General features: G+C 50.3%; 43 protein-coding genes (1 of these 43 cut by a window edge). 12 read left to right on the plus strand and 31 right to left on the minus strand.

All coding sequences use genetic code 11. The annotated features are described in order from the left end of the window. From ACEPST_RS03025 to ACEPST_RS03040, 4 genes are all read right to left on the minus strand, one after another. Positions 1-922, minus strand: the 5' portion of a protein-coding gene (locus ACEPST_RS03025) for an ABC-F family ATP-binding cassette domain-containing protein (RefSeq protein ID WP_204121885.1). The gene continues 710 nt to the left of window position 1, outside the view; 922 of the gene's 1,632 nt are visible here — the first part of the coding sequence; it begins with the start codon at positions 920-922; the stop codon falls past the left edge of the window. A 499-nt stretch (positions 923-1,421) separates the two neighbouring features. Further along, positions 1,422-2,297, minus strand: coding sequence for an AraC family transcriptional regulator (locus tag ACEPST_RS03030; protein WP_395425078.1), 876 nt, complete (start codon positions 2,295-2,297; stop codon positions 1,422-1,424). An 842-nt stretch (positions 2,298-3,139) separates the two neighbouring features. Continuing rightward, entirely contained in the window at positions 3,140-4,339 is a 1,200-nt protein-coding gene (locus tag ACEPST_RS03035; protein WP_204121883.1) for an MFS transporter, read from the minus strand. A gap of 454 nt (positions 4,340-4,793) precedes the next feature. Beyond that, entirely contained in the window at positions 4,794-5,684 is an 891-nt protein-coding gene (locus ACEPST_RS03040; protein ID WP_204121882.1) for a LysR family transcriptional regulator, read from the minus strand. A gap of 415 nt (positions 5,685-6,099) precedes the next feature. Between ACEPST_RS03040 and ACEPST_RS03045 the strand changes: the two genes are divergently transcribed. Further along, positions 6,100-7,113 (plus strand): YeiH family protein, encoded by a 1,014-nt coding sequence (locus tag ACEPST_RS03045; RefSeq protein WP_204121903.1) that lies wholly within the window; start codon positions 6,100-6,102, stop codon positions 7,111-7,113. Between the two features lie 82 nt (positions 7,114-7,195). Here ACEPST_RS03045 and ACEPST_RS03050 read toward each other — a convergent pair whose 3' ends face one another. Beyond that, positions 7,196-7,795, minus strand: a complete 600-nt coding sequence (locus ACEPST_RS03050; protein ID WP_239064539.1) for a cadmium resistance transporter — start codon at positions 7,793-7,795, stop codon at positions 7,196-7,198. Positions 7,796-7,869: 74 nt separating this feature from the next. Here ACEPST_RS03050 and ACEPST_RS03055 point away from each other — a divergent pair, with 74 nt between their 5' ends. Then, entirely contained in the window at positions 7,870-8,208 is a 339-nt protein-coding gene (locus ACEPST_RS03055) for an ArsR/SmtB family transcription factor (RefSeq protein WP_203642230.1), read from the plus strand. Between the two features lie 42 nt (positions 8,209-8,250). On the opposite strand, the gene ACEPST_RS03060 is transcribed toward ACEPST_RS03055, so the two are convergent. The 8 genes from ACEPST_RS03060 to ACEPST_RS03095 all read right to left on the minus strand — a co-directional run bounded on the left by ACEPST_RS03060 (position 8,251) and on the right by ACEPST_RS03095 (position 18,954). After that, the gene (locus ACEPST_RS03060) at positions 8,251-8,787 is read right to left on the minus strand and encodes a hypothetical protein (protein WP_204121881.1); all 537 of its coding nucleotides are present in this window, start codon (positions 8,785-8,787) and stop codon (positions 8,251-8,253) included. 560 nt (positions 8,788-9,347) lie between these two features. Then, positions 9,348-10,883 carry a multicopper oxidase family protein gene (locus tag ACEPST_RS03065; RefSeq protein ID WP_203642237.1) on the minus strand — a complete coding sequence of 512 codons (1,536 nt, stop codon included), beginning with the start codon at positions 10,881-10,883 and terminating at the stop codon, positions 9,348-9,350. Between the two features lie 950 nt (positions 10,884-11,833). Further along, complete coding sequence (locus ACEPST_RS03070) at positions 11,834-13,627, minus strand: heavy metal translocating P-type ATPase (RefSeq protein WP_204121880.1); 1,794 nt, start codon at positions 13,625-13,627, stop codon at positions 11,834-11,836. A 175-nt stretch (positions 13,628-13,802) separates the two neighbouring features. Further along, positions 13,803-15,161 carry a collagen binding domain-containing protein gene (locus ACEPST_RS03075; protein ID WP_204121879.1) on the minus strand — a complete coding sequence of 453 codons (1,359 nt, stop codon included), beginning with the start codon at positions 15,159-15,161 and terminating at the stop codon, positions 13,803-13,805. A gap of 145 nt (positions 15,162-15,306) precedes the next feature. Continuing rightward, complete coding sequence (locus tag ACEPST_RS03080) at positions 15,307-15,711, minus strand: iron-sulfur cluster biosynthesis family protein (protein ID WP_204121878.1); 405 nt, start codon at positions 15,709-15,711, stop codon at positions 15,307-15,309. Between the two features lie 253 nt (positions 15,712-15,964). Then, positions 15,965-16,333 carry a GntR family transcriptional regulator gene (locus ACEPST_RS03085; protein WP_204121877.1) on the minus strand — a complete coding sequence of 123 codons (369 nt, stop codon included), beginning with the start codon at positions 16,331-16,333 and terminating at the stop codon, positions 15,965-15,967. Between the two features lie 36 nt (positions 16,334-16,369). Then, positions 16,370-18,184 carry an FtsX-like permease family protein gene (locus tag ACEPST_RS03090; RefSeq protein WP_204121876.1) on the minus strand — a complete coding sequence of 605 codons (1,815 nt, stop codon included), beginning with the start codon at positions 18,182-18,184 and terminating at the stop codon, positions 16,370-16,372. Between the two features lie 11 nt (positions 18,185-18,195). Beyond that, positions 18,196-18,954 (minus strand): ABC transporter ATP-binding protein, encoded by a 759-nt coding sequence (locus tag ACEPST_RS03095; protein ID WP_204121875.1) that lies wholly within the window; start codon positions 18,952-18,954, stop codon positions 18,196-18,198. Positions 18,955-19,760: 806 nt separating this feature from the next. Here ACEPST_RS03095 and ACEPST_RS03100 point away from each other — a divergent pair. The 3 genes from ACEPST_RS03100 to ACEPST_RS03110 all read left to right on the plus strand — a co-directional run bounded on the left by ACEPST_RS03100 (position 19,761) and on the right by ACEPST_RS03110 (position 22,323). After that, positions 19,761-20,711, plus strand: a complete 951-nt coding sequence (locus tag ACEPST_RS03100) for an aldo/keto reductase (protein WP_203642244.1) — start codon at positions 19,761-19,763, stop codon at positions 20,709-20,711. A gap of 202 nt (positions 20,712-20,913) precedes the next feature. Continuing rightward, on the plus strand, positions 20,914-21,183 hold the full coding sequence (locus tag ACEPST_RS03105) for a hypothetical protein (RefSeq protein WP_125764715.1): 270 nt from the start codon (positions 20,914-20,916) through the stop codon (positions 21,181-21,183). Between the two features lie 492 nt (positions 21,184-21,675). Further along, positions 21,676-22,323 (plus strand): TetR/AcrR family transcriptional regulator, encoded by a 648-nt coding sequence (locus ACEPST_RS03110; protein ID WP_204121874.1) that lies wholly within the window; start codon positions 21,676-21,678, stop codon positions 22,321-22,323. Positions 22,324-22,401: 78 nt separating this feature from the next. Here the strand turns inward: ACEPST_RS03110 and ACEPST_RS03115 are convergent, their stop codons facing one another. Continuing rightward, on the minus strand, positions 22,402-24,588 hold the full coding sequence (locus ACEPST_RS03115) for a lectin-like domain-containing protein (RefSeq protein ID WP_204121873.1): 2,187 nt from the start codon (positions 24,586-24,588) through the stop codon (positions 22,402-22,404). 318 nt (positions 24,589-24,906) lie between these two features. Then, positions 24,907-26,112 carry an MFS transporter gene (locus ACEPST_RS03120; RefSeq protein WP_204121872.1) on the minus strand — a complete coding sequence of 402 codons (1,206 nt, stop codon included), beginning with the start codon at positions 26,110-26,112 and terminating at the stop codon, positions 24,907-24,909. Between the two features lie 131 nt (positions 26,113-26,243). Between ACEPST_RS03120 and ACEPST_RS03125 the strand changes: the two genes are divergently transcribed. Then, complete coding sequence (locus ACEPST_RS03125) at positions 26,244-26,606, plus strand: winged helix-turn-helix transcriptional regulator (RefSeq protein WP_125764707.1); 363 nt, start codon at positions 26,244-26,246, stop codon at positions 26,604-26,606. Positions 26,607-27,137: 531 nt separating this feature from the next. Beyond that, positions 27,138-27,434, plus strand: a complete 297-nt coding sequence (locus ACEPST_RS03130; RefSeq protein WP_204121871.1) for a hypothetical protein — start codon at positions 27,138-27,140, stop codon at positions 27,432-27,434. Between the two features lie 238 nt (positions 27,435-27,672). Here ACEPST_RS03130 and ACEPST_RS03135 read toward each other — a convergent pair whose 3' ends face one another. Together ACEPST_RS03135 and ACEPST_RS03140 are read right to left on the minus strand one after the other, a co-directional pair. Further along, entirely contained in the window at positions 27,673-28,107 is a 435-nt protein-coding gene (locus ACEPST_RS03135) for an Rrf2 family transcriptional regulator (RefSeq protein ID WP_204121870.1), read from the minus strand. A gap of 360 nt (positions 28,108-28,467) precedes the next feature. Further along, positions 28,468-29,334 carry an SDR family oxidoreductase gene (locus tag ACEPST_RS03140; RefSeq protein ID WP_204121869.1) on the minus strand — a complete coding sequence of 289 codons (867 nt, stop codon included), beginning with the start codon at positions 29,332-29,334 and terminating at the stop codon, positions 28,468-28,470. Positions 29,335-29,504: 170 nt separating this feature from the next. Between ACEPST_RS03140 and ACEPST_RS03145 the strand changes: the two genes are divergently transcribed. Together ACEPST_RS03145 and ACEPST_RS03150 are read left to right on the plus strand one after the other, a co-directional pair. Next, the gene (locus ACEPST_RS03145) at positions 29,505-30,269 is read left to right on the plus strand and encodes a glucose 1-dehydrogenase (protein WP_204121868.1); all 765 of its coding nucleotides are present in this window, start codon (positions 29,505-29,507) and stop codon (positions 30,267-30,269) included. Positions 30,270-30,704: 435 nt separating this feature from the next. Further along, on the plus strand, positions 30,705-31,448 hold the full coding sequence (locus ACEPST_RS03150; RefSeq protein WP_204121867.1) for a sulfite exporter TauE/SafE family protein: 744 nt from the start codon (positions 30,705-30,707) through the stop codon (positions 31,446-31,448). A 375-nt stretch (positions 31,449-31,823) separates the two neighbouring features. Here ACEPST_RS03150 and ACEPST_RS03155 read toward each other — a convergent pair whose 3' ends face one another. From ACEPST_RS03155 to ACEPST_RS03185, 7 genes are all read right to left on the minus strand, one after another. Further along, complete coding sequence (locus ACEPST_RS03155) at positions 31,824-33,983, minus strand: collagen-binding domain-containing protein (RefSeq protein WP_204121866.1); 2,160 nt, start codon at positions 33,981-33,983, stop codon at positions 31,824-31,826. Between the two features lie 207 nt (positions 33,984-34,190). Then, positions 34,191-36,308, minus strand: a complete 2,118-nt coding sequence (locus ACEPST_RS03160) for a KxYKxGKxW signal peptide domain-containing protein (protein ID WP_204121865.1) — start codon at positions 36,306-36,308, stop codon at positions 34,191-34,193. Positions 36,309-36,747: 439 nt separating this feature from the next. Further along, positions 36,748-38,745 carry a MucBP domain-containing protein gene (locus ACEPST_RS03165; protein ID WP_395390494.1) on the minus strand — a complete coding sequence of 666 codons (1,998 nt, stop codon included), beginning with the start codon at positions 38,743-38,745 and terminating at the stop codon, positions 36,748-36,750. Between the two features lie 226 nt (positions 38,746-38,971). Beyond that, on the minus strand, positions 38,972-41,143 hold the full coding sequence (locus ACEPST_RS03170) for a MucBP domain-containing protein (protein ID WP_204121863.1): 2,172 nt from the start codon (positions 41,141-41,143) through the stop codon (positions 38,972-38,974). A 250-nt stretch (positions 41,144-41,393) separates the two neighbouring features. Continuing rightward, complete coding sequence (locus ACEPST_RS03175) at positions 41,394-43,829, minus strand: MucBP domain-containing protein (RefSeq protein WP_204121862.1); 2,436 nt, start codon at positions 43,827-43,829, stop codon at positions 41,394-41,396. Between the two features lie 298 nt (positions 43,830-44,127). Further along, entirely contained in the window at positions 44,128-44,994 is an 867-nt protein-coding gene (locus ACEPST_RS03180) for a hypothetical protein (protein ID WP_204121861.1), read from the minus strand. A gap of 92 nt (positions 44,995-45,086) precedes the next feature. Further along, the gene (locus tag ACEPST_RS03185) at positions 45,087-45,545 is read right to left on the minus strand and encodes a hypothetical protein (RefSeq protein ID WP_204121860.1); all 459 of its coding nucleotides are present in this window, start codon (positions 45,543-45,545) and stop codon (positions 45,087-45,089) included. 107 nt (positions 45,546-45,652) lie between these two features. On the opposite strand from ACEPST_RS03185, the gene ACEPST_RS03190 reads away from it, so the two are divergent. After that, complete coding sequence (locus tag ACEPST_RS03190) at positions 45,653-46,087, plus strand: MarR family winged helix-turn-helix transcriptional regulator (protein WP_204121859.1); 435 nt, start codon at positions 45,653-45,655, stop codon at positions 46,085-46,087. Positions 46,088-46,157: 70 nt separating this feature from the next. Here ACEPST_RS03190 and ACEPST_RS03195 read toward each other — a convergent pair whose 3' ends face one another. The 3 genes from ACEPST_RS03195 to ACEPST_RS03205 all read right to left on the minus strand — a co-directional run bounded on the left by ACEPST_RS03195 (position 46,158) and on the right by ACEPST_RS03205 (position 51,339). Continuing rightward, positions 46,158-48,476, minus strand: a complete 2,319-nt coding sequence (locus ACEPST_RS03195; RefSeq protein WP_395425079.1) for a MucBP domain-containing protein — start codon at positions 48,474-48,476, stop codon at positions 46,158-46,160. A gap of 314 nt (positions 48,477-48,790) precedes the next feature. Further along, complete coding sequence (locus ACEPST_RS03200) at positions 48,791-50,284, minus strand: MucBP domain-containing protein (RefSeq protein WP_395390496.1); 1,494 nt, start codon at positions 50,282-50,284, stop codon at positions 48,791-48,793. Then, entirely contained in the window at positions 50,281-51,339 is a 1,059-nt protein-coding gene (locus tag ACEPST_RS03205) for a KxYKxGKxW signal peptide domain-containing protein (RefSeq protein WP_395390497.1), read from the minus strand. Before ACEPST_RS03205 ends, ACEPST_RS03200 begins: the two co-directional genes overlap by 4 nt. Positions 51,340-51,800: 461 nt before the next feature. Here ACEPST_RS03205 and ACEPST_RS03210 point away from each other — a divergent pair, with 461 nt between their 5' ends. Beyond that, positions 51,801-52,511, plus strand: coding sequence for a TatD family hydrolase (locus ACEPST_RS03210; RefSeq protein ID WP_204122154.1), 711 nt, complete (start codon positions 51,801-51,803; stop codon positions 52,509-52,511). Between the two features lie 181 nt (positions 52,512-52,692). Here the strand turns inward: ACEPST_RS03210 and ACEPST_RS03215 are convergent, their stop codons facing one another. After that, complete coding sequence (locus tag ACEPST_RS03215; protein WP_204122155.1) at positions 52,693-53,403, minus strand: MIP/aquaporin family protein; 711 nt, start codon at positions 53,401-53,403, stop codon at positions 52,693-52,695. Positions 53,404-53,814: 411 nt separating this feature from the next. Here ACEPST_RS03215 and ACEPST_RS03220 point away from each other — a divergent pair, with 411 nt between their 5' ends. Continuing rightward, entirely contained in the window at positions 53,815-54,582 is a 768-nt protein-coding gene (locus ACEPST_RS03220) for a C40 family peptidase (RefSeq protein WP_204122156.1), read from the plus strand. Between the two features lie 207 nt (positions 54,583-54,789). Here the strand turns inward: ACEPST_RS03220 and ACEPST_RS03225 are convergent, their stop codons facing one another. The 3 genes from ACEPST_RS03225 to ACEPST_RS03235 all read right to left on the minus strand — a co-directional run bounded on the left by ACEPST_RS03225 (position 54,790) and on the right by ACEPST_RS03235 (position 57,638). Beyond that, complete coding sequence (locus tag ACEPST_RS03225) at positions 54,790-55,212, minus strand: Spx/MgsR family RNA polymerase-binding regulatory protein (RefSeq protein ID WP_203642269.1); 423 nt, start codon at positions 55,210-55,212, stop codon at positions 54,790-54,792. A gap of 388 nt (positions 55,213-55,600) precedes the next feature. After that, a complete protein-coding gene (locus ACEPST_RS03230) occupies positions 55,601-56,470 on the minus strand; it encodes a CAP domain-containing protein (RefSeq protein ID WP_204122157.1) in 870 nt (289 codons plus the stop codon). A gap of 1,075 nt (positions 56,471-57,545) precedes the next feature. Next, positions 57,546-57,638: a PEP-CTERM sorting domain-containing protein gene (locus ACEPST_RS03235; protein ID WP_204122175.1), complete on the minus strand. Its 93-nt coding sequence runs from the start codon at positions 57,636-57,638 to the stop codon at positions 57,546-57,548. Between the last annotated feature and the right edge of the window lie 33 nt (positions 57,639-57,671).

Below are 57,671 nucleotides of genomic sequence, written 5' to 3' on the forward strand. Positions count from 1 at the left end.
TGATGAAGGGGTACTTCCGTGAGGATGGCTTGATGTCATCCAGCGTGATTTTTTCCAATTGCTTCTTCCGCGACGTTGCCTGCTTAGACTTCGAGGCGTTGGCACTAAACCGGGCCACGAATTCTTGCAGCTGCTTGATCTGGTCGGCCTTCTTAGCGTTGGCGTTGGCCTTCAATTGGGCGGCCAATTCGCTAGATTCCATCCAGAAGTCATAGTTCCCAACGAACAGCGTAATCTTCCCAAAGTCCACGTCACACATGTTCGTGCAGACCTGGTTCAAGAAATGCCGGTCATGAGAAACGACGATGACGGTGTTTTCGTAGTCAGCCAGGAAGTTTTCCAGCCAACTGATCGATTGAACATCCAACCCGTTGGTCGGTTCGTCCAACAGTAACACGTCGGGGTGACCGAACAAGGCTTGGCCCAACAGGACTTTCACCTTTTGGGGTTCGGTCAGTTCACTCATCGGCACTTGGTGGAGTGATTCGTCGATACCTAAAGCTTGTAGCATTTGGCTCGCTTCGGCTTCAGCTTCCCAACCACCCATTTCACCAAATTCACCTTCCAGTTCAGCGGCCCGAATCCCATCTGCGTCGCTAAAATCTGGTTTCATGTAAATGGCGTTCTTTTCTACCATGATATCGTAAAGTTTCTTGTGGCCTTGAATGACCGTGTCCATGACCAAGTTATCTTCAAAAGCAAAGTGATCTTGGTTCAAGCTGGACATCCGCTCGTTTGGTCCCATTGAAACGTTCCCACTAGTTGGCTTTAATTTGCCTTCGATGATTTTCAGGAACGTGGACTTCCCAGCGCCGTTAGCGCCAATGACCCCGTAGCAGTTTCCTGGGGTGAACTTAAGATTAACATCGTCGTAGAGCTTCCGGTCGGAGAACTGCATACTGACATTATTGACGGTTAACATGAACGATACCTCCTGTATTTGCGTGTAAAAAACCAACGTGTCTGGTTAACGGCGACGTTGGCTTCGACTTATATTCGTTATGACATGTTAGCGTAGTTTACCATAAATCTTACTGACAAGCAACGTATCCGCTGGGTTCTTGAACATAAACCCGAATGCGATGGACGAGTCCGTTCCCGGCGGCGGATTCAAGATGCCCTGCTGTGGGGAACGGCTCCAGCCTAAGGAACGGGCTTCCACCTCGGCTTGAAACCTCGCTAAGGTTCGCGAGTTTCCAAGACCGTCCCGTGCTCTAAACTGAGAAGCCCCCTCAGTTAAGACCACTGACACAGCTGGTCATCTTGATCCGCCTCTGGTCACTCACATTGTCCACGTGAGTTTACGTTAACTACGGAACGTCCACTACAAATTCTGCTCACCAATTGCATAAAGATTACGCACTGTTCATGATATTTTTACTTAACGTAATCACCTGAATTTTCCATTTCAAAAATTCCACCTACGACCAAGACTGCTCCGCCGCATACTTTTCACGGTAAGTCTTGGGCGTCATTTGGTAGCGTTGCTTGAAGGTGACGAAGAAGTTTTTCTCCGTGCGGAAACCGGTCTTCATGGCGATACTTTGGATGGATTCCTGCGAGGTCATTAGGAGCTGGGTGGCCCGCTCCAACCGAATCTGCCCCAGGTAGACCTTAGGTGAAACGCCCATGTATTCCTTGAAATAGCGGGAAAAATAAACGCTGGAGTAGTTCAGTTGTTCGGCCATTTTGGCAATCGAAACCGCCTCACCATAGTTGTTCTGAATCTCGGTAACGGCTTGGCGTAAGGGATCTGGTAACGGCAGCTGGTCGCTATTGACTTGGCCATTAACCGTCAAGTGTTTTAACAACTGACCCACCAATTGATATTCCGCACCTAAGCTGGCTAAATAATCTGCGCGCTCATCCGGTTCCATCACGGCGTTGGTCGCCAAGGTGTGCACCGACCGCGCCAGCTCCTGGTACGGATCGGCACGCAGGTCTAAGTCTAGTGGCCCCCAAATCGGCAGCTGCTCATTGGCCACCACGTTCCGTAGCCATGCTTGCGGCAACAGCAACGTGATGATTTGATTATCCTCGTCTAAGAAAGTTTCATAACTGTGGACAACTTCAGAATTGACCACGTACAGGTGTTCCTCGGTCAATTCATACGATGAGCTCCCGATATGTACGGTGCCCGGGTGCCCCCGATAGGCATAGGCCAATTCAACGGCTTGGTGCCAGTGTGGCAAAACCATTTTTGGTCCACCAGTCCCGTGTGAAATAACCCGCAGTGGCAAGACAGTAGTAAAATCTAAACGTTCATGATACGGCCGTGGCATTCCAGATACCCCCATTTCTGTCCTTTCGGCTGAGATATACCAATTTAACTCACTCTTTAGCTACAAGCATAACACGTCCGATGAGAATAAGGTTAAATTTAGTAATCCAATCATCAGATTACGGGATTATAGATTTGTGTTCCCCCCGATATAATGAACTTGTAACATCCGGATGGGCGTTAAAAAGTCTTGTATCTGACCATTGACCAGATTCGATGATTATCGGTTTAGTATTTAAGGGGAAATACCTAACCGACCGTCCACCCACCTGGAATGATTTGGGCCGTAACCAAATCATTCTCCTTTAGAAAATCAGACCGCAAAGTTCCGTCGTTGTGGGGGCAACGGCCGAACCGGCAACACTTCCAACGTGTTCGTCTGATTTTCCCAGTCGTCTCTGGGGGGAAACGACCGAGAAAATCACCAACAGGATAGGTATTGGCCATCGGAGTCTTTGGGGGAAACAGTAAAGTCGCGCCTTGGGGGGCGTGACTTTTTTCGTTTTGGACTAGCGAAAATCAGTGTCATTTTGCCGTTCCCGACGGTGGGCTCAAGATGCCCTGCTGTGGGGAGCGGCTCCAGCCTGAGAAACGGGCTTCCACCTCGCCTGAAAGCCTGGAACACCACCAGTCTTCCAGGTCGTCCCGTGCTCTAAACTGAGAAGTTCACTCAGCTAAGACCACCGACACAGCTGGTCATCTTGGCCCACCTCTGGTCACTAACATTGCGCACCAATTATCACTAGCTGTAAAAATTCTGACAACTTATAATTATGACTTCCCATCTGCCCTAAGCATATTTGTTAAATACGTCATTCAAAAAAGGTCAATCCCCAATCGGATTGACCTTTACTATATCTATTCTGTTGATTGGTTCGGTCGCAAACTCTCTGGTCGCTTCAGTAAGAACGCCATCAGGTAGGACACAATCAGGAAACCAGCCACAACCAGGTATGGCACGTGGGTGTTCCAGTCGAGGAGCATCCCCGACATGATTGGCCCAACGATGTTCCCGATACTGGTCAGAGACATGTTCAGCCCATTGATCAGACCTTGGTCGGACTCACTAGCCTTCGTCAGCAGCGTGGTAATCGCTGGCCGCAAGAGGTCGAACGCTGAGAAGATGACCAGCGTGGCAATCATGACTTCAATCTTCGTGTGCGCCTGCGTGATCCAAATCGTACAGATGGCTGCCAAGAAGAAGCACATCCGGATGACCCGACGCTCACCAAATTTGCTAACAAGCGTGTCAAACATGGCCACCTGCAGGAACAGGGAAATCAGTCCGTTTAACGTCAAGACCAACGCAATGTTGCTCAAACTAAAGTTAAATACTTCGTTCACGTAGATACTGTAGATGCTTTCAAACCCTTGCAGGCCAAAGGAGGAGACCAGAATCATCGTAAATAAGATGATGATGGGCACCGTCCAAAACGCCCGGGTCATGGGGTGAGCGGAAGGCTGCGCATCCACCGCTGGTTCTTCAACGACGCGGTTAGTTTCGACGTCACTTGGTAAGAGGCTAATCAAGACGATGGCACTAATCAGGCCTAACGCACCGGCCACCCAGAACGGCGTCTTGTAGCTGATACCGGCTAGAATCCCCCCGATACCAGGGCCCAAGATCAGACCCCCACTAAAGGCCGCCGACAGCCAGCCGATAACCTTGGCCCGTTGCCGTTTCGTGGTAATGTCGGACGCTAACGCCATGGCGGTTGGCACAACCATCGCGGCGGACAGCCCCCCAATCAGCCGGGAAATGTCGAAGACCCACAGGTAGTTGGTCAGGGCAAACAGGACTTCGGAGACCATGAATAAAATCAGGCCCGCCGTCAGGACTGGCTTCCGCCCAATTTTGTCGGATAGTCGTCCAATCAAGGGTGACGCCACGAACTGGGCGAAGGCAAACAGAGCATTCATAATCCCCATGTCGGTTGCGGTTAAATGCAGCTCGGTCTTCAAGAATGGCATGACCGGTATGATCAAACTGATTCCTAAACACACTAAAAATTCACTAAAGATTAAGATAAAAATGGCCCGTTTCGTTTTTTTCGTCACGGTGGCTCACCCCTTCTCTGAGATTTTGACAACAATATTATAATAATAACAATATTTAATGACAGTTGTCTAATCTTACGCTCAAAGAATAACGGGTGCAACCTTTATTTTATTAATGTTTGCAGCGCCTACCGGGTGGTGAAAATGAGATTGGAACGCGGTGGGCAGGACGTCCAGAGCCAAAGTACGGTCTCTGAACTCGCTTTGAGCCTCAAAAGTCGAGTCTCAAAGTCGCCATTTGCTAGGCTCTGCCCAGCAAATCCCACGGCTGAACTCATTTTCACCACCCTCCCGGCTAACATTGATTTAGCCCCAGTAGTCGATTGCCACCGTTTCTCTAGCCACTCTTATGATGTATTTCAGAGTGCAGTTGTCCCGGTCTATTGGTAGTCAGCGTACGAGACAAAGTCGTGTCTATTCACTTATCATTCAGAAAAAATTAGATTTTTCTAAGTTATCTAGCCGTTCCATTACCCAGTGCCCTGGCCCAGCGTTGGTAATTTGCTGCAAAGACGCTGTCGCGAGCGTAGACCACGTCCAAGTCGTGTAACAAGTGGCCGGCCGGTAAAGGCAGGACCTTCAGCTGTCCACTGGCCAACTCGTCAGCCACGACCGAGCGGTAGACGAAACTGATACCTGCGCCCCGTAACAACAATTGCCGAATGGCCGCTGGATTATTGACGGTGATCAACTGACTGAATTCAGCTAATGTGACATTGGCCGCCTGAGCCAGACTGACCAAAATTTCCCGGCTACCAGACCCCTCTTCCCGGACCAACAAGGGATATGCCGTGAGGTCGTGCCAGCTCACGGCTGACTGCTGGGCGACCGGTTGATCTGCGGCGATGACGCCAACGAAGGGTTCCTCCCGAACAATTTGATAGTCGTAACGGGTCTTGTCAAAGTTTCCTTCAATTAAGGCAAAGTCGCTGGTTCCCTCATCGATGGCCGTCAATGCCGCCTGGGTATTGGTTACCTGACAGGTCACTTGCCGGTAGTCCGCCTGGTCTTGTAGCAACCGAATCAATTGCGGCGCGAGAAATTCACTCAGCGAAAGGGTTGTGCTAAAGGTCAGTTGCCGTTGAACCTGCGGATGCTGGAGGCTGGCAACGACCTTTCCCGCCTGCACCTGAACCCGCTGCACAAAGGCAGCCAGCTCTTGTCCCGCCGGCGTAATGGTTAAATGCGGCCGCTCGTAGTGCACCAACTCCACCTTTAGTTCCGTCTCCAAGCTCTTGATCTGTTGCGACACGGCCGGCTGCGTAATAAACAACTGCCGGGCCGTTTGCGTATACGATTTGGTCTGCACCAGGACCAGCAACGTTTGATAACGATTATCTAACATTGGGACACCTCCAAATTAGCTTTATTATAAGCCGAATTTATAGTGTTATTAAATATCCCAATTTTATCTTATAACGAGTTTCCAGTAAACTATTACTTGCTTAATAAGAACGACAATCCAGCTGAAACCAGCGATAGGATTGCATGAACGATAGCTAAATAATTGGCAACCGTGAGTGACCAGAGGCGGATCAAGGTGACCAGCTGTGTCGATGGCCTTAGCTGAGTGATTTTTCTCAGCTTAGACCATGGGGCGACCTTGGAGACTGGTGTTTTTCCAGGCTCCAAGGCGAGCTGGAGGACCGCCTCTTAGACCGTAAGCGTCCCCCACAGCAGGGCACCTTGAATCCGCCGTCGGGAACGCACACTTGCAAAACATATTTGAGGAGGAGTTTCATTTGGATATTCGAGCAACTATGGCAACGCGCAGCTTCTGGGGTGCCGCTGGCCTGACACTAATCTGCGCCGTCGCCGGCAGTGAGCTGGCTCAACTGCCTTACCTGAACCTAGTCGGCGCCCTGGTCATTGCCCTCCTGCTGGGCATGGCGCTCCAACTGGCACCGCGCGCCGTCAACGCCAATCGCGCCGGCATTGGTTTCATCAGTAATAAATTTCTGCGTTTAGGGATTATTCTCTTAGGGTTCAAATTGAACCTGATTCAACTCGCCCAAGCCGGTGTCAAGACGATTACCCTGGCCGCCGTCGTGGTCACCGGGATGGTGCTTCTGACCTACAACCTCAGCCGTAAGCTCGGCGTTGACCGGGAATTGGCGATTCTCACCGCTACCGGGACCAGCATCTGTGGGGCCGCCGCGGTGATGGGCGTGTCACCGCAGATCAAGGTGAGTCCGGACAAGGCCGAACGGCAACGCGAAAATGAAGTGCTGGCCGTGGCCATCGTCGCTATTTTAGGAACGGTCTTTACGCTGATTGAAATCGGGTTGAAGCCCCTGCTCCACCTGACCGCCGTCCAATTTGGGGTTATGACCGGGGGTTCCCTGCACGAAATCGCCCATGCCGTTGCGGCTGGGAGCGCGGGCGGTCCGGTCAGTCTGGATACGGCCATCATTACCAAATTATCGCGAGTTCTGTTGCTGGCACCGGCTGCCCTCATTATTGGCTGGTGGTACCAGAAACAAACGGCCGGCACCACGACCAATGACGGCCCCACCAAACTGCCAATTCCTTGGTTCATGGCTGGCTTCCTGTTGACCAGCGTCATCGGTACCTGGATTCCATTGGGTGCCGCTACGTTAGCTGCCTTGGTCAAATTGGCCTACATCTTCTTGGGCATGGCGATGGCTGCCCTTGGCATGAGCGTCAACTTCCGCGTCATTTTCCAGCGCGGGGGTAACGCCTTTCTCGCAGCCACACTATCATCTGTCGTCCTCTTAACCGGTGTGACGATTGCCAGCAAATTATTCTTCTAGTCACTCTTTTAACCGACAACACAATTAAAGCGACGCCCACTAAATTGCGGGTGTCGCTTTTTTCGTGAGGGCTGTTCCGCTATCACAGGGCTAACAAATGCTGGAACGTCCCACTGTCCCATAGGATGTACAGCCCGATTAGGATGTACACGGCAATCGTAATGTAGCGCCCTTCCTTTTCCAAAACCTCCGCTACCTTGGGCAGACAAGCCAGCCGGTACCCAATTTCCCAGAAAATCACGACCATCACCGCAAACGTCAGTAAAATTAATGGTATCGTGGCTGGCGCAACCGTGGTAAAGAGTGGCACATAAATGCCCACGTTATCCGCCCCACAGGTTGCCATGGTAATCAACGCGACACTGCCAATCAGGCGTTTCGGATCAGCCACCTTCGCCGCAATGGCGTCGGTATCATCGTCATCCCCGGCCACCCAGAGCTTGATTCCCAAGAAAATTGGGATCAATCCCAGAAACCCCAGTAGCCACGGTGCGGGCACGAAACCCAGGAAAAACGCAATGGCTAACGAGCTCCCCACCAGCACAATGGTCCCTAAAAAATCCCCGATTAGGACCAGCCAGCGGTCTTGGTGCTTTACGCGGCCGAAGATTACCATTAGAATAATTAAGTAGTCTAACCCGGTGGAGATGTACGCCGTCACCCCGGTTAAAATCGTCTTCATCATGAACCCCTCCCCTTACATATGTTATCTATGACATATGTTATCACGTTCATATGAAAGGAGCAAGCTTTTTCATGTCGGATATTACCGAAAACGTGCATTTAATTACAGAGCCCGCGCTGGGTGCGTCTCAGGATATTTTTAAATTATTAAGCAATACGACGCGCCTGCAAATTCTCTACTTACTGGAACAACGGGAACTCAACGTCAGTGAGCTCAGTACCTTGCTGGCAGCGGAACAATCCGTGGTCTCCCACCAGTTGGCCATGCTCAAAAAGGAACAGTTAGTGTCCTCACGTCGCGTGGGCAAACAGAGTTTTTACCAACTCGATGACCCGCATATTTTAGATATCGTTAACGAAACCCTAGCGCACGTGGATCACGTGTTGCGCGGGAAAACACATGGACATTAAAACCGTTTGGAATGGACGTTCCAAACGGTTTTTTGTTTGCGATTATTGGTTTTTACGTTCGCCTTTGAAGTAATGATTGCCATATTTCTTGGCCAAATGCTTACTATGATAGCCATGACTAAATGTCCAATATCCAGCGCCAGTAGCTGTCTGCAAAACAGCGTGTTTGTGACCACCTAATTTATGGACTGTTTTCCGATAGGAACTACCAGCCCCCGCTGTTTGATACCATCCCAAAGTATTGACCCAACGCTCTTTGTTAGTAAGCGTCGCCATTCTGGCAATAACCCAGGTCGGATGTTTTCTCTTCGTACCAACCTTTACACTGTAGTTTTCTTTTCGCGAGTGCACGCGATTTACATAACCATCTCCAACAATCTTTTTAGCTGTAATTTTAGTCCGATACATTTTATGATCTTGATAACTATACCAAGTCCCCCGAATGCGCTTAGGAAAGGTCTTCATTGTTCTTCGCGTCTTAGCAAACGCCACCTGATTCGATGAACTCGTCATCATTCCTACCCCGAATATCATCGATAAAACCAGAACCACTAAAATACCACGTCGTTTCAACTTCATGAAATCTCCTCCAAATATTTGTTTACTACGGCGTATATTATCCGCCAAGTATTATTCGTATTCAATATTATTTAGGAGGACTTTTGTTTTTAGCTGACGAGTAACTTGTCTGTTGCTGATTACGCTGTCTGAACCCGTTAATCTTGCTCTCACCAATATATCCGGAAACTTGCGGCTTCTGAAACGTGCTACTACCGGGCAACTGGTTCCGCTTAACACCATTAAGCAAACGACCCAGGCCCGGGGTCATTCACTTAATGCCGTTAATGCTCGCCAGCTAACCGCCCTGCGTACCACTCTTATCCGAAACGTGCTACGCGAACCAGACTCCTGCGCCTAGCAAAAGAAAGAGCTCCTGATCGACGTTGTTTTTGCTGATTACGCTATCTGAACCCGTTAATTTTGCTCTCGCCAATCTATCCGGAAACTTGCGGCCTCCGAAACGTGCTACGCGAGCCAGGTTCTTCCGCTTAGAAAAATAAGGTGTCCTGCTCGGCCTTGCCGAACAGAACACCTTATTCCTCTAATGCTCGGAACCTAAACGGCTCGCTCCGCACTCTCTACATCTTCATACCCATTTTCTCATAAGAACTCATCCCAGGCAGCTTCAAGTCCTTCACGTCAATCCCGCGTTCTTCTGCGACCGCATTCATTAACGTGTCCATATCCATCAGCTTGTACGTCTGTGGATGGTCTGGGTCGTAAGCCTCAATTTGCGCCATCATCCCACCATCTTCGTGTTCGATGATGTGACAATGATACATGTAGACCCCGGTGTGTTCGAACCAAACCTTGATTCGAACCGTTTCGCCTGGGTTGACGCCGACCGTATCCTTCAGCCCATGTTCGTTGGCGTATGGTTCATGGCCGTTCCGTGACAGCACTAGGAACTGGGTCCCGTGCATGTGGAACGGGTGAACCATGCCAGCGTCCATGTCGTTGGTGTTGGTGACGTCCCAAAGCTCAACGTTGCCGACCTTTTGCCGGGCGTCGATCCGTTGCATTTCAAATTTCTTGCCATCCATCATAACGGCTTCATCCATCCCGGACATGACGACCTTGCGGACTGGCGTATCAGGCGTCACGTCTGGATTTGGAATGTCGACCAGGTGGTCTGGCAACTGGGTGTCGTCCGTTTCAAAATCGTGGACCCGGAAACGAACCAACGGCACATCATCGCTGTACAACGTGACGGTGTGGCCCGGGGTCACCTTGCCAAAGTCGACAATGATTTCGGCCCGTTCCGCACAGGTCAACATCAAGTGGGTGAATTCAACGGGTTCTGGCATCACACCACCATCGGAAGCAATTTGCGTAAATGGTAGGTCATCGCTAAAGTGTAACCGCCATTCACGCCGGTTGGCGCCGTCTAGGATTCGTAAGCGTAGCCGTTGCGTGGTGACATCAAAGTAAGGATTGATGGTCCCGTTGATCATGGCTGTTGGGCCCTGAACGCCATCTGGATCGTAGTCGGCTTCGTAATCCCACTGATTATCTTCGTGGAAACGGCGGTCCTGCAAAACCAACGGAATGTCATCGACCCCATAATTGTGTGGGAACGGCAACTTAGCTTCCGTTTCATCCGTGACCAGTGCTAGGCCAGCCAGGCCGTGCCAAACTTGTTCCGCCGTTGATGGGCACGGATGAGCGTGTAACCACAACGTGGCGGCTGGTTGGTCAACCTTGAAATCAATGTGGCGGGTCTTCCCGGGATAAACGGGGGCGTGGCAACCGCCATCGGTATAAGGGCCTGGAACGTTCAACCCGTGCCAGTGGAACGTGGTTAGTTCAGGCAATTCATTTTTCAAATCAATATGCATGGTCTTGCCCTTGGCAAAGACAACCGTTTGACCCAGTAAGGAGCCATTGTAGCCCCAGGTCTTGGTCTTCTTACCAGGCAACAACTGGGTTTCACCGGTCTGCGCAACGACCGTGTAATAAGTATCCGTCGGGGTTTCCTTATCCGGCTTCAAAAGAGGTGGCACCCGCAATGGTTGTTGTGGCACATCGGGTTCCTCTAGTGGCACATAGCCCCCATCATGCGTGTTATAAGCTGTTTCATCAAAGAAATAATCAGTATGGATTGATTTTGTCATTTTTCGGACTCCTCTTCGATTATTTAAGCAGATGTATCTGCCTCAATGATACCGCATTCACGAAAGAAGAAAAAGTCTCCGCTCACGAACGCATCTGTTCCACCCCGAGAATCGGTCGGCAAATGAAAAAGCACCCAGACCAGTTCCGTCTAGATGCCTCATTACCCTATTAATCTATTTACGCAAAACAATTTTCAAAGGCGCAGACAATCCCGTCAGCCACCTAATCTATCAATTTTTCACAACTAAGCCAGCTGGAACAAGCGGCTGAACGGTAATGGTAGCCGAAGGTGAGTAGCTATGGAATCCCGTGTCGATGGTGTTAAGTCGGTATCTCTGAAATTCTAATTTCAACAACCCTAATCAACAACTGGAACAAACGACTGACCCGGAACGTTAGCCGGAGGTGGTTAAGTCTGCTTACCCGTGAAAATGGCGTTAGACCGAGCGTTTCTCGGCCTTACACCCTAGACATTGCTACGTCGAGTCAGACAACTGGAACAGACGGCTGAACGGTAATGGTAGCCGAAGGTGAGTAGCTATGGAATCCCGTGTCGATGGTGTTAAGTCGGTATCTCTGAAATTCTAATTTCAACAACCCTAATCAACAACTGGAACAAACGACTGACCCGGAACGTTAGCCGGAGGTGGTTAAGTCTGCTTACCCGTGAAAATGGCGTTAGACCGAGCGTTTCTCGGCCTTACACCCTAGACATTGCTACGTCGAGTCAGACAACTGGAACAGACGGCTGAACGGTAATGGTAGCCGAAGGTGAGTAGCTATGGAATCCCGTGTCGATGGTGTTAGGTCGGTTTCTTCGACCTTACAGCATGGGACGTCCGTAAGACTCACGTTTTTAGTGAGGCTTACGGGCGAGGCTGAAGACCGCTTTTTGGCTTCAGTCGTGCCCCACGGGCTGGAATAGCTACTCACCGCAGGCGGCAACCACTTACCGGTCAGTCCGGGCGCGGAGGGCGTAGAGGATGGTGACCGTATCCACCACTTCCTGGAACACCGCCCCAATGATGGCTGGAATGACCCCGAAACTAGCAATCAGCATCAGGACCGTACAGATGATAATCCCAATCATCACGGCTTGTTTCGCGACTCGCATGGTATCATGGGCAATCGCCCGGGCCGTGCTGACCCGCGTCAAGTCATCCTTCAGGACAACCGCGTCCGCGGATTCACTGGCCGCAGTGGCCCCATGTGCGCCCATGGCAATGCCGACATCGGCGGTCGCCAGGGATGGCGCATCGTTGATACCGTCACCGACCATGGCAACCGGCCGGTGTTCCGCGGGTAGGTCCGCCAGCACCTGAATCTTATCCGCTGGCAAACACTCGACGTGAATTTGGTCGATCCCGACCTCACCCGCAATCTGTTTGGCAATCGGTTCGCGGTCCCCGGAAATCATGAGGAGGTTGCCGACGCCCAGGTGATGCAAGTCATTCATGGTCTGGGCTGCTTCCGGCCGGACCTGATCACTGAAGCTCACGTAGCCCTGATAGACCCCGGCGGCGGAGACATAAACCGCCGTTTGGTCCGGCTTCTTAACGGGTTCATCGGTCACAAAGGACGCCTTCCCGGCCCGGACAACTTGGCCGTTGATGGTAGCGACGACCCCCTGTGCCGTGGTTTCCTTCACGTCCGTCGCCACCAGAAGCGGTTCGGTGTTCGCGGCCACTAAGGATTGCGCCAGCACGTGACCCGAATGTTGTTCCGCACTCGCTGCCAGTTGCAGGAGTGTTTCAGTTGGAACGGCCGTCACCGGCACGACCTTATCGACCACCAATTTCCCTTGGGTGATGGTCCCCGTCTTATCAAACGCAAACGTTTTGACCTGCGCTAATTTTTCCAGCGTAGTCCCCGTCTTGACGATGATTCCGTTTCGGCTAGCCCGGCTCATCCCCGAAATCAGAGCAATCGGCGCCGCCAGAATCAGGGGACATGGTGAGGCGACAACCAACACTTCCGCCAACCGGACTGGGTCGCCAGACAGGTACCAGGCAATCCCAGCAATCACGTAAGCCAGCAAGGTAAACGGCACGGCATAACGATCGGCCATCCGCACGAATTTGGCTGGTTGTGATTCGGCTTGCTTAACCAACCGTACAATGTTTTGGTACTGACTGTTGTCGGCGGTCTGGTCAGCAATCAGATAGACCGAGGCCTCCCCGTTAACACTCCCGGACATGACGGTGTCACCGGCCTGTTTATCAATGGGACGGGCTTCACCGGTCAGTGAGGATTCGTTGACCGTGGTTGGACCCGTCTCTAGCGTCCCATCGACTGGCATGACTTCGCCGGGCTTGACCAGCAACCGGTCACCCACGACGACTGTCTGGATGGCAACGTCCGTAATCATGTCGCCATCCGCCTTGTGCGCAGACTGGGGCGAATTGTTAAGGAGTTCCTGCAGCTCACTGTTGGCTCGCCGCGCGGCAAAATCTTCCAGCGCGTCACCCCCGGTCAGCATCAGGAGGACAATCAAGGCCGCCCAGTATTCGCCAACCGCCAGCGTGGCAACAACCGCCGTAATCGCGAGCAGGTCCACCCCGAATTTTCCTGACCGCAACGTCTTAACCATTTCAACGAACATCATTAAAGCCAGCAAAATACCCAATCCGGTAATCAGAATTTGTGCATAACCCGCCTGGTGATTCACAAATTGGAGCCATAACGCAATGACCCCTAGAATGATAACGAACCAGAATTGTTTGTACTGACGTAGTTGTTGCATAAAATCCCCTCCCCATTGATTTGTTTGTAACTTGAGTATAGCAGAGCTTGTGACTTTTGCCACACTTGACGAGTCAGTCTTTCGACCGCTGAACTAACTGAACGGTCAACCGTTGACCGCAACAAAAAAGTGAGACCCGCCCAACGGCAAGTCTCACATCAATGACCCAGTTAACTTAGAAATGTCGGCGAATCACGGCACCGCCAAGCGTTGCCAAGAAGACCGTTGCACCGAGGAGGCTGGCAATATTGCCATTAGCATCCTTGGTTTGAGGTAACTTGGTGTTGGCACTAGCATGGTGCAGGGTCGTTGTCGTGCCTGGCGTCTGTGTTGCGGTCGCCTTAGACACTGCTGGCTTGGCAGCGGCTTTAGCTGTGGCAGCTTTCTTAGCAGCGGCCTTTTTAGCAGCAGCTTTCTTCTTGGCTTTAGCAACTTCTTTGGCTGCTTCTTCCTTCTCTTCTGCTTCCTTTTCCTCTTGCTCGCGGGCTTCTTCTTCCTTGTCCGTTTCGGTACCACCATCGACATCAATGGTCCCAGTGTCTTCGTCCTCTTCCTCTTCGTCAGTTTCGTTCACGTCACCGCTCCCGGAACCGCTATTCCCCGTAGAAGAGGAGACTTTACCGTTGGCTTCTTCCGAATTCTTTCCACCGGAAGTACCGCCACCCCAGGTCATCACGGCATTGTTGCGGAACTTGTAGCCGGAATGAATCAGTGAAGGATCGGTCACCTTGGTGTAGTAATCAATCGTAACCAGATTGTTCACGGTATTGTTAAATTTTAAATCAAAACCCTTGTCCGTGTAGGTCACATCGTAGTCCGTGCCTTCCGTCATGGCTGGCTTTTCACGAGTATAGCTCGTGTTGGTGTTCCAGTGGGCATTGCTGACGGTGACACCCTTGATTAATTCTTGGTTATCACCAATCGTGTCTTTGATGTCCAGGTTCTTCATTTCAATTTCACGCCGGTCAACTAAAATCGTCCACTTGATGGTCCCATCGTCTTGCAGGACCCCCTTCTTGGACATGTTGGCGTCGTTTTCAACGATGTTGATTTGCGAGGTACTGCTGCCGTTATTCTCCAATGGGAAAACAACGTCCTTCTCACCGGAATCATCGTAACGGTACTTGGTGGCCAGATTCAACGTTAATTTTGCATTCGTCTTGCCCTCAAGCGCGTCGTTCATGGTGATGACCACGCCCGTGTCGGACACGACGGCGGTCCCAATGACCTTTCCAGTTTCATCCTTCACGTCAAAGGTGTCTCCCGGATTCTTCCCCTTTAAATTCTCAGGAAAGTCCAGGGTGATGGTGTCCCCACTATGTATTGGTGTGTCGCCAAAGTTCAGTTTGTACTGAATGTCAACGGTATCGGCGTGTTTGAAGTCTGGTCCGTTCGTGACACTAGCCGCGGTGGTAAAATCAGCCCCGTTGTGTGTGGCCGCCTTGGCTGGTGTCGCAGTCTGGCTGACAACTAACACAAAGACTAAACTAAGCAGTCCAATTAGTAGTCGCCAAGCTTTACTGTTCTTACTCAAAAAAATCCCCTCCCATAACTTTTACGTAGTTTGAGTATACGCGCCTCACCGGACACTTGGCAATAGTCCCTAGCCAGGTTGCCTTAAATGATAGGTTGCATTCAAAAAGCGCCCCCGAAAGTAACTCTCGAGAGCGCCCCGGCCCCTAGCAGATTCGGGTGCCTAACGTTTGCATTTCTTTCTTCAAATCTAAGTCGGATTTTTCTTCGGCCGTGTAGGTGATCATCCCAACGGCACTGTCGAGGATTCCCGTGTCATCGCGTAAGGAAAGTTGGTTGAAGACGCGGTCCAGAATCAAGCCGTTGTTCAGGTACAGTTCCGTGTCGGCATTGGTCCACAGATTTAGACCGGCATCGTTTTCAACGGGAATGCTGTACTTGGGGTCCGGCTGGGTCAAGGCCACGAACTGGAACTTGTCGCCAATGGCACAGCTTCCACCCAACGTGGAGTACTGATTGGACCCATCATCCAGCGTTAATAAGAGCACTGTCTCCGGCTGAACGTTGTCGGCTAAATACGTCTTGGCCGCATCTTTAATTATCATTTTCATCATTAAATCCTTCTTTCCAGGTCGTGGTTAAAATGATTGTGTTTCTGGGATTATCTATTCCCAGCGGTAGGTGCTTGTTTTGTCAAAGCAATTTCATTGTGCACAACCATTTATACACCCAGTTCGCCTGAAAGTAAACGATTTTGCTTACAAATAGGCAGTGTCAATTTGGAAAGTCATTGATACCTACGCAAACCAAAAAATCGCCAACCACCGATGAACGCGGCAGTTGACGACTTTTACGGTTAGGACATTAACTTTCAAAACTCCGTTTGACCATGGCAATCAACTCGTCTTCCGACAGGTTGAGCTTCTTGGCCTCGCTGGTGAAACCCGCCACGTAGCGTTCCGAGAACTCTGACCGGCGCTTCTCACGGATCATGCTCTCAGCTACCGGCGTGACAAACATCCCCAGCCCCCGGCGTTTTTCAATCATCCCCGCCGTTACTAGGCGGTTCATGCCCTTCAAGGCAGTCGCCGGATTGATATGAAATTCTTTGGACATTTCAGTCGTCGACGGGACCTGTTCGCCTGCCTGGTAAATGCCGGTAAAGATGGCGTCTTCCATCTGCTCGGCCACCTGCAGGTAAATCGGTTCCGGACTATCAAAGTTAAAATTCATACAATTTCCCACATTCTTTTGACGTGCATTTCGTCACTAGTCGTTCGGTGCTTGTGGCAACACGATGCGCCAGTACAGGGCCAGCGTGATGAGGTAATAAATGGCGTACAGCCCGATAAAGATCAGGAAGGTACTGCCAATTCCCAGATAGGGACTCATCGGCGCGGCCATCAGTGGCTTAAACATTTGTAGCCCGAACAAAACATCGATTACTCCCATGATACCAGGAATCAGGAATAAAATCCCAATTTCTTTTGCAATGCCGTGGCGCATCAAGCTTTGACGCACGCCGACCTTGTACAGCATCCGGTAACGACGTTGGTCGCCGGGGGCCCCAGAGAGAATCTTAAACATCAGGCAGGACGCCAGCATGGCCAGGAACGCGATTCCCAAGAAGTACCCAATGAATTCCAGTCCCCCGAAGAAGGCCAACATCATTTCATAGTTCTGGTAATTGCCGACCGTCATGGTACCCGGTTGGCTGAAGCGCGCCGTTTCCAGCTTGTTCAGTTTCTTCAGCGCTGGGAGGTCCTGTTGCAGGTTCTTGACCCGCACCGTGGTGACCGTGACCACCTTCCCGGATTGTTTCGCAAACTGCTTAGCCGTCAAGATCTTCGGTGCGTAGGCGCCCACCTTGCCCAAGGCTAAACTGAGAAAGTCTAAATCACTGATGCCGGACTTCTTGAATTTCGTCAAGGATTCCGTGTACAGCTTCTGGTCATTCATGTTGCCAGAATTGCTGTGCGCCCGCAGTTCAACGGGTGTTGCCGCCAATTCACTGGCGTTGTAGTACACCGTCTTGCCCTGGCGTTTTTGCGTGTAGGTCGCCTGATGGGCAATGTGTAACTGGTCGATTAATTTCTGCTCGCGCGCCGTTTTATCATGCACGGCAACCGTGTACGTGCCAATCTTCTCGGCCATCATCGGCAATTGGCGGTGATACCCGGAGCCGACGGTAATCGCGCCCAGGGCCATGGCAAAGAGCAATGACACAATCGTCAACATCCGCGTGTAATTGTGGACCCGGAAGTTTAACTGGCCTAATAGGAAACCGTTCAAGTGTTTCTTAGCCCAACCCGTGTGCCGTAACGCCCGAATTACCATTAAAATGGTTGCCCGGAATAACAGGTAGGTCCCCAACGTAATCGTCACCAAGCCAATTGGAATCGCTAATAACTGCAGTGCCTTGATGTCAGCCAAGGCCCAGTAGCCGGCAGCCAGGAAGCCGATGCCCAGCACGCCTTGGACCATTTGCCGCAACGGCTTGACCTTCGGCTGGTTGGCCAATTCATCACTGTGTAACAATTTCAACACGGTGGTCCGTGTCAGCTTGATCAGGTTAAACAGGGACGCCAGAATGAACAACCCCACGTAGAGCACGCCGGTAGCCACGATGGCTGGTACGTAGACCGCCGTCAAATGGCTCAGGTGTAGCCCCAACATATTTAGCAGGAAGCCCACTAAGAATTTGCTCATCAATAATCCCAAGACCAACCCAATCGCCGTCGCAACGGTTCCCAGAATCAACGTTTCCAGGAAGACGAGTTCCCCGACTCGTTTGCGCGTGGCCCCGAGCATCATGAACAGCCCGTAGTCGTGTTGCCGCATGCTCAGCAGGAAACTGTTGGCATACATGATGTAGACCACGGTGATCAGGATCAACAGGACCGCCCCGAAGCCAAAAATCACGTTGGCAGAAGAGATGGCGGCGTTGGCCTTCAGAAAGGCCTGGTTCGTTGCCAGGTTGGCGAACATGTAAAAGATGGCGGCCGACATGGTCAGGCCTGCCAGCAAGACCAGATAGTCTCGCCGCCGGTTCTTAATCCCGGCTAAAGCTAATTTTCCTAACATCGTGCGTCCCCCTACTCGTTAAACGTGCCTAATTCGTTCAAAATCCCTTGATAAAAGGTACTCCGGTCCTGGTCGCCGCGGCGTAACTCAGAGCCAATCTGCCCGTCCTTGATGAACAGGATACGTTGGCAGAAGCTAGCGGAGAACGGATCGTGGGTCACCAAGAGGACGGACATCTTTTGTTGTTCGTTGATGGTCGTCAACAGATCCAACAATTCCCGCGCGCTGGTCGAATCCAACGCCCCGGTCGGTTCATCCCCCATTAAAATGGCGGGATGGTGAACGATGGCCCGGGCAGCGGCGACCCGTTGCTTCTGACCCCCAGAGAGTTCAGCGGGGTATTTCTGCAGCAGGTCCGCAATCGACAGCGTCTCGGCCACCTCGTGAATCGCCTGGTCCATCACCTTGGAAGGCGTGCCTTTCAAGGCCAATGGTAGGCCGATATTTTCTTCAGCCGTTAAGCTTTCCAGCAAGTTGAAGTCTTGGAAAATGAAGCCGACTTCCTGTGCCCGAAAATCAGCGAGCTGGTTGCCACGCATCTGAGTGACGTCATGGCCATTGACCACCACGTCCCCCTTGGTTGGCGTGTCCAGCGTGGACAGCATGTTCAGCAGCGTTGTCTTCCCGGAGCCAGATGCCCCCATGATGCCAACGAATTCCCCGGAATCAACGGTGAAGTTCAAGCCTTTCAAGGCGGTGTACTGCCGTTCGTTTGCTTTGCCATATGTTTTTTCTAGGCCACTGACGCTGACCACTGTGTTTGTTGTCATGTTAAGTTCCCCCACTCATTAGTCTGTTGGTTAGTTACTTGTGTAATTAACTATAACGGTTCTTGGGAAATTGTCAACATTAAATTTAGAAACGTGATTGTCGGGACTGGGTCGCCTGCGGCTGCCAGGAGCTCCGCCTGCTATGGGGCCGGTTCCAGCCTGTGAAGCGGGCTTCCACCTCAACTTTGAGCCACAAGACCCGGTGTCTCAAAGATTGTCCCACGCTGTAGGCTGGGAAAGAACCCCAGCCAACACCGTCGCCACAGCTGGCTCCGTCCTGGCCTCCTCCGGCTACACTGGTCCACAACTGCGACAGAATTTAATGCAGAAACAATTTCCGGCGACCGCTTGGTTAATGTTAAAGAAACCACCAACTAATCTGCAAAAAATTAGCCAAGAGCCACCACACTCGTGCGGACTAAACTAGTCTTAGCCGCAGGGCTGGTGAAAATGTGCCAGTCGTGGGAGTGACCAGAGGCGCGCCAAGGTACCCGGCTGTGTCGATGGTCTTAATAGAGCGATTTTCTCTATTTAGAGCATGGGACAACCTTTGAGACCGCTCTTCGGCTCAAAGTTGAGGTGGAAGCCCGCCCCTCAGGCTGGAACCGGCCCCATAGCAGGGCGCCTTGAGCGCGCCGCCGGGAACGGACGCGCCACGGCCCATTTTCACCAGCCCGGAGGCGAAAAGCAAAGACAAGTGTCCACCCGCAACCAAGTGCTGGAAGGCTCTCACGCGAATTTTTGGTAAAAGTCGTGTACACTAGTACCTGTAAGCTTTTATTCTACAATTAAAGGAGTTTTTTCCGATGAAACAACTGCAATTAGGCGGGACCGACTGGCAAGCGTCAGCTGTTGCCCTGGGAATCATGCGCATGTCGACGCTCTCCGTTGACGATGCCGTTAAAGCTTTACAAGCTGCGCACGAAGCTGGCATTACCTACATTGACTCCGCTGATATTTATGGCGATGGTCAATCCGAAAAAATCTTCAAGGAAGCGCTGGCTAAGTCCGGCCTCTCCCGCGATGATTTCTACATCCAATCCAAGGGTGGTATCGTGTTGGATCAAAGTCGCAGCCATGATGGCTTAGTCTTTGGCCAACGTTACGACTTCTCCAAGCAACATTTGTTGGATTCTGTCGATGGCATTTTGGAACGGATGGGGCTGGATTACCTGGACGCCTTCTTACTTCACCGGCCAGATCCACTGATGGACCCCGCAGAAATTGCGGACGCCTTCAACACCCTGCAACGGGCAGGCAAGGTTCGCCACTTTGGGGTTTCCAACTTCAACGTGCAACAATACCTGATGGTTCAAGAAGCCGTTGACCAGAAGCTGATGTTCAACCAACTGCAATTTGGTGCCGCTCACGCCCAAATGGTAACGGAAGGTCTGCGCGTCAACATGGACGACGCCCCGGCCGTAACTGACGGCGGCTTGCTTGAATTTTCACGGCGTAAGCACGTCACGATTCAAGCCTGGTCACCTTTCCAATACGGTCTGTTCGAAGGCATGTTCATCAACGATCCTAAGTATCCTGAACTGAACGCCAAGCTCCAAGAACTCGCTGACAAGTATGGCGTTTCCAAGAATGGTATCGCCACGGCCTGGATTCTCCGGCACCCAGCCAACATTCAAGTCTTGCTGGGAACCATGAACCCTGACCACATCAAGGATAGCGCGGCCGGTGCCGACGTGAACTTGACGAAGCAGGAATGGTACGACATCTACTTCGCTGCTGGTAACTACCTGCCATAAACTTATTTTTAAACCCGCAAATGTAATTTCAACTGAGAAAGACGACGCCATCCCTGGTACTCTAGGGGATTCAGCGTCGCCTTTTTCATTGCCAAAAATTTTTGGCAAAAAGGGTTGTCATTTTAAAAAATGGTGGTAAACTGAAGTTGTTCTTGAGGGCGAGTAAGTACTCACTCGAAGATTTGGAAAGGGGATTATAATCATGTTTACCACTATTTTTTGGATTCTTGCTATTTGGTTAGTTGTTAACGGTGTTTGGACTTGCTTTGCAACGGATAACCAGGAGTTGATGAAATGGTTCGGTTGGATCAACGTGATTGCGATCATCCTAGGCTTCTGGGTATTCTACGGTGCTGCTAGCGTGGCCGTTCTGGTCGGCTGGTTCACAGCAGTTAACTGGGTCAACGTGGTCCTAGCCATCATCCAGTTAGTCCTGGCTTACCGCAAAGTCGGGTCAACCCACAACGCTTAGATTTTCCGTTTCACCCCTGACGACACAAAGAGCCGGACTGTCCTGGACACAGACAGACCGGCTCTTTTGCTCTAGTATTCCTGATTGCAACGGGTTAAACTGGTGTTATCGGTTCCGTTCCCGGCCGCGGGGGCAAGGTTAGCTACTGTGGGGCTTGGCTTTTCCATGTAGCCTAACCAACAGGTGACTTTATCAATTATGACGGTACATTACCGATTAAATCACCCGTTAGCTGCAGGGCTGGTGAAAATGGGCCAATCGTAGGAGTGACCAGAGGCCAGCCTAGTCCACGGGACAACCTTTGAGACCGTTTCTCAGGCTCAAAGTTGAGGTGGAAGCCCGCCCTTCGGCTGGAACCGACCCCACAGCAGGGCACCTTGAGCTCGACGGCGGGAACGGATACGACGGCGCCCATTTTCACCAGCCCGGAGGCCCTGACAACGACCTATTTAATCCGTAAACAAATTTGACTCAACCAAAGGTGGTATTTTCATGTCAAAGAAAATTTTGGACGAATTCCCTGATGTCATTCAGGCCAACGAAGACCTGACGCAAAAACAAAAGGACGTGCTGATTGCCAGCATCCGTCTTTTTGCCGAACAGGGTTATGCCAATACGAGTACGCGCCAGATTGCTGAGGCCGCGCACCAGTCCGAAGGGACCATGTTTAAACATTTTAAATCCAAGGCCAACATCTTGCGGGCGGCCCTGGAACCCATCATTCATGAAATCATCCCCGACGTCGAAGCCGAGTTCAAGCGCGAAACGTTGACGCACCCGGCTGCCAATCTCCATGAGTTTCTGGACTTCTTCGTCCGTAACCGCATGGCGTTCGCGGCGAATAACCAGGATGCCATCAAGGTTTTCTTCAGTGAGTTGCTTTACAACGAAACGTTGCGGACCGAATTCATTGAGACCGCTCGGCAAGAATTGATTGCCGCGTTTAAAGACACCATTTTGTTGTTACAAAAAAACAAAATCATCATCGACTGGCCATTTAACGAAATTTTTCGTTACATGATTGCCGTCGTTGTCGGCTACGTCCTGGATCGATACGTCCTCTTCCCCAATCGGGCGTGGGACGATAACGTTGAAGCCGGCTATTTAGTCGCCGAACTGGAAAAAGTTTTACAGCCCTAGTCATTGAGTCTTCCAGTTTTATGGGTTCTTGCCATGGGCAGGAACCTTTTTTCATACGCAATTTTCGTTTCGCCGGGATTAAGGCGCGTCTTGGAGGCGCCATTCCAGCACCCCTTGGTATTTGCCAGCGAGCGTATCACTATTCACCAGCATGTGGGGCCCTTGGTCCGCCTGCCAACTCCCACTGACACTGGTCTGTTCCGAGTCACTCGCCGTCGTCTTCTCCGCAACCAGCACCGCGGCCTGGCTCTGATCACCCACCGGCTGTTCTTCATGACCTCGCATGAAAATCACATGACCCCGTAATAGCTGGCCAGAAGCAGTCCGGAACGGCGTCTGCTGTTGCACGAATAATTTCCACCGCCGCTGCGGTCCCCGTTCATCCAAGACGGTTAGCCGCCACCCCGGCTTGCGTTGAATGTGTTGCGCCGTTCCAGTCAAGGTCGTGGTCGCAAAGTCTGCTTCGGGGGATACCTCCGTAAATCCTAATATTCCGGGTCCCCGCGTCAAAGTAACCTGAATTTCATTGGAATGGACCTGTGCATCCGCCTTATCTTCTGCCTGCAAAGTTAATTGATTGTCCCCCGGCTTGAGGAGTCCCGATTTCACGGTTAGTTGCGCCGTGCCGACTGGTTGTCCCGCGACTAATTGACCCGCTAAATCAGTCATAGAGACGGTCTGGCCATTCAGTTTGGCCCGTAATCGATACCCCGCCAACTCGTCCACCGCAAAGGGTTCGCCGTTGTTGGTCAACTGAACCCGCACCGTCGCATTTTCGTGATGACCCAACTGCTGCGTGGCATCACCTAAATTGGCCAGCTTCAGTTGCACGCCTGCCTGGATTCGATAGCTGGGTAACGGCAACTGCGTTTGGTAGTTGGGGCCGTAAAAGCGCGCCGTCACGGCCGGAACAGTCGTTTCATGACTTACCACTGGGACTGTTCCAGTCGCTGAAACGGTCACCCGGTTGCGGCTTTTATCTAACGTTTCCTTCCAGTTTTTTTTAATCTCAGGTTGATTTAATTCAGCCAGACTAAATGGTTCACTGATGGCATCCTGATCATAACTGACCCCACCTGCCGTCCAGGTCAATGGTTGTGGCAATGGCAGGTTCATCGTCAACGGCTGAATATCCTGATTGCTGGTCGCAGCATCATAATCAAATTGATATTGGTATCGCACCTGGTCGCCCACGGCCACCCGACCACCAGCCGGGACCGGCTGTTTGGTCGTCAAATTGTAAAGCGTGGCGTGCGGGATGATATTTCCTAAACTGTCGGAACTGTCAACCATTGCCAGGGCGTTTTCACTCTTATAGCCACTGGTCGACCCGGTAATTCCCCAGTAAACATTCCCATTTTCTGCTGTCGCACCTAACTTGCTAGGATCAACAGCCACCGTATCCTGCACGACATCTGCCCCACGCCGTGCCATCCCGGTCACCGGATCACAATCATTGTAGTGATAGGTCATTTGTTTTTTATCAGCTTGCCAGTCTAAGGTCAAATGATGCCACTGACCATCCGCAAAGTTCGTCACCATCTTGGGTTGCTTGTGATTCATACTGAAGTAGGCGCGATTAGCACTCCCAAATTGATGATAGGTTTCAGCCTCTCCCGGATAACCACTGGCAATGTGCATCCCAGAATTGACAGGTTTTTCAAGATCAAATCCATCATTCTTTCCGTAAAATGAGGGATTATTGGTGGGCTTGCTGGTGTCTCTATCGGCATCATTCTTATTTACATGGCTATCAAATTCCAGTGCCCAACTGTTCTGAATAGCTGTTTGGACAACTAAATCAACTCCGAGGCCGTTCCGATTATTCCCCCACACGCCTAAGGATTGACCAGCCCCCGCAACTGCCCGGCTTTCCCTCTCCGAGTTTTGCAAAACAAAGGCCATGCCGGATCCAGCGTTCTGACCTTTATCTCCAAAATACAGCCACAACGCGATATGCTCATCCGCATTCATATTAAACTGATTGTTCATCCGTGCCAGTCCCGTCTTGGACCAGATAGCCCCAGCTTGGACGAATCTATTATCTGGATTATCCACCGTAATCTGAGCAATTGAGGATGGCACCAAGGGTGAATCAATCAGCTTGGTAAAGTTATCCGACCCCGCCATCGAAAATAAATTATCCAACGGCACTCCCTGTGGCGCCGTTGCCAACGCGTGGTCCAAGTCCGCATTGGCCTGACCACTTATCGTCGGAAATAGTAGGCTTAACCCCACTACCATCCCCATCAACCACCGTTTCATGTCATCCTCCCCCTCGTCCGATTCAAAATAAATATAAGCCTATTAACCAACATAATTTGGATTATACAGGATGAGATAGTTCATGACAATCAATGTTAACTTTTATAATTATTTAAATATAACGTCACTTATAAAAACAGTTTCACGCTAGCTTCTTCGCGACTGCCATTATAAATTTGGCGGTTTAATTCTTTAGCGCCACAGCTAATAACAGCGCCAATTTTCCCTGGGTTATTTCGCCAGCAGTACGCGCAAAAAAAGCCAGCACCCATCTTATCCCACAAGATTGGCGCTGGCTTTAATTGTTTTGCTTATTTTTTAGTATTCGTTAAACTTGTGAATCAGTCGCTTAACTGGCCGGGCTAACCGGATTAGTAACAGCGTTAAGCCGATACTCAAGGCCACCATGCCGGCACCGAACAATGGCGTCCAGCCTAACCCAAATTGGCTCGTGACCTGACCACCGATACCGGAACCCAACGCAATCCCCACGTTGAACGCGGAAATGTTGAGGGCCGAGGCCATGGTAATGTCATTCGGCGTTTGCTTTTCTGCTAGCTGAACAATGTACAGCTGCAGGCCGGGCACGTTCATGAAGGCAAAGAAGCCCATCACTAACACGGTCAGCAAGCCCAACCATTGGTTATTAGCGGTAAACGTCAAGACTAATAACGTCACGAACAAGCCGGTAAACATTTTCAGCAGCGCTGCCAGTGGCTTCGCGTTGGCCCAGCGGCCACCTAAGGTATTGCCAATGGCCACCATCAAGCCGTACACGACCAGAATGATCACGACGGCACCAGCCGACCACCCCATTTTCTGTTCCAAGAGTGGGGAAAGGTAGGTATAAGCCACGAATGTGCCGCCATAACCTAAGGCCGTCACTAACAGGGCGACTAAAATTTGTGGATTGCCCAGCACGCGGAGAATCCCCCGAGCCGTCGCCTTACTTGGCAATGGCAGGTTGCGTGGCACCAACACGTAGTCGGCCACCAAGCCAATCAACCCAATGGCACTGATGAAGATGAAGGACCAGCGCCAGCCACCTAATTGGCCGATCATGGTTCCCAGCGGCACACCGGTCACCGTAGCCACCGTCAAACCGGTAAACATCACGGCGATTGCCGACGCCCGTTTAGAAGGCGCCACCACGTCCGCCGCGATTACGGAAGCGACGGTCATGAAGATGCCGTGCGCCAAGGCCGCAATCACCCGTCCCGCTAAGAGAACGATGAAGGCCGGTGCAAAGGCGGCGACTAAATTACCTAAGATAAATAACAACATGATAATGATCATCAACGTGTGCCGGTTAATTTGGCCGGTCAGGAGCGTCATCAATGGTGCCCCGACCATGATGCCCAACGCGTAAACGGACACCGTTAACCCAGCTTGGGCGATACTAATGTGGAAACTTTGAATCAGCAGGGGCATCAACCCCACGCTGATAAATTCGGTTGAGCCAATGGCGAATGCGCTGATAGCCAGTGCCAATAACGTCATGGCTGGTGAAATTTTCTTAGTCATAATGACCTCCTCGTTTTTCGTTTGCTAACGTAATAAATAATGATTATACTGGTTAGCAACCGGAGAACAAGAACCGACTTTAAAGTGCCCTACCTACCAAAAGGTAACTATTAGACAGGAGACCGTTTGACATGCCCACAAAAACTTATCATATTGGCGTCGAAGCCACGATGGAGATCATCGGTGGCAAATGGAAGTCCATTATCCTGTGCCATCTCCGCCATCAAACCATGCGCACCAGCGAACTTGCTCGCGCCATTCCGCAGATTTCGCAAAAGATGTTGACGCAACAGCTACGGGAATTGGAAAATGCGGACATCGTTGCCCGCCACGTTTACAAGCAGGTGCCGCCCAAGGTTGAGTATTCATTGACCGACTACGGCGAATCGCTGTCGGGAATTCTTCACGAGCTGTGCGTTTGGGGCGAGGACAATATCGACCGGCGTGAGGCTGCGGGCGAAGAGATCACCCTTCTCAGCCGCGACGACGTTTAGGGCTGAGCGGATATTGTCCGCCTTACCGGGCAGAGAAAATGGACCGGGACGCTGTGGGCGGACGCCCGAAGCCATAGAGCGGTCTTCGGGCTTACTTTGAGCCGTAAGACACGTCTCAAAGGTACCAATTCTCTAAGCGGTGAACCGCTAAGAGGATTCCCACGGCTGAGTCCATTTTCTCTGCCCTCTCGGCTTACATCCGCTTAGCCCCGAACGTCCCCCGGCTGCATGGCCGATTACGTTTTCAATATAATCGTTTCAATATTCAGATCATTGAACTCAAATTAACCGCAACAAAAAATAAAAAGCACACAAAATTTGGTCAATTTCAGACTAATTTTGTGTGCTTTTTCAACCATTAGAACCTTGATACACCAGTATTTACACTCATTTCTCAACACTTTCTAAATCGATTCTAAGAAATTCACAGGTTAAGCTTATCCCGCCCTCAAGATGATTGGGCGTCCCGGATGGTATAACTAATACATCGAAAGCGATACGCCAAACCAACAAACCTGAGGAGTGAGTAATATGAGTAAAATTAAATCAATGATGAGTAAAGTAATGTTAGGTGCCATGACCGTGACGACTCTGATGGCAACGTCCGCCGGGGCTTCCGCGGCGACCACCCAGGTGTCAACCCCCGCGCCCGCCGTTGCGGAAACATCCATCAGTTTGAAACAACAGGCACAACCCGCGATTCAACCCATGACCATCAAGCTTCACAAGCACGTGACGTCCAGCCAAATTTCGAGCCAAGTCCAAACGGCCGTTGATGCCAGCGCACTGACCCTGAATCAACAACACCACGACAGCCAACTCAAATAATTTTGCTTGATTAGTCCGCTACGGCCAGCTTCCCCCAAACACTGACGCGCACGACTACCCCAATTCCCCCCCTTAACCGGTTAGCCTCCTCCAAACACTAACCGACCCCTCAAAAACGACTCACCATCCCTCAGGTGAGTTTCCCCAATTGAACCGCGACCTTAACCGTGGTTCACCCCCCCAACAGAATAGACAACAAACCCGACTGGTAGATTGCGCCAGTCGGGTTCGTTTGTGTTTATTGCTTTTTTTGTCGTTCCCGGGTCAGGATGTCGCCAATCAGCCGGGCCAGCGTGACTTCTTTCATCTGCGCTTCCGCGGCCGCTTGGACCTCCGCGTAGGCCACTCGCAGCGTATCCTGGATGTTGCCACCCACGATGCAGTGCGGATTCGTTTTATCGTCTACGTGTAACAGATTGCCGTCGTCTTCCACGGCGCGATAGACGTCTAGCAAATTAATTTCAGCCGGGTCGCGGGCTAACTTAGGCGTCGCGGACCCCTGTTGGGTGGCTAACAGGCCGCCCCGCCTTAGTGCGCCCATCAACCGCCGTACCAGAGCGGGATTGGACTCCACGCTGGATGCGATGGCCGCACTGGATAAATCGCCATCATGACAAATATCAATGTATGCCAAAATATGAACAGCATCACTCAATTTATGCGAATAACGCACGAACAAGCCCTCCTTCTGGATTTTCTCGGCACTTATTGATGGGGCGCGTAAATGGATTGGCTCGCCCATCAGTTATTTTACCTAGACAATAAGCTTGGATATTAATTAATCACCCATATATGTCTAACGTCCATTTTAAGTTTCATGCAACCATTTCGCCACTTATTGGCTTAGCCTAACAACGCCTTACCGGTCGGCAAAAATGATTCGGAACGCTGGGGCGGACGCCAATGTTTCCGATTTCACGGCTCATGTTGGTTTAAACCCGATTTGGCAATTTTACTTCACCATTTTTAGTCATTCTTAGAACAAAAAGCACTTACCATTTACCAGTATTATTATAACGACAATTATACCGATTTAGTTTTCGTTCGCAAGGCTAGTAGCCAAGAAATCTGGCAGGCTTTGGGCTGGGTGGCCCATGATTTTGCGGTAATCGTCCGTGACCGTGGCCAGCAACCCCTTGGCCCCACCGGCGTACATGGAGGCCAGCATGTGCCCTTCGTTGCCCTCATTGTACATCTCTTCAAATTGTTTGAGCGTTACTGGTGCATAGCCGATGGTTTCATTTGATACTTGGCTTAAGACTTGGCCCAAGGCCGGCATGGTGTAAGACCGTTCCTGTGTCAGTGTGTACATGGGTTGCGTCCACAGACTTGGCGTAACGGCGACCTCTGCGAAGGCTGCGGCGCTGTCTGCTAAACTGATGAAGCTCAGCGATGCATCGCCCATGGGATAGATGACGTTGTGGCGTTCAATTAATTCTGGTAAATAAGGCACCAGTGGGTCGGCGTACAGGGCATTCCGTAAAATGGTGTAGGACAGGCTGGATGAGGCTAACCGCCGCGGCACGTACCCGTAGAACGCGGACAGGTCAAACGGATTGTCCGCTTGGTCCGCAATGAAGCCCATGACCAGTAAGTGCTTGACCTGAGCCGTCTCAGCCGCAGTAATCACATTTTCAAACTCAGTCACCCGGCTAAAACTCGTATGGGTCTTGCTGGGCACGTAAATAGCGACATCGGCGTCCTGAAGACTGGCGGCAATACTGGCTTGGTCACGATAATCCAACGGTAAAACCGTCATCCCCTGTTGGGCAAACGCAGCGGCCTTCGCTGGCGTGTGGACACCCAAAGTGATTGTGTCAGCGGCAACCCGCTTAGCTAATTCGGTCACAATTTGGCTGCCTAAATGGCCGGTGGCCCCGGTAATCACATACTTTGTCATGGTTCATTCCTCATTTCTTTTTGATGTTACTTTAAATGTTACACCATTTCGTTTTGACGTCAAACATTTAGTCTCAGGTCTCAGCATATTAAGCGCTTTCCAACACGAAAGAGACTATAATAAGGGTTAGGTATTAACCCTAAAATCAATATAAACAAGGAGTGAGTAACGTGGTTCAACAATTAGCAGGTAAAGTTGCAATCATCACGGGTGCCGGGTCCGGCATGGGGAAGTCCATGGCCGAATTATTTGCCAAGGAAGGCGCCAAAATTGTCGCCGCCGACATCAATGAAGACCGGTTAAACGAGGTTGTTAAGGCCATCACCGATGCGGGTAATGACGCCGTCGCCGCTGTGACCAACGTGACGAAGGAAGCCGATGTCGTCGCCATGGTCAAGACGGCCGTCGATAACTATGGCCACTTGGACATTCTGGTCAACAACGCCGGGATCATGGACAACATGGCCCCTGTTGGCACACTGACCAATGAGTTGTGGGACCGCGTTATGACGGTCAACACGACCAGCGTCATGCTGGCAACTCGGGAAGCACTGAAGCTATTTACCAAGCAAAAATCTGGGGTCATTTTAAACATCGCGTCCGTCGGTGGACTTGGTGGCGGCCGGGCCGGTGCGGCTTACACGGCTTCGAAACACGCTGTGGTTGGCTTGACCAAGAACACCGCCTACATGTACGAAAACGTTGGGATCAGAACCAACGCCATCGCCCCAGGTGGCATCAAGACCAACATCGCCGAATCCATAAAGGGTATTGACAAGGAAGGCATGCAACGGCAAAGTGTCGGCATGCCACTCTCACCAGAACCCGGAACCGGCGACGAAATCGCCCAAACGGCGCTGTTCTTATGTTCAGACGCCGCAAGCTACGTCAACGGGACGGTTGTGCCGGTTGATGGTGGGTGGACTAGTTACTAAAAAAGAGTGCGGAGCCAGCCGTTTAGGTTCCGAGCATTAGAGGAATAAGGCGTCTGTTCGGCAAAGCCGAGCAGGACGTCTTATTTTTCTAAGCGGAAGAACCTGGCTGGCGGAGCACGTTTCGGAGGATGCATGTTTTCGGATATCAGGGCGAGAGAAAGTTTAACGCCCCAAATCAATGTTAACAACAACGGCAAGGCCGAGCGGGGCGTCTTATTTTTCTAAGCGCAGGGACCTGCCCTGTGTAACACGTTTCAGAGGACGCATATTTCCGGATATCAAGGCGAGAGAAAATCTACCGCCCCAAACCAATATCAACAACAACCGCACCTCTAAGAAAAAGTCCGCCACCCCACTCACTCACCAAATTGACGTATCCCACCGTAACCGGTAAACTAATCAACATGATTAGTCGGTAAGGAGACGATTGGGTAAATGATGTGGTTAGTCTTTCTAATAATTGGGTTCTTAGTTGGCCTATTGGTTATTTCCACCGGGGGTGGTGGTGCGGCCATCTACTTGGGACTGTTGACCAGTGTCTTCGGTCTCGCCCCAGCCGTGGCAGCATCCACGTCCCTATTTACGGCATTCCCCTCGTTAGTGGTCGGCGCTTATGGCCACTATCGCACTGGTCAAATTCACTTTAAGGTCGGCAACCAGATGCTGATGACGGCCGTCCCGGCAACGGTGATTGGCGCGTTGCTGGCACCCTACATCCCCAACGACGTCTACACGTGGATTGTTGCCATCATCTTGACCGGCTTAGGTGTGCAGGTCCTGGCCAAACGGTTCCTGACGCACGCCAGTAAACCCGCGCGTCATCAAGGTTTGCAGGCCGCCATTTATGGCATGTTGAGCGGCATCATGGTCGGTGTGGCCGGACTGAGTGGCGGCGGGCCCATTATTGCCGGGCTCCTGGTCCTCGGCCTAGATATGTTACCGGCCGCGGCCACCTCCTCGTATGTTCTAGTCGGCACCTCGTTGGTCGGTCTCCTCTTCCATTTGTCGGCCAACAACATCGACTGGCACGTCGGCATCGGCCTGATGATTGGCGCGGTGCTCGGCGCCATCTGTGCCCCCCGTCTCCTGATGCACGTGAATCCAGAAAAACTCAACTACTACGTCAAACCCTTCATGGGCGTGCTCCTACTCGTCATGGGCTTACGTATGATTCTCTAAAAAGACTTCCAAACTAAAAACAGGCTTTGACCCACGCAAACTAGCGTGAGGCCAAAGCCTGTTTCTGTCTATTCTACTGAAAATTAACGATCCATGTAATACCAGAGCGGCCACCGATTCAAAACCACACGTCAAAAGTCTCAAGAAACAAGACTGCCAACGACGGTACTAAACCAGTGTAAGCCGTGAGGGCGTCCCAAATGGCTTCAGCCGTGGGAGTTCTCTAAGTGACGGCCTAGGTCACTTAGAGAACTGGCGTCTTTGAGACGTGACTTTCGGCTCAAAGCGAGCCTGAAGACCGCTCTTTGGCTTCAGGCGTCCGCCCACCGCGTTCCGAGCCATTTGGGACGCCCGGTAAGGCGCACTCAAACCAGTTTAGTACCTGCGCTTGCGGTCGACGGCGATGCCGGTGGCTAATAACGTGCCCGCCAGTGCAAACCCAACGGCGCTCAACCAGCTATCGTTAGCTTCGCCAGTTTGTGGTAAGCCATCGGACAAGCCCAAGGCCTGTAAGATATTGCCCCGAACGGATTCCAATTGGGCAACTAATTCCGTGTCGCCCTTGGCCCGGGCAGCGGCGATGGCAGCGTCAACCTTGTTCAACAAGGTTTCTTCAGCGGCCGTATTGCGCTCAGCCTCAAAGTCGATCAAGTCGTCTTCAAAGTCTTGCGCCATGTCTTCCGTGTATTCTGGGTGTTCATGCTCGTAGGTTAAGTTCTCGTCCCCACCGTTAGGTTCGCCTTCAGGCTCCTCGGTGTCAGGATTTTCTGTGTTCGGTTCCTCGGTATTCGGGTTCTCCGTGTTAGGGCCTTCAGTCCCAGGCGTTTCGGTGTCTGGACCTTCTGTGTCAGGACCTTCCGTACCAGGAATTTCTGGCATTTCAACATCGATCCCAGGGTGAACAGGGATTTCGAGGTCTTCTTCACCATCGCCGTCCCCGTCGCCTTCGTTGTCCTTGTTATCTTGCAAGTCCCAACGGTGGGTTTCGGCGTTAACGATGACCTTGTCCGCGATGATGTTCCCATCAATGTTGGAGCTGGCAACGACCGTGGCAGATGGCGCTAAGATACTGCCTTGGAAGGCCTTCTTAAAGTCCAACGTCCCGGTGTATTGCTTATCGCTGGCGCCGCTGTTGTAGAAGTTCCACAGCAGATGGTTGTCCCCAAAGTCTTCCGTTTCGTGATTGTCCCGGTCGGACCCGTCACTGTACTTGATCTTAATTTGAGAGTTGACGTCATAGTCCGCCGCACCACCGGTATCCACGTTGATGATGACCGTGGTCCCATCAGCGTCTGGTGATAAGCCAGAGATGGTCAGTGGCGTATTGCTATTGAGCACGTCCGGTGTCAAATTGATGACGATCTGGCCGTTAGCGTTTGGCGTCATGTCACTGATATCAATGACCCGGTTGTTCTGGTCGTCAAAGTCGCTGTTGGAATAGCTGGCTTCACTCTTTTGATTGGCCAGGGCTTCGTTCAAGACCTTCAGCTTAGCAAATTCGGCGTCAAAGTCGATGTACGTTTGTCCATTTTGATCTTGGTAAACTTCCTGAGCCAATAAGTGGTCAATGTATTGGCCGTTGACCATCGGCCGGTTCGGGTTGCTGATGTCAATTTCAATACCTTCACCGAAGATAACCTTGTTTTCCCGAGTTGAGCCCCCGGAAACGAAGGAGCTGTTGGCAATGTTGGTAATGTTCTGTATGTAAGAAATATCCTTGTCGAGCAGTTCTTCAATGATGTTAGTCCCGAAGTTCACGTTCCCAGTCAAGTTTTGAACGGCCACGTTCCCGTTGGTGTGGGCGTTCAATTCGGCTTCACGGGCAAAAATGTGAAAGACGGAGGAGACCCCGAGAATGTTGTTCAGGTCAGGGAAGTCATCGTAAACACTGCCACCGGCTTGAATCCCAGAATCCGCGTAAGGTTCAAACGCACTGGTCTTCGTGGCGGTTCCGGCAAGCTTTTGGAGCATGCTGGTAATCGTTTGCTTAGCGGCTTGCGTCTTTTCAGAACTAGCCAAACTAGCAACAGCGGCCTTGGCACTAGCCGCACTGGTGTGGGCGTAAGTGACCGTCTTAGTCGTCGTGGCGTTCTTAACCGTCTTCTTGATTGACTTCTTAACTAACTTGTTTGCCTTGAGACCTGGCTTCAACGTGCCCTTTTTCAGGGTGGTCCCTGGCCGAACGCTGGTCGTCTTCACCGTCTTGGCTGAAGATGAACTGGTCGATTGACTGTTAACTGAACTATCTTGTGCGTCAGAACTGTTTTGCTCTGAGGACATTGAAGATGCGCTCGTTGACGTTGATTGGCTACTAGATTTGCTTTCAGATTGTGAGGTTGCCCCAGTTGATTCTGCCTGACTCTCAGAACCTGTAGCGGCCTTAACTTCAGTCGTGCTGCTGGCGCTCGATGTGTTCGTGTCGGCATTGGCAGTTACCGTGGCCCCCGCGCCTAACGTGACTAACATCACAGCGCAAGCGAAGACCCAGCGACGGCCACTCTTATACATTTTGAAGTGTGTCCGTTTCGTTTCCATATCGATTAAATCCCTACCTTTCCCAAATAAACTCCACCCCCATTTTGGGCCTTCTTAAGGAAACAATCAATATAAACGGTGAAAATATTTTGAACAAAAACTACTTAATCGTCCGTTAGTTTACCACAATGACCATTTTGGCTAAAAAGTTCACAAGAAAAGGACCCGCTACCGTTTAGCGAGCCCTCAGATAATTAACATTTATGGTTATTCGTGGTGCTTAGCAGTAAAGCCCATGCCGAAGGTGGCGATGATCAAGGCAATCCCCGCAGCCAGCAGACTAGCGCCGCTCCGTTCGTTGGTTTGTGGCAACGTCGTCTTGGTTTGGTTGGCCGTTGTGGCAGCTTGGTGCTGTTCATTAGAAGCCAGTGCCTTTGGGGCAACAACTTTAGCTACCTGACCCTTGGACTCGGTGACTGGTTTAGCAGATTGACGACTTGGTTTGGCAACCAGTTGGTCAGCCTGTCCCGCCTTGGCAACTTGCTTAGCTTTAGCAGGCGTCGTGGTGTCAATCGTCGCCGCATCCCCACCTGTTTGTGGCGTGTTAGTAGCGTCCGGATTGGTGTCCGTTACAGCTTGAGCTGCATCGCCGCCATTATCGACTGTGACATCAGGCGCTGTGGTGTCGGTGCCTGGGGTCACGGTGCTGGTACCCGGATTGGTGTTGGTATCTGGATTTGTGGTACCAGTCCCTGGGTCTGTCGTGCCGGTGCCAGGGTCAGTGGTGCCAGTCCCTGGGTCAACGACAGGATCTTTGGCGTTAGTTACGGTGAAGGTCAAATCGAAGTTGTAATGATTGGTCTTCTGATTGAAGACCTCAATGGTGTAGGTACCATCGGGTGTCCCTTCAGCAGCCACAATGTTAAAGCCAATTGGATTATCCGGATCGGCCTCAACCGTAAAGTACAGATCTCCCGGAGTTCCTAAATTGTACGCAACCATTGGGTCGGTGAGATCCAGTTGACCACTCTCATCCTGAACACCTTTGATCACATCAGTAATTGGGTCAAAGGAACGGACCGTTGGGGTGATGGTATAGTCTTTACCGGTAACCGTTTGATACATGGAGTTGCCCAAGATTCCCATGTTTTTCTGAATTCCCGTAACCAGATTATTATGGCTGAAATCGTACATCCCAGTATAAGCGCTCATGTCTGGAATGTCTGTTAAATGGTTGTATCCCAGATATAAGTAAGTCACCTTAGGCATCGTCGTCAAACTAGGAATCGCGCCAGTCAGTTGATTGTTATCCATTTGAAGAGACTTCAGGTCAGTAAACGCCGAAAGGTCAGGAACCTGTCCAGTTAAGCCATAGTTACTGACAGTCAGCGATGTTAATTTCTTATTGTTAGCCAGCAAGTTAACGAGCGCTGTCGCATCCATAGTGCCGGTTGCAGTGCCTTTATTGTAAAGTTTCAAATAGGTTAAGTTAGGCGCAAAAGAAAAATCAATCATGCCAGAAGCCGGGATGTAACCGTAGTAAGTAAAGCTAGTCAGATTTGTGAAATATTGCAGACCTTCCAGGCTTTGTGCGTCAGCAAATGTCTGCGATGAATCAGGTGAAAGCACGGTCGCTCCTTGGACATAAGTGGCCAGATTGCTGTCATCTACGGTCGTCTTGTTCGTTTTGCTCAAGGACGCTTCAACCCAGGCCCGCAAGTTTGCATCCGGCATCCAAACCGAAGCATCAATACTTGGTGCTTCATCCCGTAACAGGGAGTCACTTTCAACCACTGGCTTAACCTTGCTAAGATTGCTGACGTCTTCTTGCTTGTCCCCATTAAGATTCTCATCCACTGGTGTTTCTAAAGGCGCTTGTTTAATTTTATTTTCAGGTTCTACTGAGTTTTGGAGTTGCTGCTGGTTTTCTGGTTGCCCTTGGTTTTGGACATCCTTACTAGGATCACCTTGCTTGTCACCGGCTACATTATTTGGAACATCCTTATCTTGGTCAACAGGTTTGTTAGCATCTTCGACATTGGCATTTTTGCTCTCGTCAGTGTTGATGTCTTTGTTAATATCCTTATCGGTATTGACCGCACCCGCACCGTTTGCAGAGCCATCACCTTTGTCTAAAGAACCTGAATCGCTGTTAACTGCCGGAGTGTCAACTGTGTCGCCGACTGCTGGATTTTGCTCATCAGCTGCTGGTTTGACCACGCTTGTTTCTGGTTCACTTGCGTCATTGGTATCAGCTTGTGCCGTTACGTTGGCCCCCACCAGACCCAAGCCGAGACTCATGATCGTGATGCAAGCGAAAACCCAGTGTTTGCCTGCCTTATAGCTCTTGTAGTGTTCCTTTGATTCACTCTTTAAGTTCCGCATGATAGCTTCCTCCTCATTGATTTGTGTTGTTGCGTTCGCCCTAGTCATCGATTTTAATTGTAACAGTTTGGTAAAAGTGGATAACATTTATATATCTACATTGTAGTCCGATTTACAACAAAATCAAGCTTAATTGTCAGGTGATAAAACTAATCACACTCGAACCGTGTTTTCATCAAAATAATTAATTTTGATAATGGTGAATCCCTGTTTCGTCAATGGTTTTACCTATTTTTCGTTTAAAATCAGCTAGCACTTCCATGCCCAGTTATCAGCGGTTTTTAGGGACAAAATCAGCGGTCTGTCGTTTAAGTCAAGGATCGTCATTTTAAATAGTTTTAGGACACTCTATATTCGTTATTTATCTTTACTTTACGCAAAAAGAACACCCCTACTCGGCAGTGTTCTTTGGCTTTGGTCATATAAGTTCCCTAATTCTTTAATCTTTCCCACGATGCGCCAATCCCCAAAAGGCAATCAGCAGGCCAATCACGCCCAGAAGCTGGTAGGCACTTTGCCCATCCGTCTGTGGTAACAGAGCGTTGCCCTTGGACTGCGGTGTCGTTGGCATGACGAGTGGCAATTTACTGGGATGTTGCTTAGCCGGTGCGGTCGACTGACTGGTCGTTCCTGTATCCACTTGGTCGGCCGCACTACCGGCAACACTAACTGGCACCGGCTTTACCTGATTCGGCTTATTCCCAGTATCCACCTGATTCGGTTGCTGACCGGGCGTCGGTTTCGGAGTTGGAGGTGTTCCTCCATCAGTCGGCGGTGTCACAATCGGTGGTGTCACGACAGGAGGTGTAACAACTGGAGGCGTGACACTAGGCTTTTCCGTTGCATTCTTCCGATAAACATAAGTAATTTCGATGGGCATTTCTGTATAAACGCCCTGGGCATTCTCTGGCGTTTTGCTGAGCGTGTAGTCCTTGATTTCTCGCGGTATCGTCCTGTAGGCGTCATCGACATACCCATCGGGAAGTTCTTTATTCTTGGCTAAGGAATGCCCCTCTTCATCTTGGTAACGCACAGTAATTTTCCCCGCCTTTTTGGCTGTAGTGTAGGGCTGAATCACGTACCATTCGACGTCTGAATCATTGGAAACCACATCCCCCGGCTCCACATCTGCCATCGCCACCAAGTAGTAATAATTGGGAAGCTGTATTTGGTGCTCCTCTAAAGGCTCCGCATCCCCTGGCTTCTGGTCCGGAATATTAACGTAGGTCAGATTTCCCCAATCGTTCTCGTCAATATCTCCCCCCAGCAAAACATCATCGTTGGGAATATTGTGATAGATATAGCGATTGAAATAATAATCATTATGGTTATTCTCATCAATATGAAAATCCATATCTTGGTCGACCCATTCCCCAGGACTATACAGACCGGGGAGATCCCCGCTCGGTAGATAGTAGGGCGCCAGCATATGGGCCGTCCGTTTTTCCGGGTCGACTTTAATCGTAGGCAACGTAATATACTGTTCCGTAATCGTTAATTGCCAAAAGTCTTTGCCATTTAGCGGCCGGAAATCCGAGATTTGATTAAAGGTTAAATAGAGTTGTTCCAGGTTATTCAGATTTTTCAGCGGCGAAATATCTTTGATTCGATTATTATCGAGAATGGCCGACCGCAAGTGTATCAATCCAGCTAGTGGCGAGAGATCCACGACATCTCCATACATTTGATAGGGGCTATTGTTAACCATTCCTCCGCCCAAAGCAATGTGTTCCAAGTTCTTGGCATATTCGATACCCTTGAGAGAAAATTCCGTGTGCCCATCAATATATGTACTAATTCCACTTGATTCTGCATTACCGGTAATGCGTAGGGCATCTAAACGCAGCATATCCTGTTGCGTAATCTCATTCTCGGCCGCCCAAGTTTTATGGTCTGCCTGGGGCTCGCGCCGTAGCTCCGTCAAAACGGCCGTCTGTAGCGTCTTATTCGGCATCCACTGATCAATCGCTGCTTCCGTACGCTTAGGCTGTTTGGATAACGCATCGGTTTTCTCGCTGACAACTTCCGACACCGGTGTCGCCGCAACCACTGCGGTCGTGGACTGTTGTTGGTCATCCACCGGCTTATTCGCTTTAACCCGTCGCAGTTGGCGTTTGCCGGGCTGAGATAAAACGACGCCGTTACCGCTTAAGGCCTGTGGCGCTATCGTCCCCGCCTCCGCAACAGTTTCTGGCTCCACTGCGGTCTCAGCCTCTGGGCTAGATTCAACGCTGGACACTCCCGGTTCTAACTCTGAACTCACTGGCTTCGGTTCTTCCTCAGCCGCCGTCACCACCGACTCTGCCACCGGCGCGGCATCGGCCACCTCATCTGCCTCGGCAACCGTCCCCGTGGTCAGCTGCCAGCCGAATCCAGCCAACGTTGCTGCCGTCCATAACCCATACTTCTGCCAATTTTTTCTTCGTCGTTTCCCCAATTGTCTTCCCCCTAAAGTTCGTCAACTAGTGCCGTGTCACCGAAAATAATTATGTTAATAGTGGGACCCGCCCACCATTTCGTTATCAATTATTATAGTGGAGTGGTCGGTGAAAATCTACTATAATATTAATTATTTATAATATGACGATTACTTTTACCCACGTTTACATTTTGACAATAAAAAAGCCTCAACGTCCTAGACATCAAGGCTTTCATCCACTCACTTATTCACTTTTTCGACGAAAACCTAGCCAGCCACCAATAGTCGTCGCGGCTAGTAACGCCACGCCCCACCAGGCTGAGTTTGCTTGGTCGTTGGTTTGTGGCAAGGTTGTCGCTGAGGCCGCGGACTTCTGTGGCGTCGCAGCAGTCGCACCATTCGCCAACTGGACCGGCTGGCCACTGGCCGTTGCCCCCGCGCCGCCTTCATCCTGGGCCGTTGTCACGGAAACGCTTGGTTTCTGATCATCCCCATCGCCGGTCGCCAAGTCACCGTCGTCGCCATCATTGCCATCAGTGATGAGGTCCCCACCACCGCCAGTTTCTAACTTTTCATACACGTAGGTGATGGTGCCATCCGCGTCGCCAAAGGTTCCACTGGCATTTCCTGGCGTCGTCACCAACCGATAGCCGGTCACGTCTAAGGCACTCGTTGAATACGTGGTGCCTGGCTTCCCACTAATCGTCTGGCTAGCGGCGATGTTGGTGCCATCCGCCAGCTGATAGTAAATGGTCATCGTAACATCCGCAGCCGGCGTCACGACCGGTGGGGTCACGGTGCCGCCGCCATCCTTTTCATACACGTAGGTGACCGTAATGGCTTCGCTGCCGTACTGACCGGTGGCGTTTTCCGGCGTCGTTTTCAACTTGTATCCCGGAATGTCTAGTGGCGTGGTCGTGTAGTCTTCCCCGACCATCCCCGTTGGCAGCGTCACATCCTTGGCGATGGCGTTGCCCTGCTCGTCATGATGTTGCACGACCACGGGCGCCGCGTCCTCCGCGATATCGTAGCCCTGGGCAACCACGAACAGGTAACTGCCATACGAGTCCGAGCCATCCGCCCGGCCCGTCAAGAAGTAGTTATTTTCCTGTGGATCGACTGTCACGGTCGGATACTCCGTGATACCCGGAATCTGTGGCTGCAATTCCGTATAGTTCAGTCCGCCCTGACCGTCGCTGACCCCAACCCCACCGGTAAAGTAGAAACGGTAGGTAAAGGCGCCGTTGTAGTAGAAGACGGGGTCGGCGATTCGGACCGGCACTTGTTCCAGCTGAATCAGGTCGCCATCGATCGTGATAAATTGAATCTTCAGGTGGGCACTCAGGTCGGTGGCACTCACCTTAACGGGGTCTAAAATCACCATTTGTGAGCCCGCATGAAAACTGGTGTAGTTGATGCCCTTTAATGGTGAGAAATCATGAATTCGATTGAACGCCAGTAGCAATTCCTTTAAATTGGTTAAATTAGCTAGTGGTGTCACATCGGTGATCCGGTTGTGTTGCAGGTCCAGTTTTTCTAGCTTGGTCAACCCGGCTAACGGTGTCACATCAGCGATATCACCATAGTAAGCGCCCGGAGCTGCGTTCAAATTCCCCCCCATGGTTAACGACGTCAGATTTGTGGCGTATTCCAAGCCAGTCAGAGAAAATTCGGTCTTGCCATCGATATAGGTGCCGGCCCCACTCTGGATTGACAGGGTCTTCAACAGCGCCATATCTGCTTGGGTAATGTCATCGACGCTGTTCCAGCTCTGACCTGGATTCTGAGATTTCAGATTTTTCAAAACAGCCTGTTGAAGCGTGGTGTTCGGCATCCACTCGCTGATAGCGGTTGCCCGCTGCTGGTGCGCCAACTTCACCGTGGCCGGCTTGGCAACCTCGGCCTTAACCAATTTCACGGCCTTCAACTCGGTCGTTGCGCCGGTCTGCTTGTGGGTCTTGGGCTTGGCCGTTTCTGAAATAGGCACGGCCGTTTCCGGTACGGTGTCGGCCGCGATAGGCTCGGCCGTCTGTGGGTCTTCTGTCGTGACATCCGCCGCCGGCTTTTCTGGCGTGGTGGTCGTCTTGTCTCCGGCTTCAGTTTCGAGGTCGCCTGCTGTTACTGAATCATTTGTGGCACCGCTTTCATTTTCGGTATCAGTAACGGTATCTGTTTCCGTCGTGGTTGGATGACCGTCAACGTCTGGTGTCGTGAGCGTCACTTCTCGATCCTGATGGGCGTTCGTCGTGGTCGTCGTCTCTGCTTTGGCTGGGGAAGGTGTTTCACCAGTGGTATCCGCTTGGACACCCTCTGGCGCCGCAAACGCAAGCGCTGCCGTTAAGACGCCGGCAAACACCCACGTGCGCCCCTTCTTATACATCTTCACCCGGTGTGTTGATTCATCCCGTTTAAGCACATTAATCCTCCTCAATTTGTCGGCATCATTGCCGGTAGCAACAGTGGTGTAACGAAATCGATAATTAGTGTGGTAGTTGGTCATCTTTAACCACCCCTAGTATAACCGGTTACCGCTTGAAAAGCCAGCATAGGATAAAACATTAATGGTGTAGTTTGTCACTTGAATTAGTTCGACTAACATCTATTTCAGAGCATACTAAAGGGCGCCGATAATTTCGCTGGCGCCCTTTTGGGTTGTAATGCTTTGATTATTGCTCTTTATGCTTCAACTTTAATCCAAATAGTCCCAAGACCATAACTAACAGCGCAATACCCCAAGACTGTGAACTTTGCTCGTCATCATTGGTCTGCGGCAAACTACCCGTCACTGTCTTCGAAATATTTGGCTGGTCTGTCTGCTTACCAGTCTTGAACACTGCTGTGGCAACTGACTGATTACCATGACTGCCAGTTAAAGTATCCGCCTGACCACCCGTTTGAGGCTTCTTCGCCGGTATCTGCTTGTCACCAGGTGACGTAATCGTTGGTTTATTCAGTTGCGTCGTTGGTCTGTCTGTATCTGGTGTAATTTTATCTCCAGTTCCACCAGTCTTTTCGTAAATATAGGTGACCGCAAAATCCTTGTTGCCCAGCGTGCCACTCGCATTCGCTGGCGTCACGGATAACCGATACCCATCCGCTACCTTCGCGGCGGGACTGGTCGTATAGGCATCCCCCGCCTTACCCGCGACAGTTACGTCCGGCGCGACCATGGTACCAGTCGCTGTTTGATAATGAACAGTGACTGTAATTTTTTGCTCAGGCGTGACGACTGGTGGGGTAACAGTCCCAGTGTTCTTGGTGTACACGAAGGTAACCTTAGTTGGCATGTCCGTGAAAATTCCTTGAGCATCCCCTTGCGTTTCTTTGTAAGTATATCCGTCAATATCAGGGTGATTTATGTTATAGTTTTTGCCAATTTGACCAGAAATTTCTATGCTATCGTTAATTGGATTTCCAGACTCATCTTTGTAGTACACGGTCACGGTTGTCATCGTAGCCTTTTTATAAATGAAATCGACTGTTTTGGGTGTAGGAGAAAAGATCCCTGTGATTGTCGACGGTGTCTCATAACCAGCAATATCGGGTGCGTCAAAACTAAATTTTTTCCCAATCTTTCCATTAACTATATTATTCAGCCTAAGTGGCTTGCGTTGCTCATCCAAGTATCTAACTGTGACTGACACTAAGCTATCACTAATTTCGTACGGCTGTACCACCACAATAAACGGCTCACTAGTGTTAGCAGGGTAAGCATACGTTCCAACCATGTAAAATAACAGCTGATTAGGTACCACCTGTGCACCACTATACATAGTATAAGGATAGAGTCCATTGTTCTTCAAATTGGTATAAACTAGGCCGCCATCTGTTTCCGTTGCATCCCCACCACGTCCACACAACCAAAACTTTTCAGTCGAGGGCGTTATGTACTCGGCAGGAACAAACGTTGCTCCCTTTCCTTGAATCAGCGGTGCCAACTGTCCGCCAGGAAGATAAGCCCTAAATGGCATTTCAGCAGCTCGTGTTGCGCTTGAAACGTAGATTTTAGGTAACGTGATAAACTGTGATTCATAGTTGAAATATGTATACTGATTTGGATTTAGTGATGAAAAATCCGAAATTTTGTTGAACTCCAATTGCAGGCTAGTAACATTCTTTAAATTTGCAAGTGGCGTCACATCAGAGATTGAATTACATTCAAGCCAAACCGTCTGTAATTTTGTTAAATTTCTCAATGGTGAAATATCATTAATTCCAGAATAGATAGGCGACAATGAATCTTGCGCTTGAGCTAACCCATTAAATACGATACTTGTAAGATTAGTTGCGTATTGAAGGCCTTCCAAAGAATAAGGTGTGTGATCATCAATCCACGTTGTTCCACTGCCATTCAAGCTGGTTAGATACAACATGTCCGATTGCGTAATATCTCTGGTATTTTTCCATCTTTTGCCATTAGGTGAAATATTATTCAGTGTCTTTAAGATTTCTGTCTGCAATCTAGTGTTCGGCATCCACTTATCAATCGAATTCTCAGCCTCAGAAACTGGTTGGACCACCGTTACAGCAGATGTTGGTGTTGACGCAATTGACCGTAACCGTGGATTTAATTTCTGAGTCTCAGGCTCCTTTTTTACTACCACAGGATTTGAATTATCTGGTAGCATAGCTTGCCTGTCAGATTGGTCCACCGTTGTTACTGCTGTGGGTTCCTCGGTCACTCTATTTTCATCCACTAAGTCAGCTTTTTTTTGCGATGAAGTGACAGCATTTTCTGTCCCTTCTGAATCCACACTATTTGAGTTTCTAGTAGTGACTGAGTCTGATGGCGTTTGCGGGTCTGCAACAGGTGTCTGCACAAAACCCTCACCGTCTTTGGCAGCTTGTTTATCAGCTTCATCCGTTGTCGGCTCTTTTTCAGTGACAGTCAACGTTTGCGTCTTCTGCTGATTTAAAATTGTCTCCTGGTTAGAGTCCGCCATAACATTCTCCTGATCAGCATCAACATCCGGCACAACATCCGCAGATATCGGCTGACTATCCAAGATTCCCCACACCAACGAAACCGCGACTGTGGTCATCACTAACCATCTTTTATCCGTGTTATACATTATTTTATATTTTCTAATAACTTTATCCATATAAACTCCCCCTATTCAGTCCCTACTCTCTTATCCAACTCGTAAGCAGGCTATAACGGCCATCTCACAAAATCATTATATGAAACATCCACATAACAATCAAGTAAATACGTGGAACCTTTCTTCTTGATAACTAATTTTATATTCCAGTCCTGCTTTAGCAATAATCATTATCGGTTTAATTCAATTCCAAATAAAAAGACGGGCCAAATATCATTCAGCTCGTCTTGACGTAATTGCATGTGTAATTTATAAATTGAAATCATTTTAATACAGCCATCATGGCTGGGACAACTGCCTACTCGTTATCATCCTCATAGCTCACCGCGTAAAACGCTCGGTAATCTGTCGGTGCCTTCCCGGTCAATTGATTGTCTGGGAGAGTGTAAAAACCAATGCCTACCTGGGGCGATGCTTGCCAACTGGACAGCAAATCGTCAAAAACTTCTGCCATATTTTTGACCTGACTGGTGTAACTCGTCCCCCGACTCAATCGTTGATTAAAATCACTAATGGTTATATAGGCCATGCTCCCATTCATATGAGACGTTCCTACATCAATCTTCTGAATGGCCGCCAAGCTATCCGCATCCCGATTCAAGTAATTTTGTGCTTCTAACTGGGAAAGCTGATTTGCCTTTGCTTTAAATTTAAAATTCGGTCGTAACTTCTGTTCGTACGCCACAACGTCCTGATCAAACTTCGCGGTGCTCGTGGCACTGGTCAAATCAAGTTTGCCCTTCAGAATCGGTGTTTGCCCCGCATTGCCCAATCCAGGTGTGACACCGGCCTTCAAATAACCGCGCCATACCCAGCCACCAAATAAGCCGTCAGAAGTTTTAACATGATAATAGATGCGCGATTTACCGGTAGCTTTCACCCGAACCTTTTCATGTGCATCGGTAAAAAACGTATAGTGGGTCAACGTGTCTAGTGCCGCCTGGTAGCGAATCCCCAGGTGTTTGGAGTAGCGTGCGCCCGCGGCCCCCGTTGGATGATAAGCCTTGCGGGTCATACTTCGCCGCCATACTAATTTAACTGAATTCGCGCGTTGTTGAGAATACTGTGCGCCCATGGGCAAAGTGGCAGCTGTAGCGGTCGTCCCCGACATCATCGACCCAACCACAATTCCCAGCACCCATAATTGTTTCACTGAAATTTTCATCTTCCACCTCCCGTTATGTCCTTAACTTTAGCAGATGTAGCCCCAGTTACCAAGTCCAAATTCATTGTCTTTTAAATTCAATAGCCCCTATTTCAAGCCCGCTGCTTCCGCGCCATCAGCCGTTGAATCGCCGGCATAATCAGGAGATCACGGACAAAATAGGCCATCGTCAAGGTACTAAAGAAGCTCAGCACGAACTGCGCCACCGTCATGTGGGCCAACGTCCCGTTCATCAGGAGCGCGCGGGTACTCATGGTAAAGCACATCACCAGCAGCATCGTCCAGCTACGAATCGTGCCGGCCCTTAGCTGAATAGCAGACGCATTGACCAGCGGCCGCGTGCCTATTTTGACTAGCAACGTACTCAGATTGCTGACTACCAACACATTGAGGACAAACGCAAATAGAATCGTTGGCCCAACAGATAGTCCAAACACCCGCCACATGTTTGCATTGATCCCCATATTTTTCGCCATGCCTAACCAGCTCATGCTGCTAGCCATCCCCGTGCACATCAAGAAAGAAAAAATCAAGCGCTGTTTCAAAGTCATTTAAAATCCTCCCATAGTTGATAAATCAACTATTAAAGAATAACCGAATTTAGTTTATTTGTCAACTATATGTTATGCTATACTAAACAAAAAAGGAGGCCGTTGTTTTGGATATCACCAAGATTGGAAAGTTTATCGGCGCACTCCACCGTCGTTTTCAGATTGCCATGAATCACGAACTGACGCTACCCGAAATCAATGCCAGCAACGCTAATTTTCTACTCTTCATCAATGAGCACGACGGCGTCACGGCTAAACAAATCACGACCGAGCTTGCCATCAATAAAGGCCTGGTGAGCCGCGAACTGACGCGACTTGAACACGCCAGCTACATCACTAGGGCCCCCGATGACAGCGACCGCCGAATCACTTGGATTCGCATCACGCCTAAGGGAAGGGCCGCTTGCAAAACGATTCGTCAGCTCAAGCAGTCGCTTTGGGACCAGGTTCTGGGCGACGTCCCTGCCAACGATGTTGAACTGGTCTATACGCAGTTAGAAGCCTGGAGTGAACAGGCTAAAAAGTTTGATCAGACTAAATAAACGCCAAAATAGACAGTCATGGCTCGACAAGTATCTTTGCCGAGCCATGACTGTCTGTTTGATTACGTGCCTATTGTTCTTTACGTTTGAATTTGAATCCAAATACACCTAAGACCGCAACCAGTAGCGCAACACCCCAGAATGGTGAGGCTTGTTCACGACTGTTGGTCTGTGGCAAATCGGCCGCGGCTGACTTCTTCACTGCTGGCTGATCTGCCTGTGTGCCTGTCTTGGCAGTTAAGTCCACCTTAGCGGCCGCGCCACCCTTGGCAACAGTCGTAGCCTTCTTACCACTGACAAGCTGAGCGGCCTGACCACCATTTGTCGCTTTCTTAGCAGCCACCTCTTTTTTACCAGCTGGCTTAGGGGTTGGTTTAGTCGGCTTGGCCGTTGGCTTATCCGTGTCTGGTGTAACTTTGTCGGCATCCCCATCTGACTTAGCGTAAACGTAGGTCACAGTAAAGTCGCTGTCCCCCAGCGTCCCACTGGCATTGGCTGGCGTCGTGACCAACTCGTACCCGTCCAAAACGTTTGCCGCTGGACTAGTCGTGTAGGTATCGCCGGCCTTTCCCGTCACCAGCACATCTGGTGCGACCGTGGTACCATCCGCTGTTTGATAGTGAACGGTGACCGTGATCGTTTGGTCCGGCGTGACAACTGGCGGTGTAACATCTGGAGGCGTGACCGTGCCAGCGTTTTTGGTATAAACGTAAGTGACGTCAATCGCAGTATCCCCAAACGTTCCCGTCGCATTCTCTGGCGTTGTCTTCAAAGTGTATCCGTCAATCTCAAGCGGATCGGTTGTGTACGTTTCCCCCACCAACCCAGTTTCGAGAACCGAATCCGGATGAATCATTTCACCAGCCGTATCCTGATAATGGACCGTGACTGGTTGACCCTCTTCACCAATGGTGTATGGCATGTAAACAGAAAAGTACTGACCACCGGCCTCGTCATCAAAGACTCGTGACAAATAATATTTATATGGTAGTTGCGTCGTCTTAAAATCATCAGAAATAGGAGCCGTGGAACCCGGCATTACCTGATCCTTAATTTGAGTAAACACAACATTACCCTTATCATCCAGGGTTCCAAGGCCCCCAGACTCAAAAACATAAACTGATCTCAGAGTGTCATACATCCAGCCATAACCAACGTCAGAAGTTAAACCGCCTGGATAATTTTGTGGCATTTTAACAATAATCGGTTGCGTATAGGTTCTAGTTTTACCGTTCACAACAACCGGATCATTAACAATCAATTGATGGTCAAAGGTCATTCTCCCAGTGAATTGCGCATAGTTTAGCGATGAAAAATCAGCCACATGATTGTAGGTCATTTCCAATGTCGTTAGATTCTTTAGCCCTGCTAAGGGGGTGACATCCGACACCCGGTTCATCGTTAGCTGTAGGAACTCTAACTTTGTCAAATACTGCAGCGGAGAGATATCCGTAATATCGCCATTGTATTTTCCAAGACCCGTTTCCTCCTGATAATTGGCCATCGTTCCTCCCCAAGCCCAATTATTAGTCCCTTTCAAATCTAGAGAGGTTAGATTGACCGCATACTGAAGACCTTCAAGTGAGAACGATGTTTTGCCATCAATGTATGTCGTATAGTCAGGTCCTTGAATGCTAAACACACTGAGAAGCGCCATATCATCCTTGGTAATATCACTCACGCTGTTCCAGACTTTTCCAGACGCCGTGACAGCTGGGTTCGTCAACGGATTGCCTTTGGTAAGGGTGTTAAAAATGGCTTGTTGCAACATTTTATTTGGCATCCACTCATCAATCGACTGGTCCGCCTGCACGGGCGCAGCAACGGGCGCTGCCGTCACAGCTTGTGGCGCTGGCATCGACCGCAAACGTGGATTAACTTTGGCCTTAGGCGGCGTCACTTCGGTTACTGGTTTGACGTCGTTTGTCTCGTCTTGGACTGCGGTGACCTTATTGGCCGAAGCCACTTCAGGATTCACCACCGGTGCTGGCTCTTCGGCTGGGGCGCCTGTATGCGGGTTGTCTTGCGACTCTTCGACAACGGGCGGCGTGGTTTCCGGTTCCACCGGCGTCTGCTTTTCTGCCGCATCAGCTGCTGGCTTTTCAACGTCCGGCGTTACGTTCTCTTCGGGTTCATCCGCAACGGGCGGAACCGTCTCGTCTTTCTGGGCCGCCGTCTTCAAAGAGACCTGTTGTTCCTGGGTGGCAGGCTGTTGAACGACCTGCTGCGTATCATTTTGTACCGCATCGTTATCAGCCGTATCTGCATGAGCCGTCTCGGTTCCCACCGTCGTGACCAAGAAGAAGCTAGTTAGGATTCCCACAAAAATCCAAGTTTTCCCCTTCTTGTACATCTTATAATGTTCTGATTCACCGCACTGTTTCAACATCATACTCACTCCCTAAGTACTTGTCCGCACGCTTCATACTCACCTATTAATTTAGCACCTCAATTAATTCTCTCCCTATAGGTCATTATATTGATTAACTTATAGAATGTCCACACTCCAAAAACTGTTTACGGCATATTACAAAGTCATAGCTAAAATGTAAGCGACTGAAACCACCATCAAGATTGACTTCTAAATAAACAATTTAGCAATTCACCAACGACTATTTAGTTTGTTTTTCATGGGTACAGCATTAGAAAGCTGTAACAAAAAACGAACCAAGCATTTCCGCTCAGTCCGTTCCGTCATTCTGCTTATTGTTCTTTGCGCTTTAATTTGAATCCAAATACGCCTAAGACCGCAACTAGTAGTGCGACGCCCCAGAATGGTGAGGTTTGTTCACTACTGTTGGTTTGTGGCAAATCGGCTGCGGCTGATTTTGAAACTGCCGGGTGATTGGCTTGCGTACTCGTCTTGTCAGTTAAGTCCACCTTAGCGGCCGCGCCACCCTTGGCCACAGTCGCGATGGTCTTGCCCCCACGTTTGCTAGTCACGGCATCTGCTTGACCACCAGCCTGAGTCTTCTTAGCTGGCGTCTTCTTCGTCGCTGCTGGTTTAGTAGCTGGCTTGGTTCCTGGCTTCGTCGGTTTGGTCGTTGGCTTGTCCGTATCCGGCGTGACCTTGTCGCCATCCCCGCCAGTCTCTTCATAAACGTAGGTCACGGAGAAGTCGCTGTCGCCTAATGTCCCACTGGCATTGGCTGGCGTGGTCACTAGCTTGTAGCCATCCGGCACGTTAGCCGCTGGACTCGTCGTATAGGTGTCGCCGGCCTTCCCAGTTACCAGCACATCCGGCGCGACCGTGGTGCCGTCCGCCGTTTGATAGTGAACGGTGACCGTGATCGTTTGGTCTGGTGTGACAACTGGTGGGGTCACGGTCCCAGCGTTCTTGGTGTACACGAAGGTCACCTCAGTCGGCGTATCCGTGTAGGTCCCTTGGGCATCCCCCTGTGTTTCCTTGTAGGTATACCCGGTGATATCAGGATGGGCAATGTCATAAGTCGTCCCTACCTGACCAGAAGCCACCGTGTCGGCTTGAATCGTGGTCCCGGCTTCATCCTGGTAATGCACGGTCACGGATGACGTGGCTTCCTTGTAAACGAAGGTCACCGTCTGGGCCGTGTCGGAGAAGGTCCCGGTCGCGTTGGCTGGTGTTTCGGTCAATTCGTAACCGGCAAATTCTTTCGTTGGCGCCGTGTAACCTTCACCAATTAGTCCGGTTAAGGTTTCTGGGTCAGCCAATTTCTGACCAGACTCATCAACGTAATTGACCGTTACGTCTTCGGCAGCATCCGCTTTCACATAAGGGGTTACCATCGCTACTGTAATACCGGTAGTAGAATCAGAAAAAACCGATTCCAAGAAATACGTATAATCTTCCTGAACCAGGTATGGATACAAATAACTCAGCGGGTTGTATGTCTGCCCGGGCATAATTTGATCCTTGATATCTGAATAAGCAATTTGATTACCAGTTACTGTTGAAACGGCCCCTACCCAAAAGATTCGAACTGTTGGCGTTGCATTACCCGGAACCGGAGCTGAAATTGGAAGCGCAACAGCTCCTCCTGGCGTACTTGCAATAAAAGAACTCCCTTGCGGCGCTTTCACAGGATTAGTCACGATATATGAGCCAGTCCGTGGCACAAACACTAGGTTGTTCACCACATATTGTTCGCCAATTGAAAAACCACCTGTAAATTGCGCCGGATTCAATGCGGAAAAGTCTGCGACACCATTGTTACTCATAGATAGTGTCGTAAGCTTTTTAATCCGGTAATCGGCGTAATATCTGAAACCCGATTCAAGGTAAACTGTAGCCACTGCAGATTAACCAATGAACTTAGTGGTGTTAAGTCTGTAATATCTCCCCGCATCGCATAGGGAGCCGCATTCATGTTGTTAGCAAGATCCAAGTGCGTTAAATTAGTCGCATATTGCAATCCTTCCAAAGAAAACGACGTCTTACCATCAATGTACGTAGTGGCATGTGCTTGCACATCAAGACGATTCAGCAACAACATATCTGCCTGTGTAATATCGTTGACACTACTCCAGGTTTTTCCAGAAGCGGAAACTTCGGGATTAAAATAATCATTTTTAGCTGTAAGTGTATCAAGTACCACCTGCTGTAATGTCTTATTCGGCATCCACTGATCAATCGACTCCTCAGCCTCAGCAACGGGTTGGGCTACCGTCACAGCTGGCGTTGGTGTAGGCGCCGCCATTGACCGTAACCGTGGATTGACCTTTTTAACCGTATTAACTGGCGGCACTGATTGCTCGACGGTTGTCGACGTGACCTCATTATTGGTCTGGTCGACCGGTGCGTCTGCGGCAGGCTTTTCGGTCACCTTACTGCCGTCCGTCGCGCCCGCTTTGTCTGCGTCTGGTGCTGGAGTTGCCGGTAAATCAGTGTCTCCGTTCTTGTCCACCGTGTCACCATCTGAATCGCTCGTCGCATCCGGTGCCGGCGTCGTTTCCGATTCCTTAGCGGGTGCCGCCACCGGGTCCTTCGTTCCATCACTCGGCGTTGTTGTCTCATTGGTAGCCCCAGTGGCTTCCTTAACCGTCGTATCGGCCGGCGTCTGTGAGTGTTGCTGCTGACCGAGCGTCACCTGTTTCGCTGGTTCCACCGATTCCTGGGTCGCCGTCTCTTCGCCGGTCGTGGCCCCGTCACTAGTATCCGCATGGGCCGTCTGACCGCCGAAAGCCCCCAAGGCTAACGTGGCTGTGACGATGCTGGCAAAAATCCAGGTCTTCCCTTTTTTATACATCTTATAGTGTTCTTTGGTATTAAACATACATAACAGTCCCCTCTAAAAACATGTTATCGTGGTTCACTCACCGCATGAGTAATTGTCGACCCACCCGTTTTTGATGCAAAACGGTCTATGCTCTTTACAAATATAATTATAGCCACTTCACCCCCTAAAATCTACTAAATGGGCAAAACGTTTAACAGTGGTGTTCGTCATTTTAACTAATTTACACACAAAATAAAATTGTGATTTAATTGCCGTCGTTACAGTCATTATAGCAAGTAATACGGTTTAACCTTTTCACAAAGTCTGGCCGTTTTTTCATAGAAATCGTTATGTTACAAATTTAAAATTATGTAGAAAGAAAGGCCATTAACCATTCCTACCGATAGCTCCCTAACTGGCCGCTTTTACAAAATACCGTGCCAACCAACCCCTCCCAGTAGGTGGCGCCGTCAGAACGTGCTACACTCAATGCAACAAATCTCGAGGGGGCCTCCACCATGTTATGTGATGCGCATTGTCATCTGGATGGCAGTTCTGAACTCGCCGCACTCCAACGCGACGAACACATTTTAGCCTTGATCAATTGTCAGTCACCCACCGAATGGGAAACCAATCGCCAGCTCGTCGACGGCCATCAGCCATTAAGCTTTGGCATTCATCCCTGGCAGGCTACCGAACTGCGCTGGTCCGAGGTCACACCCTACCTGGAAGCCACCAACATCATTGGCGAAATCGGCATGGACAGCGTTTGGACGGACGTGAATCTGCTGGAACAGGCCCGCATCTTCGAGGCCCAGCTCCGGTTCGCCCACGACCACCGCAAACCGGTCGTGCTCCACACCAAGGGCTGTGAGCGCGCCGTCTTGACCAATATTCAGAAGTATCCCAACCGCTACCTGGTTCACTGGTACGCCTCCCCTGAGTATCAAGCAGATTATATCCGCCTTGATTGCTACTTCACGATTGGTCCCGACGTCCTGACCGATCCGGCCGTCGCCCAGTTGGCCAAAACCATCCCCCTCAACCGCCTCCTGATTGAAACGGATGGCCTGGCCGCCGTGACCTGGGCCCAGCACCGCCCGGTCACGGTAACGGACTACCCGATGATTCTCAAGCAGAGTCTGCGTATCATTGCCAATCTACGGGGCATGGCACCGGCTGAATTGGAGGCCAACGTTTACCAAAACCTCCAGCAATTTCTTTCGTAGCACAAAAAGAGACGACCAGGGAATTCCCGGTCGCCTCTTTTTAGCGCTTTAAAGCCTTAATCCATTAGTTGTTAAGCGTTGCATTTAAGCAATGAATCTTATTTCGGACGGACTTGGTCACGCCTTTGAAAAGCAAGTGACCAAACCAACGACTAACCAGTCGATTTCGACCGAAAAATGGTTAATAAGTAATCCAGTATTGCAGGCCGGCAGCTAAGATCCCACCAACCAGTGGGCCACACATTGGTACCCAAGCGTAGCTCCATTCAGCCGCTCCCTTGTGAGGGATTGGTAAGATGGTGTAGGCCAGACGAGGACCCCAGTCACGGGCAGGGTTCAAAGCGAACCCAGTCGTGGAACCTAAGCCCATCCCGACAACCATAATAACCAGACCAACGACGAACGGCTTCAAGCCGGCCGTGAAGTTCCCTAAGTTCAAGAGAACGAAGACGAAGGCCCAAGTGGCAATCGTTTCAGAGAGAAAGTTGTACAGTGGGTTCTTGATAGCGGGCTTCGTGGAGAAGATTCCCACGTGGTTACCGCTAGCTTCGTCAGGAGAATCTTTAAAATGAGGATAATATTGAATTGCAACTAACGCGGCCCCGACGAAGGCCCCCAAGAATTGACCCAACAGGTAAGGCACAACGTCCGCCCATGGGAAGTAACCAAACAGCGCGAACCCAATGGTAACGGCTGGGTTCAAGTGGCCTTGTGAACCGAGTAACCCGGCAACATAGACCCCCATCGTCACGGCCATACCCCAGGCCACACACACGTAGGTCCAGTTTGACCCTTTAGCGTAGGACTTGTTCAAGTTAACACTAGCCATGGTCCCAACACCCAAAAGAATCAAAACCAGGGTTCCAAAAAACTCACCAATAAAGCCATTCATAAAATAACACCCTCCTCTTAATATGTAATGGAATTAATAAGCGCTACGGATAGTCTACCACAATCTGTAAGGATTGTAGATACTGAAATGTTAACGGTTACAGATTAACTGCTTAATATGAGAATTTGATGTGGATTCTGTCAAAGTTTGTTACCGCAACTAACCGCCGTCCCGGCACAGCTTAGGTCGACTTTTTGGTGACTAGTTTCCATGAACTTTTTGAACAATTAGAGCCTGATGACAACTAGTCTCGTCATTTTACCCAAGTCATCCAACCCTTGTTACATTACTGACATACACACAATGGTAACCGCAATGATGTCACCCCGTAATCAATTTGTTACAGCCATACGTTATCTTAGAAGGAGTAGCAAGCACCACAAATAACTTACATATGAGGGATTTAATTTTATGAAAACACTTAAAAAAGTTAGTTTAGCCGTGGCCTTCGCCGCTGCCTTAGTACCCGCACTGCACCAAACCACCGCGCAGGCCAATAGCACCAACACCATTGTCAGCACCAGCAACATGACCGACACCGCCTACACGCGCAAGAGCGCGACCGGTTGGACCTACAACCTGAGTGGCACTGCCAGCGATATGAAATTTGGACAGAAAACGCACTACTTAAAGAACTACCCCAACACCACGTGGCACGCGACTAAGAAGCGTTACATCGTCAAGAAGGATGGCGTGAAGTACCTGTACTACTACGTCACCAACGGCAGGAAGACCGCTTCTGGCTGGATCTGGCACGGTTACCTGCAAAAGAAGAGCTACGCCCACACCAGCACCGCCACGACCGGTAACGGCACGTACAGCGCCATTTACAGTGAGGCCAAGTCCCTGCTGGGTAAGCCCTACGTGTACGGCGCCAATGGTCCCAGCTCATTTGACTGTTCCGGCTTCACCAAGTACGTCTACAACAAGGCCATTGGCCAGACGCTTCCCCGGACGGCCCAATCGCAGTACGACGCCTACACCCACGTGAGTGCCGCCAATGCCAAGGCCGGCGACCTGATTTTCTTTGGCACTAGTAAGAACAACATCAGCCACGTCGGCATCTACAAGGGGGGCAACAAGATGATTGACGCCCAACTCCGCGGCGTGGTCAACGAAGCCACCAACGTTTCCTGGTGGCACACGGTGGGGTATTCCCGACCGGCTAGCTTGAGCTAAGATGAAACGTAATCACTGAAGACCGCGGGAAATCGCGGTCTTTTTTTGCACAATCAGACTATCGACAATTAAAGTCCAACCCTCACAAACTATGGCAGTGCCTTTCTGATCGTTGCCGCCGGGAGCGAAAATCAGCGACCAAACAGAAAAAGCACCGCCACAAAATTGTGTCGGTGCTCGGTCATCTACTCTTCTATTATGCTGGTGTTAAGCCAGAGCGGTATTGTTGTTCCCGCCGTTTAAAATCTTGAAGAAACTGGCCAGTTCCTTCTTACGGTAAGCGGCTGGCACGAATTCCCGGATGGTTTCCAGGTCGAAGCCAGTGGCTAACTTGTTCTGATCGACGACAATCGGGTTCTTTAAAATCCCCGGATTCTTTTGCAAGAGATCAACGAGTTCGTTCATCCCCATGTCTTGTACGGACGCAGGCAAGGCCTTGTAAGCCTTAGAACGCGTTGAGATCAGGTCGTCGGTGCCTTCTTCAGTTAAAGAAAGCATGTAAAGAATTTCATCCTTGGTTAAAGGTTGTTTTTTAATGTCACGAGCGGTAAAGATGGCATCGTGGTTCGCCAACCATTTCATGGCTTTAGTTACCGCAGTCGTTTTAGCGTGAAAGTACATTTTGATCATAGAATCGCCCTCCAATTGATTATCTTCGATGAGGTACTTGGATTAGCACTCTTTTGTTTGAGTGCTAATTATGCTTCTCATTGTACACCACAATCTGGAATGATGAAACCCATTTTACTCGGTCTAGGCCACCTTTTAACAATTTCTTCAGATTCTCACGATTGGCTAGCCTGTTCGTCCACTTTTCATGGGCTTACAATACACTCTATCAGGGGAATGCAACCGTTTTACGGTGGAAAGGTGAAGATTGTTTGAAGATGCTCGCTAGAACTTGGAAACAGTGTACCATTTTCAGGAAAACGGTGTCATTGATGTGAATCAAGTTTGAAGGAAAACTTAACAACCCACCGAAAAATTTGTATTCTCCGGTGGGTTGCATTTATATTTACTATCCTTGTTGGTCGACAGCGTTGTAAATCATGCCGTTAGAAATCTTCCAGCCAATCCCAATCGTCTTGGCTTCAGGGTTGATCAGGTTGTCCCGGTGACCCCAGTTGGACTCAGCATCGTGGTAGAGGTACTGGTCAGCGGCGTTGGTGCCAGCCTTCTGGTAGTCGCCCACAAAGCCCTCATCGGCCATGTACAGGCATTCAGAGCTCAGGCCCTCGTCGAAGTTGATGCCAAACTTGGGTCCTTCTTCGAGGTAGACCGTGTTACCCGCACTATCGTAGTGGGTAATATCGCCTAATTTCGCACAGTCAGCGGCCCGTTGGTTAGCCAAATTCGTCAGCTTAGTCGCAATCGTCAGTGGTGCGGCACCAGTCTTAGCCCGTTCCTTGTTGACCATGGCTAAGAAATCAGCGTTGGCCGCTTGGGCGTTAAACGTAGCCGCCGTGGTCTGCGTCGTGGTCGAGTCGTCGTTTTTCTTCGCCGTAGTCGTGGTGGTGGTCGTTGTCTGGATCGTCTTAGTCGACTTCTTAGGCGCAACCCCCTTCTTCAAATAGCTCCGCAGAATCCAGCCGCGGGCCTTCTTCGTGGTGATGTAACTGTAGACGGCCTTCTTGTGGTTAGCCTTACGAACCGTGCTCTGCTTGGTCACGTACAGCGTCGTGTATTTGTAGTTCTTGGCGTGGTGGGCAACCTTGGTCAGCTTATTGGTCTTGTAAATGGTCCCCTTCGTGGCGTGGTAGGCGGTCTTCTTGACCTTCTTGGTGCTGAGTACCTTAGCGCCACTCTTGGCCGCAGCCGGCGTGGTCGTGGCACTTAAACCGACCGTCGCAACGGCCAGAACGGTTAATGCTAAATAAAACTTTTTCATCTTGTTTTCCTCCTGAAAATTTATTTTAAACCTCTATGTACAAAACGAGGCAATCGGTCGAATTGAAATTACTGTCAATTCATAACCGTTTACCTCGTTAAATATATCACTTACACTAAAGCGGCGCAAACTGGGGTGTTAATAGTTACCGCAGAACGCCTTCCGATTCGCCATTGTCGGTAATTTTGTCTATGCCTCAGCCCTTAACCCCTTTGCCTAGTGACGCCACTTCAGAAATGTTAATTGGTTGGATCATCAGAAACTGGCCACCAAATCGTATCACCAGCTTCTTGGGCTTCTAAGACCCCCATTGCGGTGACCCGGAACCGACCAACCCGCTGGGCAATCGGGCTGTCACGACCATAATCGTAGACGTCGACGGTCACCCGCCCCTTCTTGTCTGTGTCAGCCATAAACGAAGCCTGCTTGACTTGATGCGAGTCTCGATTGAAGTCCGACAAGTGCCGAGCAATCCAGTTATCCAGTTGCTTCGAGGTTAAGTGTAGTGCCGAGCTATTGTCGAAACCAAAGGCCTGCCCCGGTTTGCTAGAAACCTTGTTCAGATTGGCTAGGTCGCTCTCGCCCCCCGCCACGGTCAGTTGTTTATTTTTAAGCGTCACCTTGTAGACGTTAAACAATCGTCCACTTGAAGTTGTGCGCAACAAATAAGTCTTGTCGCTAAGTTGTTTGTAGGTGGTTGCATCGTTGGCCCCCCAACCATTTCCGGTATCATAGACGGTATACTTCGGTGTGAAACTATCCTTTTGCCCATCGATTCCTTGATTGCTTATAAAGAAACGGGTTCGACTGTAAGGCGCCTTCTTTAGCGTTTCGGCATCATCGTACTTGCTTGGCGCCGGCTTATAAATATGTGTCGACCAGGTCCCAATTAGCGCTGTCGGTGCCCCGGTCGTCCAGGACCCATTGGTGTCGCCAATCACGTACGCCCGGTTAAACTTGGGCGTGCTGGATTTGAGCCAATAAGATTGATTTGAAGAATACCACGTTAACGTCACAGTAAAATCATCCCCGTTGGCCTGCTTGCCGGTCAACTTATACTCACTAGAATCCCCACTTAGGGTTGTAATCTTTCCGCCAACAATTGTTTTCTGCGCCTTAGAAGATAGCCGCCAGTACCAATTATTATGCTGATAATAGAACTGAGAATACGTCAATTCGTTGTGCGATTGGGTACTCGGAT

The organism is Levilactobacillus sp. FUA 3915, assembly GCF_044053135.1.
Taxonomy (GTDB): Bacteria; Bacillota; Bacilli; order Lactobacillales; family Lactobacillaceae; genus Levilactobacillus; species Levilactobacillus lanxiensis.

Excerpts from the sequence above, each read along its gene's own strand:
- ACEPST_RS03030 (WP_395425078.1), bottom strand. The coding sequence starts at position 2,297 with ATGGGGGTATCTGGAATGCCACGGCCGTATCATGAACGTTTAGATTTT.
- ACEPST_RS03040 (WP_204121882.1), bottom strand. The coding sequence starts at position 5,684 with ATGTTAGATAATCGTTATCAAACGTTGCTGGTCCTGGTGCAGACCAAA.
- ACEPST_RS03045 (WP_204121903.1), top strand. The coding sequence starts at position 6,100 with ATGGCAACGCGCAGCTTCTGGGGTGCCGCTGGCCTGACACTAATCTGC.
- ACEPST_RS03050 (WP_239064539.1), bottom strand. The coding sequence starts at position 7,795 with ATGAAGACGATTTTAACCGGGGTGACGGCGTACATCTCCACCGGGTTA.
- ACEPST_RS03055 (WP_203642230.1), top strand. The coding sequence starts at position 7,870 with ATGTCGGATATTACCGAAAACGTGCATTTAATTACAGAGCCCGCGCTG.
- ACEPST_RS03060 (WP_204121881.1), bottom strand. The coding sequence starts at position 8,787 with ATGAAGTTGAAACGACGTGGTATTTTAGTGGTTCTGGTTTTATCGATG.
- ACEPST_RS03065 (WP_203642237.1), bottom strand. The coding sequence starts at position 10,883 with ATGACAAAATCAATCCATACTGATTATTTCTTTGATGAAACAGCTTAT.
- ACEPST_RS03070 (WP_204121880.1), bottom strand. The coding sequence starts at position 13,627 with ATGCAACAACTACGTCAGTACAAACAATTCTGGTTCGTTATCATTCTA.
- ACEPST_RS03080 (WP_204121878.1), bottom strand. The coding sequence starts at position 15,711 with ATGAAAATGATAATTAAAGATGCGGCCAAGACGTATTTAGCCGACAAC.
- ACEPST_RS03085 (WP_204121877.1), bottom strand. The coding sequence starts at position 16,333 with ATGAATTTTAACTTTGATAGTCCGGAACCGATTTACCTGCAGGTGGCC.
- ACEPST_RS03090 (WP_204121876.1), bottom strand. The coding sequence starts at position 18,184 with ATGTTAGGAAAATTAGCTTTAGCCGGGATTAAGAACCGGCGGCGAGAC.
- ACEPST_RS03095 (WP_204121875.1), bottom strand. The coding sequence starts at position 18,954 with ATGACAACAAACACAGTGGTCAGCGTCAGTGGCCTAGAAAAAACATAT.
- ACEPST_RS03100 (WP_203642244.1), top strand. The coding sequence starts at position 19,761 with ATGAAACAACTGCAATTAGGCGGGACCGACTGGCAAGCGTCAGCTGTT.
- ACEPST_RS03105 (WP_125764715.1), top strand. The coding sequence starts at position 20,914 with ATGTTTACCACTATTTTTTGGATTCTTGCTATTTGGTTAGTTGTTAAC.
- ACEPST_RS03110 (WP_204121874.1), top strand. The coding sequence starts at position 21,676 with ATGTCAAAGAAAATTTTGGACGAATTCCCTGATGTCATTCAGGCCAAC.
- ACEPST_RS03115 (WP_204121873.1), bottom strand. The coding sequence starts at position 24,588 with ATGAAACGGTGGTTGATGGGGATGGTAGTGGGGTTAAGCCTACTATTT.
- ACEPST_RS03120 (WP_204121872.1), bottom strand. The coding sequence starts at position 26,112 with ATGACTAAGAAAATTTCACCAGCCATGACGTTATTGGCACTGGCTATC.
- ACEPST_RS03125 (WP_125764707.1), top strand. The coding sequence starts at position 26,244 with ATGCCCACAAAAACTTATCATATTGGCGTCGAAGCCACGATGGAGATC.
- ACEPST_RS03130 (WP_204121871.1), top strand. The coding sequence starts at position 27,138 with ATGAGTAAAATTAAATCAATGATGAGTAAAGTAATGTTAGGTGCCATG.
- ACEPST_RS03140 (WP_204121869.1), bottom strand. The coding sequence starts at position 29,334 with ATGACAAAGTATGTGATTACCGGGGCCACCGGCCATTTAGGCAGCCAA.
- ACEPST_RS03150 (WP_204121867.1), top strand. The coding sequence starts at position 30,705 with ATGATGTGGTTAGTCTTTCTAATAATTGGGTTCTTAGTTGGCCTATTG.
- ACEPST_RS03155 (WP_204121866.1), bottom strand. The coding sequence starts at position 33,983 with ATGGAAACGAAACGGACACACTTCAAAATGTATAAGAGTGGCCGTCGC.
- ACEPST_RS03160 (WP_204121865.1), bottom strand. The coding sequence starts at position 36,308 with ATGCGGAACTTAAAGAGTGAATCAAAGGAACACTACAAGAGCTATAAG.
- ACEPST_RS03175 (WP_204121862.1), bottom strand. The coding sequence starts at position 43,829 with ATGGATAAAGTTATTAGAAAATATAAAATAATGTATAACACGGATAAA.
- ACEPST_RS03180 (WP_204121861.1), bottom strand. The coding sequence starts at position 44,994 with ATGAAAATTTCAGTGAAACAATTATGGGTGCTGGGAATTGTGGTTGGG.
- ACEPST_RS03185 (WP_204121860.1), bottom strand. The coding sequence starts at position 45,545 with ATGACTTTGAAACAGCGCTTGATTTTTTCTTTCTTGATGTGCACGGGG.
- ACEPST_RS03195 (WP_395425079.1), bottom strand. The coding sequence starts at position 48,476 with ATGTTGAAACAGTGCGGTGAATCAGAACATTATAAGATGTACAAGAAG.
- ACEPST_RS03200 (WP_395390496.1), bottom strand. The coding sequence starts at position 50,284 with ATGAGTAACAATGGTGTCGCAGACTTTTCCGCATTGAATCCGGCGCAA.
- ACEPST_RS03205 (WP_395390497.1), bottom strand. The coding sequence starts at position 51,339 with ATGTTTAATACCAAAGAACACTATAAGATGTATAAAAAAGGGAAGACC.
- ACEPST_RS03210 (WP_204122154.1), top strand. The coding sequence starts at position 51,801 with ATGTTATGTGATGCGCATTGTCATCTGGATGGCAGTTCTGAACTCGCC.
- ACEPST_RS03215 (WP_204122155.1), bottom strand. The coding sequence starts at position 53,403 with ATGAATGGCTTTATTGGTGAGTTTTTTGGAACCCTGGTTTTGATTCTT.
- ACEPST_RS03220 (WP_204122156.1), top strand. The coding sequence starts at position 53,815 with ATGAAAACACTTAAAAAAGTTAGTTTAGCCGTGGCCTTCGCCGCTGCC.
- ACEPST_RS03225 (WP_203642269.1), bottom strand. The coding sequence starts at position 55,212 with ATGATCAAAATGTACTTTCACGCTAAAACGACTGCGGTAACTAAAGCC.
- ACEPST_RS03230 (WP_204122157.1), bottom strand. The coding sequence starts at position 56,470 with ATGAAAAAGTTTTATTTAGCATTAACCGTTCTGGCCGTTGCGACGGTC.